This window comes from Sporosarcina sp. P17b, from assembly GCF_002743115.1.
Classification (GTDB): domain Bacteria; phylum Bacillota; class Bacilli; order Bacillales_A; family Planococcaceae; genus Sporosarcina; species Sporosarcina ureae_C.
Genome location: NZ_PDYP01000013.1, coordinates 1 through 57671, shown reverse-complemented (window position 1 = coordinate 57671; position 57671 = coordinate 1). Strand labels below are relative to the sequence as shown.

General features: G+C 42.6%; 62 protein-coding genes, 1 pseudogene and 1 other annotated feature (1 of these 64 running past the window's edge). Of the genes and pseudogenes, 9 read left to right on the top strand and 54 right to left on the bottom strand.

Annotated features, from left to right (window positions below; translation table 11 throughout):
* The 9 genes and pseudogenes from CSV76_RS13410 to CSV76_RS13375 form a co-directional block, all read right to left on the bottom strand.
* Positions 1-1263, bottom strand: partial view of a RelA/SpoT family protein gene (locus tag CSV76_RS13410; protein WP_099625902.1) — the 5' portion only. The gene continues 936 nt to the left of window position 1, outside the view; 1263 of the gene's 2199 nt are visible here — the first part of the coding sequence; its start codon is at positions 1261-1263; its stop codon lies off the left edge, out of view.
* Between the two features lie 145 nt (positions 1264-1408).
* Positions 1409-1921 carry an adenine phosphoribosyltransferase gene (locus CSV76_RS13405; RefSeq protein WP_085426367.1) on the bottom strand — a complete coding sequence of 171 codons (513 nt, stop codon included), beginning with the start codon at positions 1919-1921 and terminating at the stop codon, positions 1409-1411.
* A complete protein-coding gene (locus tag CSV76_RS17860) occupies positions 1912-2553 on the bottom strand; it encodes a single-stranded-DNA-specific exonuclease C-terminal domain-containing protein (RefSeq protein WP_255406950.1) in 642 nt (213 codons plus the stop codon). The genes CSV76_RS13405 and CSV76_RS17860 overlap by 10 nt, the downstream gene beginning before the upstream one ends.
* A gap of 33 nt (positions 2554-2586) precedes the next feature.
* Positions 2587-3969 (bottom strand): annotated as a pseudogene (recJ, locus tag CSV76_RS13400) (single-stranded-DNA-specific exonuclease RecJ); the annotation flags it as partial.
* Between the two features lie 179 nt (positions 3970-4148).
* Complete coding sequence (gene ltrA, locus CSV76_RS13395) at positions 4149-6038, bottom strand: group II intron reverse transcriptase/maturase (protein ID WP_199170392.1); 1890 nt, start codon at positions 6036-6038, stop codon at positions 4149-4151.
* 711 nt (positions 6039-6749) lie between these two features.
* Positions 6750-7049 carry a single-stranded DNA-binding protein gene (locus tag CSV76_RS13390; RefSeq protein WP_233204489.1) on the bottom strand — a complete coding sequence of 100 codons (300 nt, stop codon included), beginning with the start codon at positions 7047-7049 and terminating at the stop codon, positions 6750-6752.
* 405 nt (positions 7050-7454) lie between these two features.
* Positions 7455-7814 carry a LapA family protein gene (locus CSV76_RS13385; protein WP_085426369.1) on the bottom strand — a complete coding sequence of 120 codons (360 nt, stop codon included), beginning with the start codon at positions 7812-7814 and terminating at the stop codon, positions 7455-7457.
* A 72-nt stretch (positions 7815-7886) separates the two neighbouring features.
* Positions 7887-10154 (bottom strand): protein translocase subunit SecDF, encoded by a 2268-nt coding sequence (gene secDF, locus CSV76_RS13380; protein WP_099625898.1) that lies wholly within the window; start codon positions 10152-10154, stop codon positions 7887-7889.
* Between the two features lie 131 nt (positions 10155-10285).
* The gene (locus CSV76_RS13375) at positions 10286-10597 is read right to left on the bottom strand and encodes a post-transcriptional regulator (RefSeq protein ID WP_085426371.1); all 312 of its coding nucleotides are present in this window, start codon (positions 10595-10597) and stop codon (positions 10286-10288) included.
* Positions 10598-10729: 132 nt separating this feature from the next.
* On the opposite strand from CSV76_RS13375, the gene CSV76_RS13370 reads away from it, so the two are divergent.
* Positions 10730-12247, top strand: a complete 1518-nt coding sequence (locus CSV76_RS13370; RefSeq protein WP_085426372.1) for a putative polysaccharide biosynthesis protein — start codon at positions 10730-10732, stop codon at positions 12245-12247.
* Here the strand turns inward: CSV76_RS13370 and CSV76_RS13365 are convergent.
* From CSV76_RS13365 to CSV76_RS13335, 7 genes are all read right to left on the bottom strand, one after another.
* Complete coding sequence (locus CSV76_RS13365) at positions 12244-12879, bottom strand: DUF421 domain-containing protein (RefSeq protein ID WP_085426373.1); 636 nt, start codon at positions 12877-12879, stop codon at positions 12244-12246. The two genes, CSV76_RS13370 and CSV76_RS13365, sit on opposite strands and share 4 nt — an antisense overlap.
* 108 nt (positions 12880-12987) lie before the next feature.
* Positions 12988-13254 (bottom strand): preprotein translocase subunit YajC, encoded by a 267-nt coding sequence (gene yajC / locus CSV76_RS13360; protein ID WP_369823338.1) that lies wholly within the window; start codon positions 13252-13254, stop codon positions 12988-12990.
* A gap of 47 nt (positions 13255-13301) precedes the next feature.
* A complete protein-coding gene (gene tgt, locus CSV76_RS13355; RefSeq protein WP_099625897.1) occupies positions 13302-14441 on the bottom strand; it encodes a tRNA guanosine(34) transglycosylase Tgt in 1140 nt (379 codons plus the stop codon).
* A complete protein-coding gene (gene queA, locus CSV76_RS13350) occupies positions 14442-15494 on the bottom strand; it encodes a tRNA preQ1(34) S-adenosylmethionine ribosyltransferase-isomerase QueA (protein ID WP_099625896.1) in 1053 nt (350 codons plus the stop codon).
* Positions 15495-15512: 18 nt separating this feature from the next.
* Entirely contained in the window at positions 15513-16511 is a 999-nt protein-coding gene (gene ruvB / locus CSV76_RS13345; RefSeq protein WP_099625895.1) for a Holliday junction branch migration DNA helicase RuvB, read from the bottom strand.
* 19 nt (positions 16512-16530) lie between these two features.
* Complete coding sequence (gene ruvA / locus CSV76_RS13340) at positions 16531-17136, bottom strand: Holliday junction branch migration protein RuvA (RefSeq protein ID WP_099625894.1); 606 nt, start codon at positions 17134-17136, stop codon at positions 16531-16533.
* Between the two features lie 763 nt (positions 17137-17899).
* Positions 17900-18466: an NADPH-dependent FMN reductase gene (locus CSV76_RS13335; protein WP_085426378.1), complete on the bottom strand. Its 567-nt coding sequence runs from the start codon at positions 18464-18466 to the stop codon at positions 17900-17902.
* A 154-nt stretch (positions 18467-18620) separates the two neighbouring features.
* Between CSV76_RS13335 and CSV76_RS13330 the strand changes: the two genes are divergently transcribed.
* The 4 genes from CSV76_RS13330 (at position 18621) to CSV76_RS13315 (ending at position 22504) form a co-directional block, all read left to right on the top strand.
* Positions 18621-19244, top strand: coding sequence for a hypothetical protein (locus tag CSV76_RS13330; RefSeq protein ID WP_099625893.1), 624 nt, complete (start codon positions 18621-18623; stop codon positions 19242-19244).
* A gap of 417 nt (positions 19245-19661) precedes the next feature.
* A complete protein-coding gene (tatA, locus tag CSV76_RS13325; protein ID WP_099625892.1) occupies positions 19662-19865 on the top strand; it encodes a twin-arginine translocase TatA/TatE family subunit in 204 nt (67 codons plus the stop codon).
* A gap of 33 nt (positions 19866-19898) precedes the next feature.
* Positions 19899-20738: a gluconate 2-dehydrogenase subunit 3 family protein gene (locus tag CSV76_RS13320; RefSeq protein WP_085426382.1), complete on the top strand. Its 840-nt coding sequence runs from the start codon at positions 19899-19901 to the stop codon at positions 20736-20738.
* A gap of 17 nt (positions 20739-20755) precedes the next feature.
* On the top strand, positions 20756-22504 hold the full coding sequence (locus tag CSV76_RS13315) for a GMC family oxidoreductase (protein WP_099625891.1): 1749 nt from the start codon (positions 20756-20758) through the stop codon (positions 22502-22504).
* 72 nt (positions 22505-22576) lie between these two features.
* On the opposite strand, the gene isdG is transcribed toward CSV76_RS13315, so the two are convergent.
* The 35 genes from isdG to CSV76_RS13140 all read right to left on the bottom strand — a co-directional run bounded on the left by isdG (position 22577) and on the right by CSV76_RS13140 (position 52530).
* Complete coding sequence (isdG, locus tag CSV76_RS13310; RefSeq protein ID WP_099625890.1) at positions 22577-22897, bottom strand: heme oxygenase; 321 nt, start codon at positions 22895-22897, stop codon at positions 22577-22579.
* Positions 22898-23042: 145 nt separating this feature from the next.
* Complete coding sequence (locus tag CSV76_RS13305) at positions 23043-23768, bottom strand: YebC/PmpR family DNA-binding transcriptional regulator (RefSeq protein ID WP_085426385.1); 726 nt, start codon at positions 23766-23768, stop codon at positions 23043-23045.
* A 12-nt stretch (positions 23769-23780) separates the two neighbouring features.
* Positions 23781-24650 carry an aminoglycoside phosphotransferase family protein gene (locus CSV76_RS13300; RefSeq protein WP_085426386.1) on the bottom strand — a complete coding sequence of 290 codons (870 nt, stop codon included), beginning with the start codon at positions 24648-24650 and terminating at the stop codon, positions 23781-23783.
* 6 nt (positions 24651-24656) lie between these two features.
* Entirely contained in the window at positions 24657-25796 is a 1140-nt protein-coding gene (locus CSV76_RS17735; protein ID WP_233204488.1) for a LysM peptidoglycan-binding domain-containing protein, read from the bottom strand.
* Between the two features lie 573 nt (positions 25797-26369).
* Positions 26370-27254: a prephenate dehydratase gene (pheA, locus tag CSV76_RS13290; RefSeq protein ID WP_085426389.1), complete on the bottom strand. Its 885-nt coding sequence runs from the start codon at positions 27252-27254 to the stop codon at positions 26370-26372.
* Positions 27255-27285: 31 nt separating this feature from the next.
* Positions 27286-27741 carry an ACT domain-containing protein gene (locus tag CSV76_RS13285; RefSeq protein WP_029053700.1) on the bottom strand — a complete coding sequence of 152 codons (456 nt, stop codon included), beginning with the start codon at positions 27739-27741 and terminating at the stop codon, positions 27286-27288.
* A 27-nt stretch (positions 27742-27768) separates the two neighbouring features.
* The gene (gene obgE, locus CSV76_RS13280) at positions 27769-29064 is read right to left on the bottom strand and encodes a GTPase ObgE (protein ID WP_085426390.1); all 1296 of its coding nucleotides are present in this window, start codon (positions 29062-29064) and stop codon (positions 27769-27771) included.
* Between the two features lie 3 nt (positions 29065-29067).
* Positions 29068-29601, bottom strand: coding sequence for a Spo0B domain-containing protein (locus tag CSV76_RS13275; protein WP_099625889.1), 534 nt, complete (start codon positions 29599-29601; stop codon positions 29068-29070).
* 348 nt (positions 29602-29949) lie between these two features.
* Positions 29950-30243: a 50S ribosomal protein L27 gene (gene rpmA / locus CSV76_RS13270; RefSeq protein WP_085426392.1), complete on the bottom strand. Its 294-nt coding sequence runs from the start codon at positions 30241-30243 to the stop codon at positions 29950-29952.
* A gap of 12 nt (positions 30244-30255) precedes the next feature.
* The gene (locus CSV76_RS13265; RefSeq protein WP_085426393.1) at positions 30256-30582 is read right to left on the bottom strand and encodes a ribosomal-processing cysteine protease Prp; all 327 of its coding nucleotides are present in this window, start codon (positions 30580-30582) and stop codon (positions 30256-30258) included.
* Positions 30583-30588: 6 nt separating this feature from the next.
* On the bottom strand, positions 30589-30897 hold the full coding sequence (rplU, locus tag CSV76_RS13260; RefSeq protein ID WP_085131022.1) for a 50S ribosomal protein L21: 309 nt from the start codon (positions 30895-30897) through the stop codon (positions 30589-30591).
* Positions 30898-30910: 13 nt separating this feature from the next.
* Positions 30911-30987 (bottom strand) — a sequence feature (ribosomal protein L21 leader region).
* Between the two features lie 70 nt (positions 30988-31057).
* Positions 31058-31675, bottom strand: coding sequence for a metalloprotease (locus tag CSV76_RS13255; RefSeq protein ID WP_085426394.1), 618 nt, complete (start codon positions 31673-31675; stop codon positions 31058-31060).
* Complete coding sequence (locus CSV76_RS13250) at positions 31672-32214, bottom strand: peptidoglycan DD-metalloendopeptidase family protein (RefSeq protein ID WP_085426395.1); 543 nt, start codon at positions 32212-32214, stop codon at positions 31672-31674. Before CSV76_RS13250 ends, CSV76_RS13255 begins: the two co-directional genes overlap by 4 nt.
* 100 nt (positions 32215-32314) lie before the next feature.
* Positions 32315-33115, bottom strand: a complete 801-nt coding sequence (gene minD / locus CSV76_RS13245; protein WP_085426396.1) for a septum site-determining protein MinD — start codon at positions 33113-33115, stop codon at positions 32315-32317.
* Position 33116: 1 nt separating this feature from the next.
* The gene (minC, locus tag CSV76_RS13240) at positions 33117-33788 is read right to left on the bottom strand and encodes a septum site-determining protein MinC (RefSeq protein WP_085426397.1); all 672 of its coding nucleotides are present in this window, start codon (positions 33786-33788) and stop codon (positions 33117-33119) included.
* A gap of 19 nt (positions 33789-33807) precedes the next feature.
* On the bottom strand, positions 33808-34329 hold the full coding sequence (mreD, locus tag CSV76_RS13235) for a rod shape-determining protein MreD (protein ID WP_099625888.1): 522 nt from the start codon (positions 34327-34329) through the stop codon (positions 33808-33810).
* The gene (gene mreC / locus CSV76_RS13230; RefSeq protein WP_085426399.1) at positions 34326-35219 is read right to left on the bottom strand and encodes a rod shape-determining protein MreC; all 894 of its coding nucleotides are present in this window, start codon (positions 35217-35219) and stop codon (positions 34326-34328) included. The genes mreD and mreC overlap by 4 nt, the downstream gene beginning before the upstream one ends.
* 24 nt (positions 35220-35243) lie before the next feature.
* On the bottom strand, positions 35244-36257 hold the full coding sequence (locus CSV76_RS13225) for a rod shape-determining protein (RefSeq protein WP_085426400.1): 1014 nt from the start codon (positions 36255-36257) through the stop codon (positions 35244-35246).
* A 169-nt stretch (positions 36258-36426) separates the two neighbouring features.
* Entirely contained in the window at positions 36427-37125 is a 699-nt protein-coding gene (radC, locus tag CSV76_RS13220) for a RadC family protein (RefSeq protein ID WP_085426401.1), read from the bottom strand.
* On the bottom strand, positions 37125-37724 hold the full coding sequence (locus CSV76_RS13215) for a Maf family protein (protein ID WP_085426402.1): 600 nt from the start codon (positions 37722-37724) through the stop codon (positions 37125-37127). The genes radC and CSV76_RS13215 overlap by 1 nt, the downstream gene beginning before the upstream one ends.
* Before the next feature lie 85 nt (positions 37725-37809).
* Positions 37810-38436, bottom strand: coding sequence for a hypothetical protein (locus tag CSV76_RS13210; RefSeq protein ID WP_099625887.1), 627 nt, complete (start codon positions 38434-38436; stop codon positions 37810-37812).
* Positions 38437-38527: 91 nt separating this feature from the next.
* Positions 38528-39283, bottom strand: a complete 756-nt coding sequence (locus CSV76_RS13205; protein ID WP_085426404.1) for a prepilin peptidase — start codon at positions 39281-39283, stop codon at positions 38528-38530.
* 11 nt (positions 39284-39294) lie between these two features.
* The gene (locus tag CSV76_RS13200) at positions 39295-39981 is read right to left on the bottom strand and encodes a hypothetical protein (RefSeq protein ID WP_099625886.1); all 687 of its coding nucleotides are present in this window, start codon (positions 39979-39981) and stop codon (positions 39295-39297) included.
* Entirely contained in the window at positions 39974-40681 is a 708-nt protein-coding gene (locus CSV76_RS13195; protein WP_099625885.1) for a PilN domain-containing protein, read from the bottom strand. The genes CSV76_RS13200 and CSV76_RS13195 overlap by 8 nt, the downstream gene beginning before the upstream one ends.
* A 7-nt stretch (positions 40682-40688) precedes the next feature.
* Positions 40689-41690, bottom strand: coding sequence for a type IV pilus biogenesis protein PilM (gene pilM, locus CSV76_RS13190; RefSeq protein WP_099625884.1), 1002 nt, complete (start codon positions 41688-41690; stop codon positions 40689-40691).
* A 204-nt stretch (positions 41691-41894) separates the two neighbouring features.
* Entirely contained in the window at positions 41895-42347 is a 453-nt protein-coding gene (locus CSV76_RS13185) for a prepilin-type N-terminal cleavage/methylation domain-containing protein (protein ID WP_233204487.1), read from the bottom strand.
* A gap of 89 nt (positions 42348-42436) precedes the next feature.
* Complete coding sequence (locus CSV76_RS13180; protein ID WP_099625882.1) at positions 42437-42907, bottom strand: type II secretion system protein; 471 nt, start codon at positions 42905-42907, stop codon at positions 42437-42439.
* Between the two features lie 117 nt (positions 42908-43024).
* Positions 43025-44236, bottom strand: a complete 1212-nt coding sequence (locus tag CSV76_RS13175; RefSeq protein ID WP_099625881.1) for a type II secretion system F family protein — start codon at positions 44234-44236, stop codon at positions 43025-43027.
* 2 nt (positions 44237-44238) lie between these two features.
* On the bottom strand, positions 44239-45276 hold the full coding sequence (locus tag CSV76_RS13170; protein ID WP_099625880.1) for a type IV pilus twitching motility protein PilT: 1038 nt from the start codon (positions 45274-45276) through the stop codon (positions 44239-44241).
* Between the two features lie 11 nt (positions 45277-45287).
* Positions 45288-46955 (bottom strand): GspE/PulE family protein, encoded by a 1668-nt coding sequence (locus tag CSV76_RS13165; protein ID WP_099625879.1) that lies wholly within the window; start codon positions 46953-46955, stop codon positions 45288-45290.
* 16 nt (positions 46956-46971) lie between these two features.
* A complete protein-coding gene (locus tag CSV76_RS13160) occupies positions 46972-48498 on the bottom strand; it encodes a VanW family protein (RefSeq protein WP_099625878.1) in 1527 nt (508 codons plus the stop codon).
* A 38-nt stretch (positions 48499-48536) separates the two neighbouring features.
* Positions 48537-50288 carry a hypothetical protein gene (locus CSV76_RS13155; RefSeq protein WP_099625877.1) on the bottom strand — a complete coding sequence of 584 codons (1752 nt, stop codon included), beginning with the start codon at positions 50286-50288 and terminating at the stop codon, positions 48537-48539.
* 25 nt (positions 50289-50313) lie between these two features.
* Positions 50314-50763 carry a prepilin-type N-terminal cleavage/methylation domain-containing protein gene (locus CSV76_RS13150; RefSeq protein ID WP_099625876.1) on the bottom strand — a complete coding sequence of 150 codons (450 nt, stop codon included), beginning with the start codon at positions 50761-50763 and terminating at the stop codon, positions 50314-50316.
* Positions 50764-50773: 10 nt separating this feature from the next.
* On the bottom strand, positions 50774-51211 hold the full coding sequence (locus tag CSV76_RS13145; RefSeq protein WP_099625875.1) for a type II secretion system protein: 438 nt from the start codon (positions 51209-51211) through the stop codon (positions 50774-50776).
* A 107-nt stretch (positions 51212-51318) separates the two neighbouring features.
* Positions 51319-52530: a bifunctional folylpolyglutamate synthase/dihydrofolate synthase gene (locus tag CSV76_RS13140; protein WP_099625874.1), complete on the bottom strand. Its 1212-nt coding sequence runs from the start codon at positions 52528-52530 to the stop codon at positions 51319-51321.
* Positions 52531-52589: 59 nt separating this feature from the next.
* Between CSV76_RS13140 and CSV76_RS13135 the strand changes: the two genes are divergently transcribed.
* The 4 genes from CSV76_RS13135 to CSV76_RS13120 all read left to right on the top strand — a co-directional run bounded on the left by CSV76_RS13135 (position 52590) and on the right by CSV76_RS13120 (position 55897).
* Entirely contained in the window at positions 52590-53456 is an 867-nt protein-coding gene (locus CSV76_RS13135; RefSeq protein WP_099625873.1) for an ATP-grasp domain-containing protein, read from the top strand.
* Positions 53453-54238 (top strand): ATP-grasp domain-containing protein, encoded by a 786-nt coding sequence (locus tag CSV76_RS13130; protein ID WP_099625872.1) that lies wholly within the window; start codon positions 53453-53455, stop codon positions 54236-54238. The genes CSV76_RS13135 and CSV76_RS13130 overlap by 4 nt, the downstream gene beginning before the upstream one ends.
* A 2-nt stretch (positions 54239-54240) precedes the next feature.
* On the top strand, positions 54241-55155 hold the full coding sequence (locus CSV76_RS13125) for an MBL fold metallo-hydrolase (RefSeq protein WP_099625915.1): 915 nt from the start codon (positions 54241-54243) through the stop codon (positions 55153-55155).
* Positions 55156-55312: 157 nt separating this feature from the next.
* The gene (locus tag CSV76_RS13120; protein WP_085426423.1) at positions 55313-55897 is read left to right on the top strand and encodes a helix-turn-helix domain-containing protein; all 585 of its coding nucleotides are present in this window, start codon (positions 55313-55315) and stop codon (positions 55895-55897) included.
* A 57-nt stretch (positions 55898-55954) separates the two neighbouring features.
* On the opposite strand, the gene CSV76_RS13115 is transcribed toward CSV76_RS13120, so the two are convergent.
* The 3 genes from CSV76_RS13115 to CSV76_RS13105 all read right to left on the bottom strand — a co-directional run bounded on the left by CSV76_RS13115 (position 55955) and on the right by CSV76_RS13105 (position 57490).
* Positions 55955-56548, bottom strand: a complete 594-nt coding sequence (locus tag CSV76_RS13115; RefSeq protein WP_085428960.1) for a dienelactone hydrolase family protein — start codon at positions 56546-56548, stop codon at positions 55955-55957.
* A gap of 101 nt (positions 56549-56649) precedes the next feature.
* Positions 56650-56961 (bottom strand): hypothetical protein, encoded by a 312-nt coding sequence (locus tag CSV76_RS13110; protein WP_085426424.1) that lies wholly within the window; start codon positions 56959-56961, stop codon positions 56650-56652.
* Positions 56962-57040: 79 nt separating this feature from the next.
* Positions 57041-57490: a hypothetical protein gene (locus tag CSV76_RS13105; protein ID WP_085426425.1), complete on the bottom strand. Its 450-nt coding sequence runs from the start codon at positions 57488-57490 to the stop codon at positions 57041-57043.
* Positions 57491-57671: the final 181 nt, after the last annotated feature.

Here is a 57671-nt window from a genome sequence, read left to right as displayed (position 1 = left end):
GTGCACACGATAAGCAAAATCGATTGGCACCGATCCTTGCGGCAATTCGACAACATCCCCGTCTGGTGTAAATACATAGACCATGTCCGAGAATAAATCGAACTTCAATGATTCCATAAATTCCTGCGCATTGGAAGATTCATTTTGAATTTCAAGAATCTCACGGAACCATGTAAATTTCGAATCAATATCACTATCCAGTTTTGCCACTGGTTTACCTTCTTTATACGCCCAATGTGCCGCTACACCAAATTCAGAAATTCTGTGCATCTCTTCTGTACGAATTTGCACTTCGAGAGGATCTCCTGCAGGCCCCACGACCGTCGTATGAATTGACTGGTACAAATTTTGTTTCGGCATCGCGATATAGTCCTTGAATCGTCCAGGCATCGGCTTCCATAGCGTATGGATAATCCCGAGCGCCGCGTAGCAATCCTTGATACTTTTCACCACAATACGGACTGCTAATAAATCATAAATTTCATTGAATTCTTTTTTCTGAATGACCATTTTTTGATATATGGAATACAAATGCTTCGGTCTGCCATGCATTTCTGCCGCAATACCCATTTCGTCCAGTTCGACACGCATCTGGTTCATGACGTCTGTCAAATATTGTTCACGTTCTGTCCGCTTTTGCTTCATCAAATTCACGATGCGATAATACTGTTGCGGATTGGAATAGCGTAATGCAATATCTTCGAGCTCCCACTTAATCGTGGAAATTCCAAGACGATGAGCAAGTGGAGAGAAAATTTCCAGTGTTTCTTCGGAGACACGACGTTGTTTAGCAGCAGGAACATGCTTCAATGTCCGCATATTATGTAAGCGGTCCGCCAATTTAATTAGAATGACACGGATATCTTGTGCCATCGCGATAAACATTTTGCGGTGGTTTTCCGCTTGTTTTTCTTCATTGGATCTGAATTTTAATTTATCGAGCTTCGTTACGCCATCCACGAGCATCGCGACTTCATCACCAAATTCGCGGATGATATCTTCACGGCTGATCTCCGTATCCTCTACCACGTCGTGCAAGAAGCCTGCCGCAACGGTTTCTGGATCCATTTGAAGTTCAGCCAAAATGCCTGCCACTTGAATCGGATGGTTGATATACGGCTCACCTGAAGTTCTAAACTGTCCTTCGTGAGACTTTTTCGCCATGACATACGCGCGCTTAATGAATTCGACGTGCTCTTCATTCATGTATTTGGCGACCAAGTCGTATACGTCTTGTTCTGTCAGGTCTTGATTTTTCGCCATTATGTTACCCCTTTCAACCTATTCCGTAAATATTTAGATAATTTTTTTAGTAGTATATGTATAATATCATTTATCGTTAAAGCGAATCAAACTCAGTGCCCATATAACAAGAATCCTCCGCGTTTAGCGAAGGATTCGTTAGGAATTAATACGTAATAAGCGCCTTGATGTTTTCATTCGTCAACTTTTTGCGACCTTCCAAGTACGTCAGTTCGATCAAGAATGCACAGCCAGCCACTACGCCGCCTAGTTTCTCGATTAATTCGACCGTTGCACCCACTGTACCGCCAGTTGCAAGCAAATCATCTACAACGAGTACACGCTGTCCAGGCTTGATCGCATCTTTGTGGATCGTTAGTTCATCTTGTCCATATTCCAGATCATAGAAGACCGAAATAGTTTCGCGAGGTAATTTCCCCGGCTTACGAACCGGCGCAAAACCGATTTGAAGGGCATAGGCCACAGGACATCCGATGATGAAACCGCGTGCTTCCGGCCCCACGATAATATCTACGTCCAATCCTTTCGCATACTCGACAATTTGGTCTGTCGCATATTTATATGCTTCTCCGTTATCCATGATCGTCGTGATGTCCTTAAAGCTGACACCCGGTTTCGGATAATCGTCTACAGTCGTTACAAACTTTTTTAAGTCCACAGTTTTTCCTCCTCAACAGCGTCTGTCTCACGTAAAGAATCGAATACTTTCTTTAAGTCCTGATACGGAGCATAAAGCAATAACTCTTCTAGTTTAATTTGCTGTTGGCGTTTTTTATAGGATGGTGCTTCTTCCAAATCACGTTTGCCGGCAGATTCTAGCATCGTCACCTTACCATTCTCTAGTGTAACAAATTCTAGTTCATAAAACACTTTTGTCATGAACTTAATTACGTCTTTTTTCCAACCTTTATGTTTTGAAAGCATTTCGATTTGATTGTACATATCAAATGTCTCCCGCTTTTTCAAAAAGCTGTAATACCAACCAAATTGTTGGCGGTCGGGCATCTTTTCGAAGTACATCGAATCATGCACATGTAGATGTAGATAGACACGGTCAGCAAGCGTCTTTTCCATCACTAGCTTCAACTGTTCTTTCGCCTGTGGCATATCGAGCAAAACAATCGCGGAAGACGGATACACTTCATCGCGTCCGATCAAAGCAATCGGAACGTCTTTAAAGAATGGTGCGAAATGCTGAATGGCTTCTTCACTGAACGCAATGAATTGCGCTTTATCTGGAATCATCGGCAACCATCTAGCCGGTTCACGAATTCCACGATAATCAAACAACTGCCATTCGTCACATTTTACGTCACCAACAAGCAACTGCGCTTTCTTATTGCCGTTCCATTCATTGATCTGCAAATCACCCGTCAAACTCAACTTACTCTGTGGTGCCATTTCATCTGCCAATGCACCCGCTCCGAAATAAATCGCGTCCAGTCGCTCACCGTGATCACCCATTTCCAGTTTTAGATGATCTTTCGCCGTACCGATTTTGCGGACAGATATCGTATCTAGATCTTCAAGCAAGAAAACAGGCTTCGGGAACCCCATACCAAATGGTCGGATTTTCTCAAGCGCTTCGATGGACGCAATATCAATTTCATTCATCGACAGCGGTACATCGATCGATAAAATAGGCTGAAGGTCTTCTTCCGTCAACACGTCTCTCGCCTGTTCATTCAAATTCGAACGCAATAATTCGACATCTTCTATTTTCAATGACATTCCAGCCGCCATCGCATGCCCGCCGAAATGTGGCAGAATCGATGCATTCTTAGACAATTCCTTATACAAATCAAAGCCTTCGATACTGCGGGCAGAACCTTTTGCGATCCCTGTCTCATGGTCAAGCGACAAAATGATGGAAGGACGGTAGTGTTTCTCCGTCAACCTCGACGACACGATGCCGACAACACCCGGATTCCAACCTTCACCTTCGACGACTAAAACGTGAGGAATTTGATCGCCATAGCGAATTTCCACTTGTTCTTCCGCCTCTTTTGCGATCTCTTTCACCAATTGTTGCCTTTCTTTATTCAAATCATTCAATGACTCCGCAATTCCGAGCGCTTGTTGATCATTGTCAGACTTCAATAACTCCACAGCGACGTCCGCATCACCGAGTCGCCCAGGTGCATTTAAGCGTGGACCTATCGTAAAGCCAATCGTTTCTTCCGATAATGCGTTCTGGTCATGTCCGCTCACTTGCATCAATGCTTTAATTCCCGAACGCTGCGTGCGACGCAATCTGCGAATTCCTTCCTTCACCATATACCGGTTCTCATTTTCTAGCGGAACCAAATCTGCAATGGTGCCGATTGCGACAAATTCTAACAAGTCGAGTGGTGGCTCTCCAAGTAGCGCAGAAGCGAGTTTGAACGCTACACCTACCCCCGCAAGTTCTCCGAATGGATAATTGCCTTCCGGATGACGAGGATGAATGACTGCGTCCGCATCAGGCAATACTTCGCCCATTTCGTGGTGATCCGTTACGATGATCGTCATCCCAAGCGACTTCGCGAATGCGATTTGCTCGACGCCTGAAATTCCGTTATCAACGGTAATGAGGACTTCGGTTCCGTCTATATGTAGTTGTTCAAAGTAGTCGCTATTCGGTCCATAACCATGTTCAAATCGGTTCGGAATGGCAAAGTTCACTTTAGCACCGAGACGTTCAAGTGCTGTCGTTAGCACAGTGACGCTTGTTACGCCGTATAGTGATAGGTAAACCTTTGAAAGTTATCTCCGGCTTTTCCCCCACTTCACACCGTGCGTGAGACTTTCACCTCACACGGCGTTCCATCGAAAAATTTCAAAACTTTGGTAATCTACATAACTTAACAGAATTCACTTGTTCGTTGGTATGTCTAATCGTCCAATTAGAGTGTTACTTGCTGTAGTTCCAGTTTCTTTCGTAGCGTATTTATTTTATTAAGGCTTTGTGAGTTGGTTATTAACTTTTTATACTTTGCGATTATTTCTTCATCTTTTGCATGGATTAAGATGTGAATGTCTTTATCAACGAGACAGAGGTTGTTATATTGGTCAGTACCACCTTGCAACCGTGGTACTTTGTGATGGCAATGAATCGTCATCGGGTTTAACATTTGCCCTGTTACGTGGCATTTCCCTCTTTGTGCACAGTATAATGCAATACGATTATCGTTGTACTCTATACTTCGCTGTGGAATTGGATGCTCCATCAGAAAACGAAGTATAGTGATATCAACAGTCGTCAGATTTTTGTGAATTTCTTCTCTGCCTTCTTTTGTATATGCATTAACCGTGTTACGCTTCATCATCGGATTCTTATGTTTAATATATCCAATTGGAAGTAGCGGATCTCGTGATATAAATCTTAATTGTTTGCTCTTCCCGTATTCTTTCTTAATAAAATCAGATGTTATCACACCTGTTTTCTTAATTCGCCTTTTCATACGATGGTCTTTCATACATGCATTCACTTCGTATGCAATGTTCCCCATGTCTTCGGAAATCATTGTAGCGGTACGGAAATATTGATGAAGTCCTATTACAGTCGAGTTGTAGAGTGCTATTTTTCTTGCTTGGTCGTTAACACCGCTATCATATCGAATACCGTTTATGATTTGCTTCAAGTTTTTCTTTGTGCGTTGAACTGCTTTGTCGCACATATGACTTTTCACAACCCATTTCTCGCCTTTTGGAATTAACTTCATCTTAAACCCTAGGAATTCTGAGTAACTCTTTTTGAGATTCACTATTTTTGATTTGTCTTCGCTTATTTCTAAACCAAGTCTTTCTTTCAGCCATTTTTGTACTGCAAAAAATAATCGTTTGGCGTGATTAGGATTACTGCAAAAGATTTTGAAATCATCTGCATATCGAACAATATAACATTCCTTCAAGTTAGTTTTACGTAACGATTTATATTGATTTCCTTTGTCCGTGGAATTCCCACGATCTTCACGTCTGATTATTTTATCTTCGCAGATAGGGATTGTCTCCCACTGGCTTTCAATCCAACGATCAAGTTCATTAAGAACAATATTAGATAATAATGGAGATAGGATGCCACCTTGTGGCGTACCTTTCTCATTCTCAATGATTCGACCATCCGGCAACTTGATTTTTGCTTTAAGCATTTTCGAAATAATAGTGAGTAAATTCTTATCTTGAATACCCATTGCCCACATTTGTTTTAACAACTTGGCATGGGACACGTTATCGAAGAATCCCTTAATATCTATATCAATTACATATGACATTTTTGAATTCTGCATAAGACGATAACTTTGAGCTATCGCATTCTCTACTGAGCGGTTCGGTCTAAATCCATGACTTCTCCCCGAGAATTTTGCTTCCACTATGGGTTCAAGAATTTGCAATATACATTGTTGGACTATCCTATCCCAAATAGCGGGAATTCCTAAAGGTCTAATTTTTCCATTTGGCTTTGGTATTTCTACTCGTCTAACTGCTTTCGGTTTATAATCTCGCAGTTTGTTTCTAACAAAACCAACAAATTGCTCTTCGGTCAGCTCGGAAATATGATCGATTGTTCGACCATCTACGCCAGCCGTTTTGCTGCCTGTATTTTTCTTAATATTTCGATACGCCAACTTAATGTTTTCAACTGAACTAATCATGGACATTAAGTTTTTAAAAGAACTGTCATTTTTGCTTTGTTCATGCAACATGTCAAATGTATCTTGCATGTGATAATACTCTGCGTTTCTGAGCTTGGACTTTTTAACATGTTTAACGATTTGTGAATTTGCCACAGACATCAACCCCTCTCTCAAGTGGTGATTCTTTTAGTCATACTCGAATCTGTGTCTGTTATGCATTTATAAGTCTTTGAAATTTCCGACTAGAGCCTATTCCTCCACCACTTATTATCATGGTTTCAAAGGTACTATGGCTCCACTCTCACGAATGGTAAATCAGTTTTAATAGGTCGCCCCTTTATATACCGAACTGCTTCGTAGGTAGGTTAATACCTCCACATCCTTCGCTTTCCACGTTCCAATTTCTTTATCCTTACATATATCCTTAGGTTTCTCCTATGGTCCTGTATGCTTGAACTTGCCTATAACAAGTTATGGGGTTTCATAACGCCAGATTTTTACTCGCCCACACATACGATGGCACTGCCACCTGTCACATTTCTGTGACAACTACGTCTAGACCCGTACATTCAGAGATTCGTCAGTGCTTCTGCAGCACATTCTAACCATAGATACTTTATGGACTCCCGGCATATAGGATACACCGTCCACCTCTGGACAGCTTTCGTGTCAGGTACTCGCTATGCTTTCCCTAACTTACGGTATCTCTCTGCCGACTTCACCGAGCTTCACACCTTTTGATTTAACCATTTAGAAGGCATGTCGGAGTATCAGAGTAGGCGTTTCAAGGCGTTACCCAATCATTCCACCTATCAAGAAATCAGTTCTCCTAGGGATTTTATTCGACTCCCTAGTGTCTAACCTTTTCAGTTAGAAACGTGTCGCACCCGCGTCATAATCTCCAAATATTGTAATTTTTTTCTGTGTGTCGATGGCTTGTTTAATACGGTCAACAGCTTTTTGCATGTCATGGAATAAAAACGGGTCGTGTAGGTTGGTTTCGTCCATGTACAAGTACGCGTTTGCTTGTTCGCTTGTCGTGATGCCGCGCGAGACAAGTATTTTGGTCAGCATCGTGGATAGCTTCAAGTCTTTCGCGAGCTGGTTGACAAGTTCTTCATCAGGCCGATCGATTTTCCATCTTTTTTTGGATTGTATCAATGCGTTCACTTCCTCTGTTCTTATTATAGCTAATGTAGGTGGAGACTGAAAGGAAACGATATGAGGAGATTGGGAATCGGATGGCTCCGATGATCAGCGTTCCAGGCACAGGCTGATTCCAACGAAGGTGCTGCCAGTGGTAGGCGTAGCGAGGAGACTAAGTCAGGCGCCCTCGCTGTCTCAATCTCCTCACGAAAGCCTTCCACCAGCACCGAAGTGGGGTCAATGACCGCCCCACTCAAATCGTCAGCAGAACCACTACCACCATTCAATCCCCAATCGAAAAATCACTTGCAAGAACAACTACCAATGTCGCTTATTACGCAACCATCAAAAAACTCAACTCTACCCTCACTCACCTATCAAAAAAACCACAACAAGTCGCAAAGCACGACCTGTTGTGGCAACACGAACTCAATATAACTCTTTCGGTGGAATAATCTCCGCCTGAACCAACGGCGGCTCCATCAACGTATCGATACGCTCCTCCATCTCCTGCATCTGCCTACGCTGCGCAGTCAACTCTTCCTCCTTCAAATGCAACTGCTTCTCTAACTCCTTCACACGGCGACTATTTCGGTATGACTTATAAATAGCAAAGAACCCACTAATAATCGCACCTAGCAAAGCCGAACCTAAAATAATTAACACAAGTGGGATCATCTCTGTACCAAAGAAATAATTCACCGGTACAGACTCCACATTAAACACCGCAAACACTGCGATCAACACAGCAAATAACAAACCGAATAACACTGTCCACTGAAATTTCATAGGCTTCATTCCTCCATTCAAAAAAGCAGGATATACCGAAGTATACCCTGCTTTTTATATAGTTCAAACGTATTACACAACAGGTTCGTCTGAGCCCCATTGCTTTTTCTCTTTTTCTACTTTCATTCCGCCACTCTTCGCAATCTGCTTTCTCTTTAGATCGAACCAAAGTTGAGCAGAGATGAAGATGGAAGAATACGTACCTGCAATCAAACCGATCAATAATGCGATCGAGAACGGTCGGATCGATTCTGCACCAAGTGCCATCAATGCCACGACGACGAAAATAACTGTCAGAACCGTGTTCACCGAACGTCCAAGTGTTTGTCGCAATGATTTATTGACGATGGATGCCAACTCGTCGTCGTTATTAATATGCTTCGAGCGCTGCAAGTTCTCACGTATTCTGTCGAAGGTGACGATGGTATCGTTGATAGAGTAACCGATAATCGTCAGAACCGCCGCGATGAATGTAATGTCTACTTCCAATCGTAAAATACTGAAGATCGCAATCATGAAGAACGCATCATGCAGTAAACCGATAATGGCCGCAAGACCCATACGCCATTCGAAACGGAACGCCACGTAGATGATGATACCGAGTGCTGCAATGGCTAATGCATAAATCGCATTGCGCACAAGCTCTTTACCTACTGTATCCGAAACCGTCGAAACATTTGGCTCTGCGCCATAAAGTGCAGACATTTCTTTTTTAATTTTATTGACTTCTTCTTGTGAGAAGTCTTCTTTGTATCGAGCCACCGCAATATTTTTCTCATCGCCTGAAATGACGACGTCTGACGTTGGGTGACCGATATCCTCAAGCTGTTTCGTTACTTTTGCTTCATCCAGCTGCTGTTCAGCCAGTACTTCAATACGTGTACCACCGGAGAAGTCGATTCCGAGATTGAGCTTGAAGACCCCGAGCATGATCGCTCCGACTAACAACAAGACAATGGACAATGTATAGAAACGTTTTCTTGAATGAACGAAATCAAAACGATCGAATTTCGTAGTCAAATCAAGTGTTTCATAGCCTTCATCCGCTGAGTGAACTTGTTTCTTGTTCAGTCCAAACCAACTGACTTTATTGTCGAGGTATCCACTGTGAACGAGTAGACCAAGCAATAGACGTGATCCCCAAACTGCTGTTAAGAAACTGACCATAATACTGATAATCAACATTGTCGCGAAACCTTTAACAGAGCTTGTACCATAAATGAACAATACTACTGCCGCAAGGAGTGTCGTGACGTTCGCATCAAGAATTGCGGTGAACGAAGACTTCGCTCCGGCCGTAAAGGACGTTTTAACCGATTTTCCGACACGTAATTCTTCTTTGATCCGCTCATAGGTGATGATATTGGCATCGACTGCCATCCCGACCCCGAGCATTAATGCCGCGATACCTGGTAGTGTCAATACACCATTGATTAATGTAAACACTAGCAAAATCAAAAAGATATAAACAGAGAGTGTGACAACTGCGATAAGCCCTGGCAAACGGTAATAGAGTGCCATAAAGATAAAGATCAAGCTGACACCGACAATTCCAGCAAATATCGTTTTATCAAGTGCTTGCTCACCAAATTGTGCACCGACAGAAGTCGAGTAAATTTCCTCTAAATCAACAGGTAATGCACCGGCGTTTAGAATACCCGCCAAGTTCTTTGTCTCTTCAATAGAGAAGTTACCTGAGATCTCGACATTTGAAGAGTTGATCGTTTTAGACACATAAGGAGCCGAGATAAAAGCAGGTTCTGGTTTCATGGCTTCTTCTTTAAAGGAGCTTTCGCCTTCAATGAAGTCTAACCAGATGACCAACATATTGTCTGGCTTCATTTGTACAATTTGAGATGTAACTTCTCCAAACTTATTTGGATCTTTCATTTCCAATGTGACAACAGGATTGTTGTTCTCATCGAAATTGGCTTTTGCTTTACCTTCTTTCAAATCATTTCCATCTAGCATCAATTCATCATTCGCATTACGGAACGACAGATTAGCTTGAGTGGATAATAATTTGCGGGCAGATTCCTGATCTTCTACCCCAGCAAGCTGAACGCGGATCCGGTTGTTCGATTCGATTTGAATACTTGGCTCACTTACACCGAGTACGTCAATACGATTCGTCAAAGCGCGGGCCGTATCGGCAACCGTCGACTCCGTGATCTTCTGTCCGTCTTTCAATGGCTTCACTTGGTACAGAACCTCGAAACCACCTTGCAAGTCTAGACCTAGCTTGACATCTTTTAAAATCGGACTCGTCGTGGAAAATACCGTTGATGCCAAAATAACGATAAGCAGCAAAAACGCGACGATCCTTCCTCTGTTTTTCATATTTCCTTTTCCCCCTCATATACTAGAGCGGCATAGCACCTGTTATGTACTTTCGATCTCTCATTGTACAACATACCAATTATGAAACAGTCGGTTGTCTGTGTCAAATACTTCATGACTAGAATCGCAAATCAATCAGTTTTTTTGGGCGAAAATAACACAGACCATTCCTCTTCGCTCAATTCCAAGACGTCTTCGCTATTGCGTTGAGCCTCTGTTTGTGTATGGGTCATGAACTGTGCCGCGGTAATTGCCAGGACATCTGAAATCATTTCATGGGAACGCATAGTGGAAATATCTTTTTTCCGCCACTTCTTCGCTACCAAATATCCTAATAAATCTTCTTCCGTAATCTCCGAGTAGCCGTAAAACATCAATTCTTTTTTTTTACTTTCTAGTGCAGGGAGCAACTGTCTGTATAAGTCTGTCAGCTGTTGATCCAATGCCGCTTCCCCCCCTCGCTTTTTGTTCCGGAATAAACTTGATTATATCACATACACTTAACTATATTTGGGTTTTGCCCAAGCATTATGTAAGTAATTGAACGAGCGGCAAAACAGAAGGAGTGGTGCAGGGTGTCGTCATTCATACGTGGGACAATCTTTTTGATGGCGGCCGTGTTTTTATCGAAATTACTCGGCTTTGTCTATCGAATTCAATTTATGCGAGTAGCAGGAGAAGAAACGGTTGGAATCTATATGACCGCATACCCGGCATTCATCTTTTTCCTCTCCTTAGTACAGCTTGGCGTACCAATTGCAATAGCTAAGGTGATAGCGGAACTAAAAGCGCAAGGCAGCACTGTACAATTACGACAAGTTATGAGAACTGCCACATTTATTACGATCTTATCTGGCGCAGTCTTCATTCCAGCATGTATTCTGTTTATCCCTTTTCTAGCCGAAACTTTACTCGGTAATAGCGCAACTTCCACTGCATTATACGTAGCCCTCGCCATCGTACCTATCGCTTCAATTGGTGGATTAATCAGAGGATATTTTCAAGGGGTTTCACGAATTGAGGAAACCGCATGGGCACAAGTCATCGAGCAAATCTTCCGTATTTTATTGATCACGTGGATGCTTCCGTACATTTTAGCTCCTGATGATCCGATGATGAACGCGGCATATGCGATGGCTGTGACACTCGTAGCTGAAGTCGTGTCGGTACTGTATCTTTTGTACAAATACCGCCAGCAACAAAAGAAGGAGCCAAAACCACAAAAAAAAGAACCGCGCTATCCGATGGAGCCCATTCTAGAGGTGGCACTTCCTTCGTCAGGCAGTCGTCTATTTGGAACTTTCACATGGTTTCTCGAGCCTATTATCTTTTTACGCGCACTCTCCATGGCAGGCGTCGGAACGGTAGCTGCCACTTCATTGTACGGAGTCATTTCAGGGGTACTTATTCCGTTATTATTGTTTCCGGCATTCATTCCGTATGCATTATCCGTCGTGCTTGTACCGGCCGTCAGCGGTGCAGCTGCTTCGAGTAACGTCAAAAAGTTGCAAGAAAGAATTCACTTGGCATTACGTTTATCCGCTTTGACAGGTGCATTTGCGGCTACTGTATTTTATATTCACGGCCAAGAACTCGCCGAGAAGCTATTTCATATTGTAGATGGCGGCAGCTATATGACGATGCTCGCGCCAATTTTTTTCTTTTATTATATTCAAAGTCCACTTTATTCAATTTTGCAGGCCACCGGTGACGCAAAAGCCGGCATGATGAACTCCGTCTATGGCGGGATCGCGAAGCTTGCGGTCATGTTCATTTTAGCATCGCAACCTGGTCTTCAAGAAACAGGTGCTGTACTAGCGATCGGATTCGGCGTACTCATCACGTCTTTCCTACATATCGCGACACTGCGTAAAAACAAATCGACCGCCACAGGATTCTCGATGTTCGCAATGACCTATATTGTATTTTTATTGACCGTCGTCATCCGTCCGATTTTCATTCCGATCGGTTCGCAACATTTATTTGTTGAATGCGCCATTACGTCAGGTGTGCTGTTCGCTTTATTATTACTGACTAGACAAATCAAAGCGCAGGACTTTATCATGCTACGAAATTTAGTTAAACGTTATTAATCATGTTTGAGTTGTACTCTTATTTCACCTTGTTCATACGAGCAATAGAAAATCTTGCTTAAATCAGTGATGTTTTTAGCATGTAACTCTTGTAGCAACCAGTCTTCTGTCTTGCCAATCAATTCCAAATGCTCTGGCTGAATATCACCGTCAAGCACCAGTCCCACAATCGGCAAATCACCGTCTTTTGTGAATACGGATAAATTTCCGGAAGGTTCGAGATAAGCGAACGTTACATTATGAATCGAGCCTACTTGATTTTCACGTAATTGTTGAAATAAATCGTCGAGATTATATCGCTGTTTACGCATTTCATCTTGCTGGATCTCTCCATGCCTAATAATTAGCGTAGGATCCCCGTCGACCAAATCACGGAACTTCTTGCTTTTCAATGAAATCATCGACGATATATATTGAATAACGAGTAACAAAAGGATGGGAAGAATCCCTTCAAAAATCGGTTTATCAGGTGATTCCACTATCATAGCTGCAACTTCCGCCATGATGATGAAGACCACAATATCCATGACACCTAATTCGCCCACTTCCCGTTTTCCCATAATACGTAATATCACCAGAAGAAACACATATAAAAAGACCGTACGTAAGCCGATGATCCATAAATCATGCACTGCACATCTGCCTCCTTCACACATAGTGTGTCGGCAGATCTTTTTTCTATACACCCGCATACAAAAAAGCGGCAATCTATGGACATACCAGTAGATAACCGCTTTTTATTATGACGCTGTTACAACTCTACCTACCGCTTGCTTGTCAAAACGCAAAACTGTAGTGTCCGATACACGTAAGAAAATAGATGTTTCATCAACTGCATCCACAGTTCCGTGAATACCACCGATTGTTACTACTTCGTCTCCACGCTTCAAACTAGTTTGCATCTCTTTCGCTGCCTTCTGTCTCTTCTGAGCAGGACGAATGAGTAAAAACCACATAATAGCCACCATGATGACTAGTGTGAAAATACCACCGTATTGTTCCATCATTTTTAATTTTCCCCCTTCCTAAAGCATCAAATTTTATTATACAAGATTTAAAAGTTTTTTGCATTCGGTTTGTTAAAACCGTACTGCTCAAAAAACTCTTCACGGAAGTCACCGAGACGATCTTCACGTATAGCCTGACGTACTTGCTCCATCAAATTCAGCAAAAAGTGCAGGTTATGATAGGACGTCAAACGAATGCCAAATGTTTCACCCGCACGAATTAAATGACGAATGTACGCACGACTATAGTTTTTACACGCATAACAATCACAATTCGGATCAAGCGGCCCAAAATCGCGTTCGTACTTCGCATTTTTAACAACCAAACGACCTTCACTCGTCATCAACGTACCGTTTCTCGCAATACGCGTTGGCAAAACACAGTCGAACATATCAATTCCACGGATTGCACCGTCGATCAATGAGTCTGGAGATCCAACGCCCATCAAATAACGTGGTTTGTCTTGTGGAAGTAATGGTGTCGTATAGTCCAGCACTTTATTCATAATATCTTTCGGTTCCCCGACGGACAATCCACCGATTGCGTAGCCTGGGAAATCCATCGATACTAGATCATGCGCACTTTGTTTACGAAGATCTTCAAACTCTCCACCTTGTACAATACCAAATAATCCTTGATCATTCGGACGACCATGTGCTTCAAGGCAACGCTCTGCCCAGCGAGACGTACGCTCGACACTAGCTTTCATATACTCATGTGTTGCAGGGAATGGAGGACATTCGTCAAATGCCATCATAATATCGGCACCTAAATCGTTTTGGATCTCCATCGCTTTTTCCGGGCTCAAGAACAACTTATCTCCATTAATATGATTACGGAAATGAACGCCTTCTTCTTTAATATCACGGAATTTACTTAAAGAAAACACTTGGAAGCCACCGGAATCCGTCAATATCGGACGGTCCCAGTTCATGAACTTATGTAATCCACCTGCTTCTTTGACGATTTCATTTCCTGGACGTAACCATAAATGATACGTGTTACTTAAAATAATGCCTGCACCCATTGCCTTCAATTCTTCCGGAGACATCGTTTTTACTGTAGCTTGTGTTCCAACCGGCATGAAAGCAGGTGTTTCAAATGAACCGTGTGGCGTGTGGACAATCCCAAGTCGCGCACCCGTTTGTTTACATGTTTTAATATGTTCATACGTAATAGCTGCCAATTAATCTCGTTCCTTTCTTGTAGCAGGGCGGATCAACATCGCGTCCCCAAAACTGAAAAAGCGATACTGCTCTTTCACTGCTTCTTCATATGCACTCATGACGTGATCGCGTCCAGCAAATGCTGACAATAGCATCAACAACGTCGATTTCGGCAAGTGGAAATTCGTCACGAGCCCGTCAATTGCTTTAAACTCATAGCCAGGATAAATAAATATCGAAGTCCAGCCACTCGCTGCGACCACTTCTCCGTTATTCTCTGAAGCAATCGTTTCAAGCGTCCGTGTAGACGTCGTACCGACCGCTACTACATTGCCGCCATTGGCTTTTGTTTCGCGAACAAGTGCCGCTGTTTCTTCTGTCATCACATAATATTCCGCATGCATCGTGTGATCTTCAATTGTATCTACACTAACAGGACGGAATGTACCAAGTCCAACGTGCAACGTAATGAAAGCGATCTGCACGCCTTTTTCCCGTAAAGCATCCAAGATTTCATCCGTGAAATGCAAACCAGCTGTAGGCGCTGCCGCAGATCCACGCTCTTTTGCGAAAACGGTTTGATAGCGCGTCTGATCTTCCAACGTCTCGGTAATATATGGAGGCAACGGCATCTGTCCGAGCTGATCGAGCAACTCATAGAAAATACCGTCATAACTAAATTTGAATTCGCGACCCCCTTGTTCACCAAGCGCGGTACATTCAGCTTGCAACAAGCCGTCACCGAACGTCACGATCGTTCCTACTTTTATTCGTTTTGAAGGCTTGACCAACGTTTCCCAGCGGTCGTCCCCTGTTTCTTTTAATAATAATACTTCAATCGTCGCACCGGTTTCTTCTTTCGTACCGATTAAACGCGCCGGCAATACTTTCGTATCGTTCAACACGAGTAAGTCCCCCGCTTCTAGTTCGTCCACTAGATCACGGAAATGCTTATGCGTGACGATACCGTTATCACGTCCCATAACGAGTAAACGGCTCGCTGTGCGATCCAAAAGTGGTGTTTGTGCAATTAAATGCTCGGGTAAATCAAAATCAAAGTCTTCTACTTCCATCATGCTAACTCCTATCTGTCACTCAGGAAGCGGATAACCGAAATGCTCGTAAGCCTTATCTGTCGCCATCCGACCTCTTGATGTACGTTGAATAAATCCCATTTGTAATAAATACGGCTCATAGACATCTTCAATCGTCACCGATTCTTCGCCAATACTTGCAGCGAGCGTATCAATGCCGACTGGACCGCCACGGAACCGTTCGATCATGCTGTGGAGCAACTGATGGTCGATTTGGTCGAGTCCATGATGATCCACTTGTAGCATATCGAGTGCTTCTTGTGCAATCGAAAGTGTAATGATCCCGTTTCCGCGCACTTGTGCATAATCGCGAACTCTACGCAATAGACGATTTGCAATACGTGGCGTTCCACGCGAGCGTTTCGCCAGTTCTACAGCCGCTAACGGATCAATGTCCACTTCAAATAAATTCGCGCTTCGAATGACTATCTCCGTCAACGATTCCACTTCATAATACTCTAGTCTAAGCGGTACACCGAAACGGTCACGGAGCGGTGCAGACAATGCCCCTGCACGGGTCGTCGCACCAATCAATGTAAACGGAGGCAAATCCAGTCTTACAGAACGTGCAGTCGGACCTTTTCCTACCATAATATCGAGACAAAAATCTTCCATCGCGGGATACAGCACTTCTTCAATCGCGCGGTTTAGCCGGTGGATTTCATCGATGAATAAGACGTCACCTGGCTCCAACGAAGACACTACTGCCGCCAAGTCACCCGGACGTTCAATAGCCGGACCGCTCGTCATGCGGACATTAACACCCATTTCATTGCCTATTACCGTCGCGAGCGTCGTTTTTCCAAGCCCAGGAGGACCATACAGCAAGACATGATCCAAACTTTCTTCCCGCTTCTTTGCCGCCTCGATAAAGATCGATAAATTATCTTTCGCCTGTTGCTGACCAATATATTGTTGTAATAATTGCGGGCGTAATGACTGTTCAAAACTATCATCAAAATCCGTCGCTTCATTCGTCAGTATGCGTTCATCCATTAGAACCACCTCCATCGTATTAGCCTTGTTTCAATAATAGCTTTAACGCCAGTCGCATATAGCCTTCTGTATCTAGTTCTTCTTTCTCGAGCTTCGGCTTCACTTTCTTTAGTTCGCGATCCGAATAACCAAGCGCAGTCAACGCAAGCAATGCTTCGTCGAGCTCATCACTTTCAGCAAGCGTAAGCAATGTGTCTTCCGAATCCGGCAAATCAATTTCCGTAAATAGATCATGAAGTTTGCCTTTTAAGTCCAAAATCATTTGACGCGCTGTTTTCTTGCCGACACCTGGAAACTGTACCAGGAACCCTTCATCTTCGCGCTCGATTGCACTTACTACTTGAGAAGGCAAGCCGTTCGCAAGAATTGCGAGCGCGCCTTTAGGACCGATTCCCGAAACGGTAATCAGTTTGCGGAACAGTTCACGCTGTTCAAGTGTCTTAAATCCGATCAATAATTGCGTGTCTTCACGCACATGCAAATACGTGAACACTTGCTGAACCTCATCTGTTATATGGAACGCAAATGGATTCGGCGTCATCACTTGCCAGCCGATCCCCGATTGCTCCAGCACAACATATTCCGGTGTCACGCGTGTCACATAGCCTTTTATGTAATCGTACAAAGTATTCTCCCCCTAAAGTATACCTGTTATTATAGCATACGAACGGGTTTTCTACTTGTACGACCTTCGGAAATTTGCATAAATAAAATAGGTGTGTATTTTAAGTAATTTAAGTTCAAAAGCGAATACTTTGGAGTGGTGAGAGAATTTTTGAGTGTGATTGGATGGAAGCTCCAGCTGGCGGACGCTTTCCCATGGGCCCGCGGTGAGCCAACCAGTTCGCTGCGCTCTCTTTTGGTTGTCTCACCTGATCGGGCTGATCCTGCGGGAAGAGCCGTAACGAAGAACGGCTTTTGCGAGTAAAAGCGAAGCGTTAGGAGCACATCTTTGCACTTCGCCGCCAGCTTCCGCTTCCATCCTACATTGATAGTACGGATACTTAGATCACTCACTGTAGGAAGTGTATGAATTATTGTTTTACCCTTACTTATTTAGATTCAAGTACTGAAGTTCAATGCCTGTTACAACATTAATTTCAATGCACAACATAAAGTATCATCCACTTACACTGCAAGAGATTGGAGCGTAGGAGGGGCGACTCTGGGAGGATCAGCGGGACAGGTGAAACACCCTGCGAGCGAAGCGACGGGGTGTGGTTCACCGCCCGCCCTCCAGAAAGCGTCCCCTCCGAAGCACCAATCCCCTTCCCCAACACCTCTGCCAGCCTTTTGTTTTCTTATCGCATACTATTTCGCATCAAAAAAGAGCTGTCACCAGTCGTCATTTAACATCATGACGACTTGGACAGCTCCGTTCATTCTAATTATGCGTGAGCCATTGCTTGTTGTTTCTTATGGAAAGCGATGAAATTCTGTACAACCGTATCAAGGAATGCGATTGTTGCTTCATCTGTAATATTTCCTTCTTCGTCCATTTTCGTGTGAACCGCACCAATATACACTTCATTACCTGGCAATAGGTTAGGTGCTAATGCTGGGTTCGATAGAATTTCGCGTAAGTGGATCTGCGCTCTTACTGAACCGAAAACTCCCATCGATGACCCTACGATAAAGCCCGTTTTACCATGTAACGTAAAGTCGCCTCCACGTGACAACCAATCCAATGCATTTTTCATTGCGCCAGGAATAGAGAAGTTATATTCTGGTGTTGCGAACATCACTGCGTCTGAATCTTTCACGTCATCTTTGAATGTTTGAACTGCTACAGTTGGTTCGCTTTCAATATCAATTGAGAACATTTCTAAATCGTTGATGAGAACCGGAGTAATTTCCAATTCTTCTTTATAGCGTTTAGCCATGAATTTCACTAACTTTAAATTGTATGAAGTGGAACTTGTACTACCGATTACTGCTTTTACTTTGATTGTCATAATATAAATCTCCCTTATGTTTTAATATCTGCAGGACTTATCATATCGCATGCTCGTTTTGATTTCTAATATTTTGCTTGACATTTGAAACCTTCTTTGCATGTAAACGTATACATATAAAGCAGTTCTACGTCTTTTTAAAGGAGGAAGCTGTATGCGAACAATAATCTATGCGAGTTTTGCGATGTCACTACTACTTGTCGGTTGTAATTCAGCAACAGAAAAACCAACTGATGAAGTGGAGCCGCCAGTAGAAACGCCAGTCGAGGAAACACCAGAAGAAACGACGACGTTGCCTGAACGTGAATCTACGATGGATGTAGTACTATCTGTTGAGGGAGAAGACTCCACTATCACAATGGACCTCGTCGAAGGTAGCGATGCCATGTATTCACTGTATATTGATCCGGAACGCTATACGTTTGAGACCGGTGAAAATGAAGACAAGCTCATGCCGATTGATGAAGTGCCTGAAGGGTATCCTGAGGTGAATATGACATTCCTATACGTCAAAGATCAAACGCCAGAAAGTGTAATGGAAGATATGGAACAGGAATATACTATGCCGCTTGAAGAAAAAACGATTTCTGCGCCAGTCAACGCACTTTCATTACACGGTACTTCTGGAGATAAGTCGGATAGTGAAGTTGTGACGATCTACATGATGGAGCTAGACGATGGCACATTGCTCATTAAGGAGAACTATTTCCTAGAAGCACAAGAAGGCCATGGCGCACGATTTGAACAGATGTTGGAGACGCTAGAAGTACGTAAATAAAAAATATATGTCAAAAAGTTCTTATTCGCCATCGAATAAGAACTTTTTTGTATGTATGCGAATACAGCGCCATTCTTCGTAACGACAGTCAAAAATAGATGGTATATGGAATGTCTCATTACCCAGCAATTCGTATCTTTAGATAGTTTGATCCCAGTTAAAGAGTGCGAACTTTATGAATCATCAACCGAATTCACTACCTTTCTTTGCTTTTTAATATATAATTCGTGAATAATAATTCAGAAAAGTTTTTGTATTTATAAACGACACATTAAAGTTAAAATTTCTTTGCTTTTTTTGAATAAGAACACTATCATGTATGAGGGCCAAGGTCTTCTCGTCAATTTAAAACATAATTAGACAAGATTCGACATCACGCTCTACATATATAAATCTACTGCAAAAGGAGGAATTTATATGAGTTTAGCTTCTATCGGTGTACCAGGACTAATTATTATATTAGTAATTATTTTAATATTATTCGGACCACGAAAGTTGCCGGAGATTGGTTCTGCCGTCGGTAAAACACTTTCAGAGTTTAAAAAGGCAACAAGTGACATTTTGGAAGATGATAACAAAGACAAAAAAACTGATTCAGAGAAGTCCGAGTCCATAAAGTAACTACAATGACAAATGTGAAGGAGGAACTAAACGATGACGAATAACAAAGATTCCAATCAAGATACTCAAGATTTAAGTCGAAGAAAGTTTTTGAAGAGTGGCGGTCTTGTCGCTGGTGGACTTTTAGGTGGCTCCCTCTTTGGTGGTTTACTGACGAGCCAATTCCAAAAAGATTCGAAAAAAGATGTTGCGCCACAAGCTGATAAGCAAGTTACGTTTGATGCACGTACGTTCTTCAGTCGAAATGAAGACTTCGCGTTGCTATCTGCTGCAACTGAAAGAATCTATCCAGAGAATAAAAACGGAATGGGTGCAATTGAACTAGGCGTGCCTTATTTCATTGACCGTCAATGTGCAAGCAACTGGGGAAGAAATGCGAATGACTATATGGTCGGTCCTTTCCCATCGATTACAAAAACAGACGTATATGAAGAAGAAAAACGTCAAACAAACGAAGTCATCACATCGTCCACTGTTGTGAAGTTACCGGCTGGTACGGCTAACTATCAAACGAAAATGACGAGAGGTACGTTTTTCCTTGAAGGGCTTAACGCTATGGAGAAAACGTCACAAGATAAATTTAATGAGCGTTTTATTAATTTAGAACCTGAACAGCAAGATGAAATTTTACAAATGTTTGAAAAAGGTGAAGTGAAATTCAGTGGTGTAGATTCCGCAGACTTCTTTAGCTTGTTACGTCAAACAACTATTGAAGGCGTCTATGCAGATCCTGTTTACGGTGGAAATCGTAATATGGAAGCTTGGAGAATGAAAGAATACCCTGGGCCGATCATGAGCTTTTTAGATAAAATCGAAGAAGAAGAGTTTATTGTAATGGAGCCTTCAAGTTTACGTAATTACCAAGGGCTTTAATTTAGGAGGACGCGGAAATGGCTAAAAAATTAGATAAAGTAGACGTAGTAGTCGTTGGTAGTGGTTGGGCTGGCGGTATTGTTTCAGCTGAACTATCCAAAGCAGGCTATCAAGTCGTCATGTTGGAACGTGGGAAAGATCAAACACGTTCAGATTTTATAGGTGTTAAAGATGAGTTACGTTATACAAATAGACATGAAATGATCGAAAAATTAACAGGCGATACGATTACATCTCGTGTTTCAATAGGCGATGCTGCACTACCTGTACGCTTGCAAAAAGATATGAACACAGGGACGGACCTTGGTGGCGGAAGTATGCACTGGGCAGGTTCCGTATACCGTTGGCGTTCGTATGACTTCGAAATTCGTTCAAAAACTATCGAACGTTATGGAGAAGGCAAAATTCCAGAAGGCATGCAAATTCGTGACTGGGGAATTACGTACGATGAACTAGAGCCATATTATGCTAAATGGGAACAAACGGCTGGGATTTCAGGAGAACCTGATCCACTTGGTGACAAGAGATCAAATGAGTATCCAAACCCACCTATGCTAGCTTCTCCTGCGATTAAGTTGTTTAAAGAATCGGCAAAAGAGATCGGCTTACACCCTTATCAAATGGCTTCAGGAAACATGTCTCAAACATATACGAATCCCGATGGTGAAACGTTGAACCAATGTATGTTCTGTTCGTTCTGTACAATGTACGGCTGTGACTTCGGTTCAAAATCAGATCCTCTAGCAACGGTTATTCCGACTGCTCGCAAAACTGGTAACTGTGAAATCAGAACCAATTCACTCGTCCGTAGAGTTATACATAAAGACGGAAAAGCGACAGGCGTTTTATATACGGATACAAGAACAGGTCAAGAATTCGAACAACCAGCTGACGTTGTCGTTCTTGCGGCATTCACATTCTCAAATAACCGCCTGCTCATGCTATCGGATATCGGTGAAATCTATAACCCGGAGACTAGAAAAGGAACGATTGGCCGTAACTTTACAGGACAATTCAACAGTACATTCCTAGGTGCAACAGGATTCTTTAATGACAAGAAATTCAACTACTACATGGGTGCTGGTGGATTAGGTGGCGCTTTAAGTGACTATGACGCGGACCTATTCGACCACACAGATTTAGACTTCATTCACGGTGGCGGTATCGAACTTCGTCAATACGGAGATGCAGCGATTAAGAATAACTTCGTCCCTAAAGGTACACCAACATGGGGTGAAGAATTTAAAGAGAAATCACTCTTCTATGCTTTCCGTACATTAACGGTTTGGTACTCAGCAGCAGTTATGCCTTGGTGGCACAACTTTATGGACTTGGACCCTACGTATAAAGATGAGTTCGGTGATCCATTATTGCGTATTACAAATAAATTAACAGAACAAGATAAGAACATCGCGAAATTCGGTATTGAAAAATGTACCGAAATCGTAGAAGCAATGGGTGCGGACATTATTGATCAGGACGAAATGCCAGACCAATTTGACCACACTTACGGCGGTATGCACTATATTGGCGGCGTAGCTATGGGTGAAGATCCAGAAACGTCTGCGGTAAACAACTACTTGCAACTGTGGGAAATGGAAAACTTATTCGTCGTTGGCGGATCTGCACTACCACACTTCAGTAGTCACCACCCTACCCCAACAATCGGTGCCCTATCATACCGTGCAGCTGAAGGTATTGAAAAATACTTAAAAGAAAAAGGCGGTCTCTTGACGCAACCAAAATCTTCTGGCGTTAAAGCATAATTAATATTCAATCACCTCTCACTTAGCAACAAGATAGTGAGGGGTGATTTTTTTCTGAACACTTCATTACACTCACACCGCAACAATTGGATCACGCACTACTCTAACATCATAGAATGACACTTTATTGCTAATTACGTATCCTGGCTGTCCGTCGCGATGTGAATGTGCTTCCTTGAATGCGTCGCTTTTCGTCCATGCCTCAAACGCCTCTTTTGATTCCCAACGCGTGCTGATCGTCACTTCGTCATAATCCGGTAAATTATCCGTGAACAATACTTCCAGTCCTAAAAACCCTTCCATCTGCTCCACTTTTCCTTTTTTATCAAAACGTGTAACCAATTCATGTCCACGGTCTTTTATAATCTTATTTGTGTTTGTTACGATGATCATACTTATTCCCCCTTTTATTCTACTAAAGAGTATACTTTCTTCAGCAACCAAGTTAAATGATAATGAATCTCATTATCATTGTCAACAACAAAAAAGCCAGTCAACAACTTTTACGCAAGTAAAGTTGTTGGCTGGCTAGCATTCATTACTCTTCCGATGCATTAGAATAGACGTTTTGTACATCATCGTCATCTTCTAATGCATCGATCATATTCATAAATTGTTCTTGTTGCTCTTCGGTCAAATCCGCATAAACGGATGGAACCATATCTACTTCTGCTGAAACGAACTCCAAACCTTCGACTTCAAGCGCTTCTTTTACGTTCAGGAATTCGGATGGATCAGTCAGAATTTCGAAACCATCTTCTGTTGACACAATGTCATCCGCTCCTGCTTCTAAAGCCGCCATCATAACCGCGTCCTCGTCCGTTTCTTCCGTACGTTCGATAAACAAACGGCCTTTGCGTTCAAATAAATAATTGACGGAGCCCGTTTCTCCTAAACTACCGCCGTTTTTATTGAACGCCACGCGCATATTCGGTCCTGTACGGTTACGATTTTCCGTCAGTGTATAGACAAGAACCGCTACGCCGCCTGGTCCATACCCTTCGTAGATCATTTCTTCGTAATTTTCGTCCGCACCTGAACCCGTTGCTTTATCGATCGCTCGCTGAATGACATCATTTGGTACATTCACACTCTTGGATTTATCGATTGCTAGACGTAAAGCTGGATTCGTGTCTGGATCGTCTCCGCCAGACTTTGCTGCCACGTAAATTTCACGCGACATCTTCTGAAAGATCTTTCCTCGTTTTGCATCCTGTGCGCCCTTTCTGTTCTGGATATTCTTCCACTTTGAATGGCCTGCCATGGATCAAACCTCCTACTTCATCATTCGCTCTACATCATACCATAATCTCGGCCAATGTGAGAGTGCAGTATCAGTGAAATGTAGGAGTTTGCTGGCCATCCGTTGCTGTTGAGCGAAAGGTAATGACAATAAATGCAACCATTCCCGAAGCACTTCATTCGGATATAAAAGCTTCGCAAGCGACTGGTTGGATAAGGTTTGCAACGCCGGATGCTCCCCCATCAAAAAAGTCGGATTATACGAAATTTGTGGCAACACACGATGCATCCACAACACCCGTTCATCTTCTTCCGTCCCAAGGCACGCTAAATCAAAATCGATAAAGCAAATCCTTCCATTTGTGTCCCGTAAAATATTATGATGGACGACATCTCCATGCAATAGCGTCAAAGAACTAACAGGCGGTGGTTGTTTCTTCGCGATTTGCAATGAATCTTTCCCATACGTCAACAGTTGATCGATCGTCGAAGAAGGTAGAAATGCTTCACACATCTCCCGTAACTCTTCAAATCGCGCAAGTCGGACTTCCCACTTCTCCAGCATATGATAATGCGGAAGACAGGAAATCGACTCCCAATCAATCGAATATTTCGTATCATGTAATGCTTGCAACGCACGGAATGAATCGATACGATCAATTCTTCTTTTAAAGTTGACCGCTTTGGCATCTTCAAGCCATGGCTGCATAATCAGCAACGGATCCGACTTATCGACGATTGGCGCGATATGCGGAAAATGCTGTGCACTAAGTAATTGATGAACTTGCCGAACCTTCACAGCTTGTGCGAGTGATGCGTACTTCTTTATGGAATACATAGCTCCGCCAGACTCCATTTTCCAGACATTCTTTTTGATTTTGATAAATCGCTGATTGTCTGCCATATGCGGTTACTGGTTTCGGTGCCAGTCCTCCGGTATTGGCATCGGCTGATGTTGAGGGGTATTACACCCACAATCACCCTGATAACCAGGAGGCTGCTGCCACATAGGTGGCATCGGCATCGGCATCATGTGCGGATATGGCATCCATTGCATCGCTGGCATACATTCCGGCTGTGTCGACCATTGAGGTTGAACTGGCCAATTCGGCGAGCATTGTTGTTGATTTGACGGACACCAGGATGGCGGTATGTCTGCTTTCGGCGGCATTGTCGGTTGTTGCGGCATTGGCATCGGTGCGGGTTGTTCCGGCATCGGCTGCATGACAGGCGGTTTTGGTTGTGGCATCGGAGCTGGTTTCATGTGTAATGAACTCGATTCAATTAACTGCCAACCGTCCGGCATTGGTGCGGGAACCGGCTTATGGTGGTGAGATGATTCCTCCTGCCACTTAGGTGACTCACATGGCGGCATCGGTTTGATTGGTGCCTGCACAGGCGGTGGCATTTGTGGCATTTGCGGCATTTGCGGCATTTGCGGCATTTGCGGCATTTGCGGCATTGGTTGTTGTGGCATATGTGGATGGCAGTCCGCATCGAAAATCGGCATCCATCCGCAAACTGGGAATACTGCTTGCCACATCGGTGGTGCTTGCATACTCGGTGGCATATGAGGCGCTGCCGGTGGAGTTTGCGGTTGTTGTGGCATCGCTGGTGGTGCGGGTGCTGGCCACTGTTGCATTGGCGGTTGTGGCACAGGTTGCTGTTGCATCGGCGGCATCGGTGGAGCTTGTGGTAGCTGCGGCACTTGATGCACTGGCGGTTTCGCTTGTGGAGGCGCCGGCTTAGAAGGCTTCTCCTGATGTGGCGGCTTCATCGGTTTTTCGTGATGTGGTTTCTCCTGATGTGGTTTCTCCTGATGCGGTTTTTCATGATGCGGTTTCTCGTGTGGCTTCTCATGCGGTTTCGTGTGATCACCCTTATGATGAGGCTTTTTCTTATCCATTGGCAAAAAGATTTTCATGCCGGGAACGATATAGTCCGGATTAGCTAGGTGAGCATTCACCCGCTTCAGTTCCTCGAACGGTATACCGTACTGTCTTGCGATCTTCCATAATGTATCACCTTTGACGACAATATGAACTTCCACTAACTATTCCCCCTTCCATCAATCCATCGTATGAACGGACGCCTACTTTTGTGACAATTTGTGTAGGCTTCCTCTCTTGTTATGTATATTCGACGGGGACTAGTTTATTACAAATAAAAAACCATCCTGGGGAATAGAGGATGGTTGCGAATTAGGTCAGATCAGTAGAGAATGTTGGTTAAAAAGTGCATGAATTAGAAATTACCCTTGACTTGGTTCAGTTCAAGAACGAAAGAAGTTACAATGGAAGAGTTACTTAGCAAGTACGAAGGGATAGACGTAGAGCACTTTTTTGCGATAGCGTGTAAATTAGTAAAGCCCTAGAACTTAGTTTAGTTCTAGGGCTGTTCATGTTCGATTATAAAATCTTCTACAAGTATAATTTTAATGAGCAACAATAAATACATCCCACTTAGACTGCAAGGATTGGAGCGGCACGCGCCGACTCCAGAACGCGTCCGCCTAGAGCGAGAGCCGTAACGAAGGACGCTTTTGCGAACATAAGCGAAGCGTTGAGAGCACATCTTTGCACTCGGAATCCCATACCCTATCCAATTGCCAGCCTATACTAATTCAGGAAACAAACTCCCCAGACTCATAGACATAATAAGTTCCTAGCGAACGTGCGGTGCAACCTAGTGCTGCTAACTCTTCCATCGCGCCCATCATCATCGGATGCTCGTCAGATTCATTAATGTCGATAATGAAGAAATAATGGCCAAGACCCGTCTTCAACGGCCGCGACTCGATCTTGCTTAAGTTCAAACGGCGCCATGAAAACACCGACAAAATCTGATGCAGCAACCCTGGACGGTCGTCCTCAGGCAACTTCACCATCAACGTCGTCTTGATCGAAGAAGCGTGCTTCGAATGCTCCAGCTTCTCCTTGCGCAACGACAACACGACGAAGCGCGTATGGTTGAAATGGAAATCGTGAATATTCTCTTCTGCTATATGTAAGCCGTACGTTTCTGCTGCCAAACGGTTGCCAATTGCTGCAACACGTAGTTCCGGCTGTTCAGAAATAGATTTTGCTGCCGCTGCAGTAGACGTCGTCTGAATCAACGGAACTCCACGGTAACGATACTGTAAAAACTTATGACATTGCGCCAATGCATGCGGATGAGATTGAATCGAATCCAATTCATCTAAGTGATTCATCTGCGATTTATTGACCAACATATGTTGCTCAATTGGCGTGGAAATTTCGGCTGCGATAAACAACTCTTTACTATTGAAAACGTAATCAATCGTCAACGGTACAGAACCTTCCAGCGCATTCTCCAACGGAACGACCGCATAGGCAACATGTCCTTCTGTCACTGCTTCAATACAATCTGGAATCGTCGGACGTGGCATTAACCCTTCCATTCCGAATAAATCGGATGCTGCAATATGGGTAAATGATGCTTCGGGCCCCAAATACGCAACGGATGGTACATACTTCTTTTCTGTCATGAATCTCTCATCTCCCCACTGGTTTAAGAGGTCAGAAAACCCCTGAACTGATTAAATCAACAGAATCAATAAATCGAGGTGCTTTGAGACGCTGTAAAAATGCTTCTACTTTAATTTCCATCTCCGTTACATCCAGCGATAACGTAATGTTGGCGCGCCCCTGGACAGGAATCGTCTGGTGAATCGTCAACACATTACATTTCGCTTCTGACACGACTTCCAAAAGCACAGCCAGCGAGCCTTTCAAATCTTCCAGTTGAATAAAGATCGTCAAAATCCGGTCCCGCGCGATGGATTCGAACGGGAACACGGCATCACGATATTTATAAAAGGCGCTCCGTGACAGACCGACCCGTTTAGTTGCTTCCTGGATCGTCGTCACTTCGCCTCTTGCCATCATTCGTTTAGCTTCCAGCATTTTTTGCATTGACTCGGTCAATACATCTTCGCGGACTAAATAAAACTGACCTTCCCCGATTTGTTCCATTTTGCTCCCCCCAAAACGAGCCATTCCTTATTCCAAGAACTCGAACTCGTAGCTCATGATACGAACGATATCACCGTTTTTCGCACCACGCTCACGCAATGCATCGTCGATTCCCATACCACGCATCTGACGAGCGAACTTGCGTACTGATTGATCGAAGTTGAAGTCCGTCATCTGGAACAAACGCTCTAATGTATAACCAGACAACATAAACGCGCCATCATCGTCACGTGAAATAATGAAATCAGGTCCAGTCGATTCGTGTTTATACAATACAGAGTTACTTGCTTCTTCTTCATCCATATCCGTCAACATCGGGAATTCCGGTGTCGTTTCAAGCAGATCTAAAATCGCATACAGCAATGGATCCAAGCCCGTTCTCGTCAATGCAGAAATCGGGAACACTTGAATCTCTTCATCACCAAGTGCTTCTTTAAACGTTTCCAGATTCTCTTGCGCATCCGGCATATCCATTTTATTCGCCACAATAATCTGTGGACGTTCAGTCAAACGCATATTGTACTGCTCAAGTTCTTTATTGATTGTCTGGTAATCCTCGTATGGCTCACGGCCTTCAAGTCCTGACATATCGATAACGTGTACGATAACACGCGTACGTTCGATGTGACGCAAGAACTGATGTCCTAGTCCAACTCCTTGATGCGCACCTTCAATTAATCCAGGCAAATCTGCCATAACGAATGTGCGGTGATCATCTGTCTCGATCATACCGAGATTCGGTACTAATGTAGTAAAGTGATAATCCGCAATCTTAGGCTTCGCTGAAGAAACGACTGATAATAACGTTGATTTCCCAACACTTGGGAATCCAACAAGACCCACGTCAGCAAGAACTTTTAATTCAAGCACGATATCTTTACTAACACCCGGTTCACCTTTTTCAGAAAGTTCCGGTGCCGTGTTCTGTGGCGTAACGAAACGGCTGTTACCGCGTCCTCCACGTCCTCCACGCACGATGACCGCTTGTTGGCCATGTTCGACCAAGTCCGCAATAATCGTTTCAGTTTCGGCATCCTTAACGACTGTACCAGGGGGAACTTTAACGATCATACTTTTACCGCTACGACCGTGCATGTTTTTACTCTGACCGTGTTCGCCTCGTTCAGCTTTAAAATGACGCTGATATCGGAAATCCATTAGCGTACGTAATCCTTCATCAACGATAAAGATAACGTCTGCGCCTTTTCCACCATCACCACCGGATGGTCCACCATTGGCTATATATTTTTCACGACGGAACGAAACCATACCATCGCCACCGTCGCCACCTTTTACAAATACTTTAACGTGATCCACAAACATAATTTATAATCCTCCTAATTGTCCACTGATAGTAAACGTCCATTGATTCGGTTCACCGTGGACTTCGACCGTAAGCTGTGATGAATGTTCTGGGATGTCTAGTTGCTTCGCGTACAGCTCGGTAAATGTCAATTGAATACTCCAAGATGCAGTGTCTGTCGTGACTTCTAGTGTCACGGGACAATCTGCGCAGCGCTGAATTTTTGATTCCACAGCCAGCACTACTTGCTCCAAGTAATCGACCAACACTTCGTCAATTTCACTTGAATCAATTTTTTCCGTAATCTCACAATACAGTTGCACCATCAAAGCCGGATAGCGCCACGCTAGTGTCGTAATCCATTCCTCAGTAAGCGGCATGCATAATTTCTGAAGCAATGCCTCACGTTGCATATCTGCTGTTTTCTCAAGGATGCAATTTCGCGCTTCTGTATATTTCCCCATATCGATATTCATAAGGATCAATTGCAGATCGTTCATGTGATCGTGTCGACTAAATTTCACTGCTTGCGACACATTTAGCTCATTCTTCCCCATTTTTTCACCGCCAGCTGTTTTCGTACTTCTTAGTATAGCATTTTCACGCGCAAATCACTAAAAAAATCTTCGCCGTAGTCAAAATCGCTTAGAATATGTGTCTGAACGTTACAATGAATTGCTGTTCGCTCATAGTTCATGCCTAAGCGCTCTATAAACTCCCGTAGCCGCTCTTAGAAAGCGGTGAGTGATCATAGACACCCGCTAATCGCTCTATCCCACGCCACGAGCGCTCATAGACACGCGTTATCCGCTCATAAGGCCAAGAACTAATCTAACAACCATCTCAAAACACAGAAAAAGGACTGCAACGAGTGCAGTCCTTTTTCACAGGGTCATGCTATCCAATTAAGCTTCTTGAGTTGCTGCTGGGTAGACACTGACTTTCTTTTTGTCGCGGCCAAGACGTTCAAAACGAACGACGCCGTCAACTTTTGCGAATAGAGTATCATCTCCACCGCGACCAACGTTTTCACCTGGGTGAATTTTTGTTCCGCGCTGGCGATAAAGGATTGATCCACCTGAAACATGCTGTCCATCTGCGCGCTTAGCGCCAAGACGTTTCGAATGTGAGTCACGACCGTTCTTAGTAGAACCTACTCCTTTTTTCGATGCGAAAAACTGAAGATCCAAACGTAACATAGCTGCCACCTCCTACTTTTCAAAGGATAATTTTATAAAATCTGCATAGTCTAATTCAATCGTTTGTAAAGAAATAATCATAGCATTCAGGAGCAGCTGAACTTCAGCATCTTGTTCCGTTACCGGAAACGCCACACGTAAGTATCCGCCATCCGTCCCTTGCTCGACATCAGGTTCGATCGAAGTCAATTGCATAATGGCATTCACCGCACCAAATGATACGGCAGAAGCACCAGCACAAACTAGATCTTGTCCGTGTTCTGCAAAGTTTGCATGACCATCCATCTCAAAGACTGAGATGCGCCCAGAAGGCTCTTTTATAATTCTGACATGTATCATGCCGGATTACAGATTGATTCCGTCAATAACGATTTTCGTGTATGGCTGACGGTGTCCTTGCTTTTTGCGATAGTTTTTCTTCGCCTTATATTTGAAAACAACAATTTTCTTTGCGCGGCCTTGCTTGACAACTTTACCTGTTACAGTTGCGCCTTCTACGAATGGAGCACCGACTTTAACGTCATCTCCGCCCACCATTAGCACCTTGTCAAAAGTTACCACTTCATCAGCTTCACCAGCAATCTTCTCAATGAAGATTTCTTGGCCCGCTTCAACTTTGATTTGTTTTCCACCAGTTTCAATAATTGCGTACATACTTGCACCTCCTCAATTTATACAGACTCGCCTTGACAGGTGATTCGACCAGCGAATACTTGAACCTGTTCAGTGCGGTTGTAGCACGGGTGCTACAATCAATAACAGTAAAATATTATCACATAGAAAACAATTGGTCAAGCATTATTCCCACAATCTTTTAAAAGAAGGAAGTCTCTTTTCTAGTCAGTTGTTCAAAGACTCGCTCATACCTTCTAAAACGATACGAAATAATATTTTGAACCGCTAAAAACGACGTAATGATAACGAGTGGCAAACTGGCTGGCAAGTAGGCAATGAAGAACACACAAAGTGATGCGGACGCAATGATGGAATACAGTAAGAAGTTTGAGCGCGTGGTATATTTTGTTTCTTCCGTTTCAAGTAAAACCGAGACGACTTGTCCGCCATCAAGTGGCAAGATAGGTAATAAATTGACGCTCAGTAAGATCAGTTGAATCTTCACGAACTGCGCTTCTCCCGGGAATGACAAATACGTGCCAAGTAGTAACAGAACGGCTGTCGCGACAGGTCCACCGAGCGCCACGATCAGCCGTTGCCGTTTACTTGCCAGCTGCCGATTAACAAATTGCAATTCCCCTCCATACGGTAAAATAGTACAACTCCTAATTTTCATTCCGACGTGTCGTGCGGCCAATACGTGTCCTACTTCATGAAAAAGTAAAGAGAATAAGAGCATTGCGTACAATGACACACCACCGACGATCATGAAAAATAAAAAGATCGGTAATAATACCGGATGAATACGGTACTTCATTGCTGACCGTCCGACATATACGTTGCGAGTACTGTAGGCTCGAGCGGAATCCCATTGCGTTTCACGCGGATGTACACCGCTTCCTCGTCCATCATCGCAATCTCATCCCCAAGCTTCACAGCGGTGTAAGGAAGCGTCGAGAACGACCCTACGAATCCATACGTCACTTCGTCGCCGTTATCGTACTGAACGGTCACCGTCTTGCCTGACTGCCTTGTGTAGCCCGTGAAGACGACTAGCCCACTTCCTTGCGACGTAATCGACATCGGTTGAGTATACGAGATAATGGCACCGTCCTGATAAGGTTGGAACGATTCATACGTCTCAAACGGATTAAATACGGAATCCCCAGATACCGTGATGACTTCATCATCTGCCATCCAAGAAGAAACCCACTTCTTCATCACCACAAAGTCTTTTCCAGTCGTTACATATTGCGTTATCGGTATATTAACTAGCTGGCGTTCTTCAAGTTTTGATAAACCTACAACAGATACCATCAGCACAATAGCGATGATCCATTTTGTTTTCCATTTCATCACGTCCCCTCCCTTACCTGCAGTGTATGAAAAGAAGGAGAATTAAATGACGAATGAAAAAAACTCAGTACCATTAAAGGCACTGAGTTTTACGATTGTATTATTTGCCGAACATGTTTTTGATTTTACCGAAGAATCCTGATTTACTTTTCTCCATCGTCATCAATGGCACAGACTCACCTAAGATGCGTCGGGCAATGTTACGATAGCCTATTGCTGCAGGGTTTGTCGGGTCCATCACGACAGGTTCACCTTTATTTGAAGCAGAAATAACGTTTTGGTCGTCCATTACGATACCGAGTAGATCAATCGACAAATGCGTCGTGATTTCGTTGACATCTAATGTTTCGCCGCTTTCCATCATGCCGCTTCTAATACGATTGATAATCAATTTTGGTGGTTCCAATCCTTCTTCCGCTTCTAGCAGTCCAATAATTCGGTCTGCGTCACGTACAGCGGAAATTTCTGGAGTTGTCACGACTATTGCGCGATCCGCACCAGAAATAGCGTTTTTGAAACCTTGCTCGATTCCTGCTGGGCAGTCAATCAAGACATAATCATAATCTTGCTTTAATTCCAAAACGAGCTTCTTCATCTGTTCAGGATTCACGGCACTCTTATCAGTCGTCTGTGCTGCTGGTAGCAAGAACAGTCGATCTTCGAAACGCTTGTCCTTCACAAGAGCCTGGTGTACTTTACAACGCTCTTCCACCACATCGACCAAATCATAAATGATCCGGTTTTCTAAGCCAAGAATAACGTCCAAGTTACGCAGACCGATATCTGTATCGATTAAACACACTTTTTTCCCTTGTAACGCAAGAGCGGTGCCTAGATTGGCTGACGTTGTTGTTTTACCAACGCCACCTTTACCAGAAGTAATAACAATTGCTTCTCCCAAATTATATACCTCCCTTAAATGTAGCAAGGTCCGGACGTAAATATCGGAGCTCCTGAAGACGGTCTATCGCAATCTGCCCATTCTTTTGAAGATACGCACATTCCATTTCAGGTTGCTCAGAAAGAACCGTCAATTCGTCGGTCATGATCTCGATCTTATCCGCAATTTTCAGATGCGTCGCCTCCAGCCAAGATGCAGCAATGACTGCGTCTTTATTGCCTTGTGCGCCCGCATGTGCAATGCCTTTGACACGACCGAGTACATAAATACTGCCGCCTGCAATGACTTGCCCACTCTGATTGACATCACCGATAATAACCAAATCGCCATCAGCCTTTACGACCTGACCCGATCGAACGATTCCTATATAGGTTTCGGACTGCTTCTCGATCAACTTTCTCTCACACTCTTTTAACGAAATGACGTCACTATGTACCTTCGAAACTCGCAAATGAGGGGAAGTATGAATGACCGATTGAATTTTGTTCATGTCTTTCTCGTCACAATAACGATGCCCAAGATGCAACTGCACTTCAGACACACCTTCAAGCACACTGCTCTGTACTTTTTCTTTCAACTCACCTAGTAAATCGGAAAATGCGCAATGATCATCCAATCGTAAAACTAAGCCGTCTTTTGTACCTTTTATCGTTATCAACTGTGATTTCGTCACCTACATCACCTCACAATACTTAAAAACCTGCTAGCTTTTGAAAAAATCTCTTTTCTGTAATCTGTTTGAATAGATAACCGAACATTACGATGAATAATGAGTTCGCAATCATTGTCGGAACTAGTCGATGCGTGAAAAATTCACCGAAATCAATAAAAGTCAACGCAATCACACTAGCAAAAAAGTACGACAATAATTCCAGTAACACAATCATTACTAATGATAATACCATAACTGTCACCGTATGACGCTCAATTTGTCGAATTACTAACGCAGCAACGTAACAAATCAGCGGATACATGAATGTGTATAATCCAATAATATCAATATGATACATATCATACAACAGTCCAAGGATAAATCCGTAAATAATCGCTCGCTTGCTATTATAATACGTCGCAATGAAAATTAAATAGACAATTACGAACCTTGGCACCAAAACATACAAATCCCCGCTTATTTCAATCGGTGAAAACAGACTGAAAATCGGTTCCAGGAAAAACAAGAGTCCAGCAATCACAGGAATGATGAATCGGATCATGATTCATCGTCCCCTTTAGCATCCGCGGAGTTGCCTCCGTCCGTACCATCCACAACCGTCATCGTCCGCTTCGCAATCATCACATGATCGAGTTGCGAGAAGCTTGCTGCCGGTTTGATATACGCTAATTTCGTCAGACCAAAGTCATCCGTAGAAACTTCAGTTACTTCCCCTATTAAAATACCTTTCGGGAAGATTCCTCCGAGACCAGAAGACGTCACTTGCATTCCTTTTTTTACTTTAAAGCTCGAATCAATCCGCTTCATGATCAATTGTCGGGAAGCTCGATCATATCCTTCGATCAAACCGAACATTTCCTCTTCACCTACAACCATTGCCGCCACACGGAAAGCACTATTTTCCGTTGAAATCAATTCAACTGTAGACGTAAAAGGAGTCGATAGAATCACTTTCCCGATCAATCCTTGCGCTGTCATGACCGCCATATTGACGCCCACTCCAGACGTCGTTCCTTTATCGATGATGACCTTCTCTTCCCATTGATCGGGATTACGCGAGATCACCGTAGACTGGATCGGCTCAAATGCACGCAGGTCCTCTTGTTTATCAATAATTCCCCGCAACTTCACATTATTCGCTTTCACATCTACTAACTCCGCTTCCATAGCGGCATACGTTTCCAGACGCTCTTTTAATCGTTTGTTTTCTTCGTATGTATTAAGCATCGTATCAATATTCTCAATGAGTCCCGTCACAAAGTGGGCTGGTTTCGTAACGAGCGACTGCCCGAAACCTACGACATCTTTCACTGCTTGTTCCGGTACATTTGCATGATTTCGGTCACGAAGTGAAAATGCAATTAATGCCACTAGGACGATTACTCCTACTAATAAAATGATTAATCGTTTATTGGAAAAAAAACGCGGCATTGCCTACATCTCCTCCAATTAGTATTATGACTGAATCTTCTTGATCAGTTCTAAATTATCCAGCGCTTTACCTGTTCCAATCACGACACAGTCGAGCGTGTTTTCTGCAACGAATGCAGGCATTTTAGTTTCTTCGGAAATCGCTTTATCAAGGTTACGAAGTAATGAACCGCCACCTGTTAAGACAATTCCACGCTCCATGACGTCTGACGCCAATTCAGGTGGTGTCTGCTCAAGCGTCTTCCGCATACCTTCAATAATCAAATCCATAGGCTCACGCAATGCTTTCGTGATTTCCTGTGAATTAATCTCCATCGTTTTCGGCAGACCCGTCAACAAGTCACGGCCGTGAATATCCATTTTTTCGGTTTTATCCAAATCAAACGCCGAACCGATTTGCATTTTGATGTTTTCAGCTGTACGTTCACCGATCATCAATTTATATTCTTTACGGATGTACGTTATGATAGCCGTATCCATGGAATCTCCACCTACACGGATCGATGTGCTCGTTACAATACCGCCGAGCGAAATAATAGCAACTTCTGTTGTTCCTCCACCTATATCGACGACCATACTGCCGGTTGGTTCCCATACAGGTAAATCCGCACCAATCGCAGCCGCAAATGGCTCTTCAATCGTATACGCAGCTTTTGCACCCGCCTGAATTGCAGCATCTGTCACTGCACGCTGTTCGACTGACGTAATACCGTAAGGCACACAAACCATCACAGTCGGCTTCGTCCAAGAAGTGCCAGTTGACTTTAACGCTTCTTTTAAATAATGACGAATCATATCCGTTGTTGTTTCAAAATCTGCAATAACTCCTTCTCGCATCGGGCGAATAGCCACGACTGAGCTCGGAGTACGTCCGATCATCGCATGTGCTTCACTGCCTACTGCAACGATTTCACCAGTCGTCGTATTTTTCGCTACGACAGATGGCTCCCTTAGCACAATACCTTTATCTTTAATGAAAACTAGAGTATTGGCTGTTCCCAAGTCAATTCCTACGTTTCGTGATCTGAAACCAAACAAGTCAATTCTCCCCTTCTACAAAAACCGTCATCGGTGTTGTTAAAAGCATACACCACATTATAACGGAAAGGTAACTTAATTTACAGCGTCACATAGCTAGTTTGCGAAAAATAGCAAAAAAGAGACTGATTTCCCAGTCCCCTCACTTTTTCCGACACGATTCTTGCTTTTAGATGTATCCTTTGTCTTTTAAACTAATGAATTTCTGATCCCCAATGATAATATGATCAAGCACGTCCACACCCATGATCTGCCCCGCTTCCATGAGGCGTTTCGTCACCTCGATATCTTCCCTCGAAGGCGTGGTGTCACCGCTCGGATGATTATGCGAAATAATCATCGACGCAGCCGAACGTTTAAACGCTTCTCGAAACACTTCACGCGGATGCACGATGGAAGAATTCAAACTGCCAATGAAAATCGTCTGCTTATGTAGTACTTCATTTTTTACATTTAAAAACAACACCACAAAATGTTCTTGATTCAACGACGACATATCCGTCATCAAATAATTCGCAGCATCTTCCGGTGAACGAATCTTATACCGTTCATGCGGTGCTGTCCGATACAAACGCTTGCCAAGTTCCGCTGCCGCAAGCAACTGCACCGCCTTAGCTTCACCGATCCCTTTAATCTTTGTCATCTCATCAACTGTCAACTCTTTCAAATCCTGCAAACGGTCAATTGTTGACAACACACGGTTCGCAAGCACTAATACAGACTCTGAGCGTGAGCCTGTACGCAACAAGATCGCCAACAATTCTTGATTGGATAAATTGCCTGCCCCTTCCCGAATCAGCCGTTCACGGGGCCTGTCAGCGATATGCACATCGCGGATCATCATCTGCGGTGCCAAATCAAGTGGCATTACGTGTCACCGCCTTCTAACATCAGCAACCCTTCCCCACGCATCCGATTGACCAGATCACTGACGGGCAACCCGACAATATTTTGATAATCGCCTACCATGTTTTCCACAAACAACATCCCTTGCGTCTGGATGCCATACGCTCCTGCTTTATCCGAAGCGTCACCCGATTTCACATATGCACGAACGAGTTCTTCATCCAGTTTTCTGAACTTCACTTGCGATAAACCGGAAAACTGGATTATCTTGCCCTTCGCAAGGATCGTCACACCCGTAATTACTTCATGTAACTCTCCAGATAACTCCATTAAGAAATCGATAGCTTGCTGATCGTCTTCAGGCTTCGGGAATACTTTGCCTTCTCTTACCACAATCGTATCCGCCGCAATGATGATCTCCTCCTGTGACTCAAATACCGCATGCGCCTTTCGCTCCGATAAACGCACCGCATATTCATACGGTTCTTCAGGCGTGAACGGCACATCCTCATCAACATCACTCGGTCTCACCGCAAAATCAATTCCTGCCAACTGCAATAGTTCTTTACGTCTCGGCGAAGAAGAAGCGAGAACAATAGGTTTTATACTTGTAAATTTCATTGGAACAACCCCCTTTTTTCATAGTGTACGCTATTGCAGGCGATTTGAAAAAAGGGCAAAATTCAATTCTTCCCCGTATTTCGGCTCAAAATTGAATTTTGAAGCACGGATCTTGGTTCGAATAGTGTGCCAATAAATGCAGTCTTGCAATAGAAGAATCCTGTGTAAACGCAGTGATGGCGGCCACTTTCTTCGCGAAGTCCCCATCCTTTTTCGCGTCTTTCCCCTTCGCAGACAATTCAATTTTCAATAAATCCTCTGCGAACAACGCTTTTTTCACTTCTCCGGCGTCCGCAGACTTGCAAGTGCCTGGTACGACAGTGATTCTCTTCTTGAACGCGTCTTCGCCTTCTTTCAAGACGACGTCACTTTCTTTCAACCATGCCGCTCCCCAAACGTAAAACTGACCACCAGCTGGCACGATCGCCGTAGTCGTAAGACCCGGATTCTCCGCGACGAAATCAGTCGCTGCTTCTTGACTCGAAAACACACCATGCTGCTTGACGAACATCGTCTCCCCGTCTTCCGCGGCACCTGCCTTCTCTTCCGTCTTCGGCCCATTCGTCGCTACCGCCTTATCTGCCTTGTCTTTTTTACCTCCTGTACTCGAAATCGTCAGCCCGATCACGAGCACGGCGACCAAGCCGATCGCCACACCTTGTATCAACGCCCGAATGACAATGTTCTTTGAATACGTCCTGCGGAAATTCATTCCATCACTCCACTAGTTTTCTTCCACCTTACCAAAACGAACGCAAAAAAAGACGAGACTGTTGTCGTCTCGTCCATAAACATTTACCGATTTAGTTCAACAAACCCGTATACCAACTGACAAGCTGCGCGCCGTAGAAATACGCAATGAGTGCAGCGGCTGCAATCGAAGGTCCAAATGGCACAGGTGTCTTGCGCCCTTGCTTAGTCTTTTTCAAGAAAATCAGACCGACAATCGCGCCAATGAATGAAGCAAGAAACAGCGTCACTAACGTCTGTATCGTACCAAGCACTAAGCCGATGACGAAAAATAATTTTATGTCGCCGCCACCCATACCCCCATTCGACACAATCGCAATCAGCAACAATATACCGAAACCGACCGCCGCTCCAAGCAAACTATCCCACCAAGGTGTCAGTGGACTAACAAAACGCATGATGAAAATCGCAATACCAAACGGTAATAAAATTTTATTCGGAATCAACATATACTTAAGATCGGATACCGTTAAAATAACGAGCATCGAGATAAACAGCAACGCCACAACTAGTTCCCACTGGAATCCAAAGTACAAGTACGCACAAACGAACAGCACACCCGTTATTAGCTCCATCACGGGATAAAGAGCACTGATCTTTTCCTTACATCCTCTGCACTTTCCACGCAAAAACACGTAGGAGAATACCGGCACTAGGTCAACCGCCGTCAAATTCCGATCACACGTCGTACAGTGCGAAGGAGGCGAGACGATGGACTCCTTTAGCGGCACACGCAGTCCGACTACGTTAAAAAACGAGCCGAGCGTGATACCGTAGAGGAAGAAAAACATACTATAAAGCCATTCCATGAACTGCCTCCTTACTCCGCTTTCTCGGTACCTGTCATTTTATTGATCGTCGTCGGATCAAATTTCAATGCAGGTGGCGGCGCATCCACTTTCGGCGCCTCATTTTGTAAATTGACGAGATCCGGACGGAAGTACGCATTAAATGAAATCACGACTTTCATTTCACCAATATCTGATTCTTCTTCCGTTTTCTCAGCTGTCGCTTCGAATTGAATTGTCTCTACATTCATAATCCGAATCATTTCTTCGATTTCATAGATGAACATATCGACTTGCTTGTACGTATCCGCAACGAGCGTCACTTCCATCAGGATCGTTTCCAAGTTTTGTACCGATTCCGGCAATAGTTCCATGTCGAATACTTCTTTCGAAAAATTAATTTCTTCAATTCGACTATTGGATTTCACTTCTGCCTTCTCGAGACGAATGAGTAACGCATCCTCTAGCGGAATAACAGGCACGACTTTTTGAAGCGGTGCCGAGGTGACCGTTTCATTCGGATCTTTATTCGCCAATTGCTTTTGCATCGAAAATAAAACATCACGTTCTGAAGCCAACTGCGCAGTCATCTGATCCTTGCTGTCTTTCGCAGGCAAGTAGATGTTTGTCACAGTGTAATAGACAAGTGCAATAAGGAAAATGGAGGCCAATACGACCAAACCAATCTCCATCTGACGTTTAGTTAGATACTTATTCAACCGTATCGTCCCCTTCCGAGTCAGCATCTACAGGTGGCTGTGGTTCTTCCGGTGCAGGTTCTGTTGGCTGCTCTTCAGCAGGTGGCGTTTCCTCTTGCGGCTCTTCAATCGCATCGGGGTCTACGTCTGCATCGGTACCTGGTAACGCGCGGTCGTCTACGAACTGAATGAAGTATGTAGCGAAATATCTAGGCAAGACATTTTCACGTTCTTCCACATCCAGTTTTTCTGTCTCGATTCCTTCGAACGTCGCATCAATTACTAGCGACGATGCTTTCATTCGAGTTAAATAGAGCGCAGGTTCCATCAGATCATCAAACTGAATTTTCAACGTCACTTCGTTAGGTGCAGTGAACGTTAACTCTTGGAAGAAACCACGATCAGGCAATGCTCTCGAAAGATCTTCTATAAGAGGATGTGTTTTATATTGGTACGCTTTTAGGAAATCCACTGTGGCGGCCAATTGTTCTTTTTCTTGACCGAAGGCAGACAGACGCAACTGGGACGTTATGCTTTCTTGTTGTTTCTGTATTTCATATGTAGACTGCTGTAATCTCTGTGCTTCTTCGTCATTTTTCGCAGCCATCATATATAGAACCACCCAACTAATGATGGCTACCAAAAGAATCGCAATGGCAATCCACAAAAAAGTAGTCCGTTCCTTGATCTTCTCCGGTAGTAGATTTATATCAACTAACATACGCGTACTACACCTCTTCCTTCAGCGCGAGACCAATTACTCGATGGAAGTCGGCAGTAATTGCTGTTCCATCTACACAACTAATCGGCTCTTTCACTAAGGGAATCGCTTCGATCGCCAACCGCTCCCGTACCATCTGCAATAATTCTTCTTGTTGTGTATATGTACTGTTCCATATTAAATGGGTAATCGCTGAATCTGTTTCAGCCAAATTAAATCGGTAGAAGTTTGCTAGTTTCTCAAGCTCCATCACAATCGTCATCGGCTCAATCTGTTGCTCAAGTACTTCACCCGTCGTCATACTGAGCGGCACTTCGAGTTCCATGGAGCGAATGAATAAAGGGAAATGATTATAGAAAATCGACACAGTTAAATTCCGCCCATGCAAATCTGCAAGTAAAATATGCTCCGATCCGTTAAATTGGTGCTCATGATGAGCCAATCGATAAAGCGAAAGCGGCGCAATATCCGCTACAACCGGAACCATTTTGGCTGACTCTAGTACATCCTCATACGTCTGCATAATACTCTCTTTTGACGCAATCAAAACCGCTTCATTCTGGGCGTCATTCACAGTGTACGGAACGACATCAAACACCGGATCATCGAACGGCAAATAAATCGTCGAGCCAATCTCTATGAAAAAATGACTTTTCAAATCCTCATGATCCACCGTTTCAGGATAGGCAACACGACGGATAATGACATATGTATCGGGCGCCAAAAACGCCACATCACGCTTTGCAAGATTCCAATCTTTTACAGCTTCCGTCAAGACATCCCGTAGCGTGTCTTCTTCAGCTATTCGGCCGTCCATGATGGTGTGTTCGGGCAATAGCATCTCTTTCGCTGTGTCTAGGACGATTGGATGAGTGGATTTGATTCGTACATATCGGATTGCGTCGTCGTCTAGAGTTAATGAGTAGACGCGTTTCTTGCGACCGAAGGAAGGCATGGTTGGCATATTTAGATTGGAGAGTGGGCGTTTTAAGTTTGATAAAATAGACATATATGAACTCCTTCCGGGCAGGAGTAAGCAAGGGTTTTAGTTATTTTTTTCCTTACTTACTAGTTATGGTTAGTATAGCAAATGTGGTGTGTGAAGGGAAGATTGATAGGAAATGAATCTTTACCATTAAAACATTCAAGTACACTCGCCTTTATTTCCTTGTAGAATTAGTACAATACTAAATCGTTATAATTAATCTCATGCTTATTTTGTTGGCGGTACGACCTCTTTATTATCGCCACATGCTTCATTACCTACATGAATATCATTTTTACTACTTGAAATTTCTTCTGCAGTCGCATTATAAAAAATCACTTTAGTTTCTCCATCAGATTTCGCACATATTTTAGCGGGATTCACGTTCGTTACATAAGAAGTGGTATTCAAATAACCCTTTGATTCCATATAACCTTGAGAAACTAAATCTGGTAACGAAGCTGCCTGCCACTCCCTTCCAAATTTCACAGGCGTCTCTATGAAATATAATTGTGCTGCTTCTAACATGACCATCGCTTCACCTTTCGTTGCTTTAATACGACTATTTTCAACGACTTTACCAATTGCGGGTACTGCGATTGCTGCAATGATTCCTAAAATGACAATTACTGCGAGAAGTTCGAATAACGTAAGTCCCCTTTGCGATTTTAAAAACTTCATATCACTCATCGGCCCCCTAATATAATTCTACATGAAAAAGGCGACAGGTGATTATAGTAATCGCCTTCGCCCTTTGTCTAATAACTGCATTATTTTTGTTCTGGTGCTGCTGCCGGAGTTGCAGTAATTGTTTTATCTTCTTTTGCACTACCTTTTTTAGTGTCTGCATTAATTGATTCAACAGTAGCTGCTGTAAATATCACTTTTTTTCCACCAGCATATTCTTCTGAGTTACCGCTAATTGATAATTTGTTTTTTTCTTCAGCTTTATCAATACTTACTGCATCTAGTAATTTTCCATTATTATCAAGATAACCACCATCTACAAGTTCTTTAATTGAAACTTTTTTTTCTTTTGGTTGTTCAGCATAATAAAGGTTTCCTGCACTCAAAGCATTCAAAGCATCCGACTTCACCGCATTATACTTTGTATTCTCAATAATATTCCCAATAGCTGGTACTGCGATCGCTGCGATAATCCCCAAAATAACAATAACTGCTAGTAGCTCGACAAGCGTCAAACCTTTTTGATTTAATTTCTTTTGTAGAAACTTCTTCATATGAATTCCTCCTCGTATTTTACGTACTCTATGAATATAGTATATCAGAACTAATAGGATAATAACACTAGTTTAATTGAAAAAAATTTAAATAATACATAACATTTGTTATTTCTGTTACAAACTATCTATCTGCTCGAACATGCTAAACATCGGCATCATGATTGCCAAAACTATAGTCCCGACTATAGCGGCTAAGAATACTATCATCAATGGCTCTATTAAAGCTTTTAAACGGTCTGTAGCGGCTTCAACTTCCTTTTCATAGAAGTCTGCAACTTTCGCTAACATCGAGTCCAAAGAACCAGTTTCCTCCCCTATCGCAATCATATGCGGGATTAAAGGAGGGAATGCCCAGTGGTTCATCATAGGCTCAGTTAAGGACCCACCACGTTCCATAGACGCTCTAGATTCTCCAATAACTCTCGATATTACTTTGTTGTCTACTACTCTTTCAGTCATCGCAAGAGATTGGAGAATGGGGACGGAACTAGAAAACATTGAGCTAAGCGTTCGTGACATCATGGCCAATGAAGATTTCTGTACAATATTACCAAAGATCGGTAGCTTCAATAAAATAGTATCCAGTACGTATTTACCTTGAGGATTATTGCGTATCAAAGTAAGCCCCACAACAAATGCGGCGACGGCCAATATTACGACATACCAGTAGTTCTGCATGAAATCACTTGCTCGCAGCACGAATAATGTAAGCCAAGGCAGTTCTCCACCGATACTATCAAACATCTCTACAAACATCGGTACGACGAATGAAAGCAAGAAAATAACTACGCCAATAGCCAATATCCCAACGACAATTGGATAAGACAATGCCGAAATTACTTTTTGTCTTGAGCGATAGGCTTTTTCAAAGTGATCAGCCAGTTGACCAAGTGACTCATCGACTGTACCGGATACTTCCCCTGCACTGATCATATTTAAGATTAGCGGTTCAAATACTTTAGGGTGTTTACCAAAAGCAATCGATAACGGAGTTCCTGTCCGTAGATCTTCCTGTATAGAAGTTAAGATTTTCCGGAATGATGCCTGCTCCACTTGCATCGCTAAAATCCTCACCGCATCCACAATCGTAACTCCCGCTTGAAGAAGAGTAGAAAATTGACGCAAAAACATAATCAGTTGATCCCGCTTAACTGGACTACCAATCGTTATATCTTTCGTCAAAACTGTTTCCTTTTGTTCAACCAAACTAACTACGCGAATACCTTGGCCTTTCAGCTTAATCGCTGCATCGCGTTTATTCGTAGCCGTTACCGTGCCACGACGAATCGCTTTTGAATCTCGTCCTTCATATGTAAAACGAGCCACGATCAATCATCCCCTTGTAAGAACGGTAATGCTTCTTCGTACGAAATGATTCGCTGTTCCATCAATGTCTTCACAGAGTGATCCATCATGTGCATCCCAGAAGCACGGCTCGTTTGAATCACATTCGGAATCTGATGAATCTTCTCTGAACGAATCAAGTTCGACACGGCTGGATTATTAATCATAATTTCTGTCGCTGCACGTCTTCCTTGCTTATCAATCGTCTGGAACAAACGCTGAGATACAACCGCTTTCAAAACCCCAGCCAACTGAACACGAATTTGCGCTTGCTGACCATGTGGAAATACGTCTATGATTCTATCGATTGTCGAAGCTGCACTCCATGTGTGTAAAGTGGCGAGGACTAAGTGACCGGTTTCTGCAGCGGTGATCGCCGTAGAAATCGTCTCCAAGTCCCGCATCTCCCCTACGAGAATGACGTCTGGATCTTGACGCAAAGCAGCACGTAATCCATCCGCAAACGACAGTGTATCAAAGCCAACTTCTCGCTGATCAATGATTGACGAGCCGTGATTATGCATATACTCAATCGGATCTTCCAACGTAATAATATGCTTTCGCATCGTTTCATTCATATAACGGATCATGGCTGCAAGTGTCGTGGATTTACCAGAACCAGTAGGGCCAGTAACTAAGATCAGTCCTTGTGCAGTATCTGACAAACTCTTCAACGTTGCAGGCATATTCAAGTCATCAATCGTCGGAATCTTTGTCGGAATCGTCCGGAATGCCAATGAAATCGAACCGCGTTGCTGGAATGCGTTGACACGGAAACGAGAAACGCCAGCGATTTCATAGGAATAGTCAATCTGTCCCGCTTCTTTAAATGCCGGAATCATCTTTTCTGGAATCGTCTGATATGCCATTTCCTTTGTATCTTCATCAGTCAAGACCGTTTCGCCAAAACGTTTTAAATCACCATGCACACGGAAGATTGGAGGCACGCCAACAGTCAAGTGAATGTCAGACGCTTTGATAGTAAAAGCTTCAGTAAGTAATTGATCAATTCTTTCGTTCACCGCAAACACTCCTAATCTATTAGGGCCACTCGCAATACTTCCTCAGTAGTTGTAATGCCCTGCTTTACTTTATCTAAACCATCGTCTATCAGGAAAATCGTTTCACTTCTCTCCGCAATTTCACGGAATACAGTAGGTGCAGCATCACGGTTAATCGCATCGCGCATTTCTGCATTGATAATTAATACTTCATGTATCGCAATTCGCCCGCGATAGCCTGTCATATTACATGCTGAGCAACCCGTACCGCGATTAATCGTTTCAATCGTTTTCCCACGTTTGGCGAATATCTCTTTTTCACGATCGGTTGCCTGCTGTATAGTTCCACAATCTCGACAAACCCGACGAATTAATCGTTGAGCCACGATCGCATTAAGTGATGCAGTTAAAAGGAATGGCTCCACTCCCATATCAAGCAAACGTGAAATGGACGCAACCGAGTCATTCGTATGGATTGTGCTCAACACTAAATGCCCTGTTAAAGAAGCTCGAATCGCGATTTCTACAGTCTCTTTATCCCGGATCTCCCCTACCATTACTACGTCAGGATCTTGACGCAAAATAGAACGTAATCCCGTAGCGAATGTTAATCCTACGTTAGAATTCACTTGAATTTGATTAATACCTTCCAATTGATACTCTACTGGATCTTCAATCGTAATAATATTTACTTCTTCGCTATTCAATCGATTCAAAGCGGCATACAACGTAGACGATTTACCTGAACCCGTTGGACCTGATATGAGCACGATACCATTTGGCTTCTCTATCTCTTCAAGGAAACGTTGCAGATTCGTCGGACCAAAACCAAGCTTTGTCATATCATTTAAAGAGCTACTCAAGTCCAAAATACGCATTACAATCTTCTCACCAAAAACTGTTGGCAATGTCGATAACCGTAAATCAATCGGACGAAAATCGATCATCACTTTAATACGTCCATCTTGTGGCATACGAGATTCTGTAATGTTCAAATTCCCCATAATTTTAATCCGCGCAAGCAACATCGACTGCATGTGTTTAGGTAAGACACGTTCAGTCTGCAATTTCCCATCAATTCTAAAACGAATAACGACTTGATGCTCTTGAGGGTCAATATGAATATCACTAGCTTTCATAGAAACAGCACTGGATATAATCTGATTAACGAGCCGCACAATAGGAGAATCGTTATCGACAATATCTTCTTGTTGCTCTAACTGACTAGCTGTCGTTTCAGGTTCTTCAAAAAGTAAATCATCGAATAATTCATCATCATAATAACGTGTAATCGTTCGATTTATATCATCTTTGGACGCAATCGCAGTTTCGATATGGAAACCTGTAGACAATCGTAAATCTTCAATGGTGTTGTAATCCATCGGGTCTGCCATTGCAACGAATAATTTATCTCCGTCCTTCTTCAACGGCACAATCATCTTCTGCTTCGCTAAACCTTTAGGCACGATATTGAACAATTTCGGATCAAACGGATAACGGAACAAATTGACGTGAGGAATTCCAAGCTGGAACTCGAGCACCTCAATCAATTGCTGCTCAGTAATATACCCGCGTTGTAATAGCGCATCTCCAAGTCGTTCATCACGCGTCTTTTCTTTCAACGTAGTCATTAACTGCTCATCCGACAGTAATCCCGACTCTATTAATAAATCCCCAAGACGCTTTCTAGTTGTCGCCATCTGAATCCCCCCTCTATCAATCGATTGGATTACCATTCTTGTCGACTTTAATCAGATTGCCGCCTTTATCGTAATCATATTTCACATCATCTTTTCCACCAGAACCGTTCGAGTTGCTTGAACCATTACCTGAAGAAGAACCATTGTTGCCTGATCCGCTTCCAGTAGATGACCCTGAACCCGTGCTTCCTGATCCTGTATTGCTAGAATTACCATCACTACCCGATCCACTACCAGTAGAAGAGCCTGAATTATTCCCGTTACTAGAATTGCCATCAGGTGAACCAGTACTAGAGTTACCAGAATTAGACGGATTATCCGTTGACCCGTTAGTTGAACTGTTTCCATCGGCATTGCCAGAATTACTATCTACATTACTATCAGGAACTTGTTCTACCACTTTTTCTAAACTATGACGCTCAATAATTGGTTGCGGTGCATAGAAATCGATTGAGACATCTTCAATTTCTTCCAACGAACCATTTAGCATGACATTACGCTTAACTGCCACTTCCATACCCTTCTTACCTTTGTCTACAATCTCTATCGCACCGGCTGATACGAATGCACTGTAACGAATAACTGTTTTAGGATCATATTTTGTAATGCTCTCGACTTCAGTATCATAACGATGAACAAACGGAAGTCCTTCTATAGAAAGCTCCAATTGAGAGCCTGTCCACTTAGTGCGAATCGTGAAGACGGTTTGATTTGGATTGGTGAAAATGAAATCCAAATTAAGCTTGCGGTTAATTGCCGCTTCAAATCCCGGCTCTACACCTAATGGTAACTCCGTGGAAATATTCCGCTCATCCATAACCCAATTCGTCTGCAACGCTGCTTTATATAGAAGAGACGCCATAATCGTCATCTGCAAATCTGTTGCACTAGCAGACTCTTTACCTTCAAGATACTCACGGAATGAAAACGAAGTGTTCGGCTGAATCTCCAATCCATCCAAGTCTTCCATCAATAAACGTAGCCCTTTAGCCAACTCATCTACTTTATATTCAGCAGACGCAATAACTTGCTTCTGCTCATATAGCTCTGGAATGAAATTCGCTATATAGATTTGCTGAGGCATAATTCCGCTCCGCAATTGCACTTCTATTTGCGAAGCAATCTTTTCCACTTCATCTTCATTAAATGTAAGTGAATTAAAGTTTTGTTTCATGACAGTACGTAAACCTTCACGAGAGACACTCGCCACTAATGAATTATCATTACCATTTTTAACTTGGTTCAGTGTAGCGTCAGGATCAAAACTAACAATATCCGCAGGAACATCGACTTGATCATCTTGAACTATAAGTTGAACCAACATATTTTGTTCCAAGCCGGAAAAGTCCATTAGCAACTTTTTCTTCGCTTCCTTTTTAGAATGACCGGATATATCAAATGGCCCTACGTACGTGTGTTTATTGAACTTCTTGAAGTTCGAGAAGAAGCCGTCACCTGCGTAGGCTTGCTGGGCGAATATTGTGGAGATGACTAGTAGTAGAGCACCTAGGGCTAGAATTAATTTGGATTGTTTTGACTTCATATGGGTGATCACCTTTTTCATTCAATTAACTAAGCTTATTAATAAGTTACTTTTTCAAGAACAGGAATGGTTGGTACCCAATTTACCTCACCAGGATTTTGTGGATCTGTAGGATCCACCTGACCAGCCACTCCACATTTAGAAGCGAAATCTGTATCTGAAAGCTTTAAAAATCTATCATTGAACTTTGACTCATGATTTGAAGTGCTTTTATAATACACTTTACTATTCGAATCCATAGTCAAACCATTTGAAATAAAATTATTTACACATATTTCAGAGTTATTAATAGTCATATTATTAGTAGTTTTTATATAATCGGCACTTACGATTGAGCCATTCAAAATAAATGGTGTAGTTATAGTGATACTATTAGCAACTAGTAGGCTATTATTCAAAGTACCACCATTTGTTAAATTCAAATTACCTACGATACTTAAATTTGTCTTAGCTAATTTAAACACCCCGTTAGATTCATACCCACCCAAAACTTTCATATTCACTTTTTCTAAATTCGTAGCATTCGTTGATGTTACCTTTCCACGTACAAAAACATCAGAGTTTGTAGCATCTAGCGGTTTCGATGTATGTACGAAGTTACCGCCTATTTCCAATGTGGCATCTTTTATTGTAGAACCGTTATGAGTGTTAGCATTTCCAGTAATTTTAACATTTGATCCCTCTACATAGAATAGTCCCCCGCCTGTATCAAGTTTTCCAGCTACATCTATGGTTGAGTCTTTAAAACTTACTCCTCCTGAACTATAATTAGTAACGACTGTTAAATCAGTTTCAGTGAAATTAACTTGCCCACTCGTATTATAGCTATTGGTACTTATAATAGATTTTATAACATTTGAAGGACTTTGATAAGCTCCAATCTCACCACCAATAAGTAGCTCTGTACCGAGAATCTCAATTTTTGCCGGCGTGAAATTCTTACGAATGTTTATAATCGCGTTTTTTAAAGTAACAACTCCCCACGAATTTAGAGTCTCACCAACAAACACACTAGACATTTCAATAGTATGACCGGATGCATTTATCCCGGAAGTGTTGCATTGCTGATTCACAATTATATTGTTCGTGGTCTTACAGATCGATGTGGGTCTACCCATTTTCACTACAGCGACTGGAGACGCTGGCTTTTCAGGATTTTTCAACGTCGGCATTGATACTATATTTCCGCTTGGCGGTCTAGTATCAGGTGAATTTCCATTTGGTGAGGATAAAGGCGGAAAATTGAAACTCAACACGAAATCCAAATTTTTCACTTTTCTATCTGTATTGGCACTGCTAGGTAACTCACCTTCAACCGTTCCATTTATTGTGAATAAATTGGCATTACCTGACGTATCCTCGATACAATCTAAGTATATTAATTTGTGATTATATCGATTGAACATTTCTTTTGACAAAACAGACGAATTGGTTTTATTAGGTGACATTTCCTTCATTTTTATTTTTAGTTTTTTTCGGAATTCATCTACAATTCCTTTCCTTATTTCTGTATAATCAGGAGATTCTTTCTGGGCAATAGCTTTATTTACCTCTTTATTAAAAGCTCTTTCAAGTTCATTTTTATCATAGATGGTTTTTAATTCCCATGTATAATACTCTATACCAGATTCTGCGGATACAACGACCAAGTTGTTTTCATCCACAGTCTTCTCTTGTGCAAAGTTACTCAACGCACCTCGCATAAAAACTGCGGTTAAGATTGTAATGAAAACAACTACAAATAAAACAATTATTAGTGCATAACCATTCTCCTTATTATTGTTGAACACCTCCCCAACCCCTTTCATGGAATGATTAATTCGTTTTATATCGAAAAATCGAAATAGGAATAGTTACACTTCTTTTAGTATTCGCGGAATCGCTTATAGTAAATTCACTTATATCTAAGTCATCTGTTGTAGTCTTGATAGGTTCATTAGGCACAACTTTTGCCTCATATTGGAAATTCTCACTAAGGATACCATCATAAATAGAAATATGTGTTTCATTTTCATCTAGACAATTTAATACTCTAACTTCTTGTTCAGTTATAATTAATTCATAAGTGTAACAACTTCTATGCACACGTTGAAGTTCAGAAACAATATAATTTGCTTCTTGCTGTAGCTTTAAAACGGAGGTTTCGGACACATTGAATTGAGTGGCAATAGATACTGTAGTCCAAATGACTCCAGTTACTAATGAAAGAAGGACAAGTGTTGACAATACTTCAACTAATGTCATTCCCTTTTCGTTACTTTTCATGTCAGCCCCCCTACTTCAATTTTGCATAACCAAATGTCTCGCTTATTAATTTGTCCTGCTGTGTAACTTGGATATGGATCTTATATAAATCAGTTACATTACTAGCCTTTTCAGTAATTGTTTTACTGCACATTGGAGATGTTTCATCCCTAGGTAAGCAAGTTAATGCTATTTGATAACCTTCTCTTTCAACTTTATAATAAACCTCTTTTTTAGAATCATCATAATTCACAAGTACATAACTTGATGGTAAATCACCCTCGGAATCTCTAATCTCATTCAGTAGTTTTTTAGCCACATTCATAGTATCCAGCTTCGTCCCTGTCCGATCATTCACATTCACCATCTGAGGAAATATCGTCATAAAGCTTATGAAAACAATCCCAAGAATCGTTAACGAAGCAAGTATCTCAACCAACGTAAAGCCTCTCTCATTTTTCCACCTCATGACATTACACCTTCTCTTTTAACATTTATCATCACATTCTACTACTCCTACTAAAACTAAATACCTTTCTATAAACCTAACAGTCTATAAAACTCATTCTATTAAGCCTATTGTCTCATTAAACTACTTAATAAGTAAAGAGAGCCTACGACTACTTTTATGTATTTTTCCGAACATTTTAACTCAATTTCATTAGAAGTAATTACATTGCTGTGTTGCATAGGACAAACCGCCTGCAAGTCACCCGCTCTTGCAGCCTGCTCATGCGGAAAATCCACAAACGTAAAACTATTAGCTAACGGCGCCAATATCTCTAGCGTCGCTTTATAGTCCTTCGTATTCAACATCCCCACAACCCAGTCCACTTTCTGCCCAGGAAACTGCTCTTCAATCGTCTTCACCAACATACGTGCCGCAGCTGGATTATGCGCTCCGTCGATATAGACGTTTTCAGTAATCTTCTGGAAACGAAATGGCAACGAAACATGCGCAATAGCGTCAGCGACTTTGTCTTGTTTTAAAGGTACACCTGCCAATGATAGTGCTTCTAAAGCCACTGCGTGATTGATCGCTTGATGTGGCCCTTTCATATTTCGAACGGGAATTTCAAAAGTAGACATACCACTAAACGTCTCTGTCTCCCCTGATTTCATTATGAATTCTTCTCCATATGTCCTTACCAAACTTTTATACTTCTTCGCTTCAGCCAGCACAACTTCTTTCGCGTCTTCTGGCAACTCCCCTATGACTACAGGAATATATGGTTTAATGATGCCCGCTTTGTGCGCTGCAATTTTCTCTACGCTGTCTCCAAGAAATCCTGTATGGTCGAGCGCAATTGACGTGATGACCGATACTAAAGGCGTCATGACATTGGTACTGTCGAGTCTTCCGCCCATGCCTGTCTCAATTAATACATAATCAGGGTCCGCGTTACGGAATGCCAAAAAAGCCGCCACTGTCAATAATTCAAAGTCCGTCAGCATGCCGCTCAATCCTGCTGCTTCCATTTCCTCAAACACATACTCGAGCTCTTCTTGTGTAATCGGCTTTCCATTGATTCGAATCTGATCATGTACGTCGAGGATTGCGGGTGAAGAAAATACACCCGTTTCAAATCCATGTGCCTGTAGGATTGCTTCCATTACCGCAATCGTTGAACCTTTACCGTTTGTACCTGCCACATGAATAATCCGTAGCTCCTTCTCGGGATTCAACACACATGCCAATGCCTCTTCTATCGCGTCTAACCCTGGTTTAATCGAGTCATCACTCATAAGTTCAAATTGTTTTTTGTATTCGTCAAGTTTTGGAATCAAAGAAATTCCTCCTGTGCTAAAATTAAGTTATATACAGTATAGCAAAGGTGGCGTCCCGATTGAAAAGTTGTTGGGTTATTTATAATGGTAGTTTGACGAGTGATAAATTCGAGGATCAGGCACGACTTGTGCAAGAAGCGGCAGAACGTGCAGGTGTGACAGCGAAAACCCTGAAAAATTATGAAGTACTGATGGATGTGCAGAACCACATTGCAAATGCACCTGACTTCGTTGTCTTTCTTGATAAAGATACATTGCTTGCAACACATTTGAAAAATTCAGGTATTCCCGTCTTCAATGATCCTGAAGTAATTGAGACGTGTGATAATAAAGCGAAGCAGTATTTGGAGTTGGCAAAACATGGTGTTGCGATGCCGAAGACGATTATCGCACCGAAAGTCTATACGAATTTCACAATTACCGATAGCGGTTATTACGAGCATGTTCTTGAGACACTTGGTTTGCCGATGATTATTAAAGAAGGTCATGGTTCATTCGGTATGAAAGTCTATTTGATTGAGACGAAGGAAGCGTTTGATGAGAAAGTTCATGAACTACGTGGAGTCGATTATGTATTCCAGGAATTTATTGAAAACAGTCGAGGACGGGATCTCCGCGTCAACATCGTGGGCGATCAGATCATTGCAGCTATGTATCGTCACTCGGAGACAGATTTCCGAGCGAATATTACGAACGGCGGTGTGGCTGAAGTTGTAGAATTGACAGCCGCACAGGAAACCCTTGCGATGGAAGCTGCAAAAGCAGTAGGTGCTGAATTTGCGGGAGTCGATCTGTTATTCGGTCCGGATGAACAGCCTGTAGTCTGTGAAGTCAATGGCGCAGCACATATCCGTAATCTCTTGAACGTCACTGGCATTAACGTAGCTGATGCGATGATCGCGTACATATTGGAGAAGATTAAATGAAAGGTGTAGTCTACTATAATGAAGAGGAAGCGAAACGGAATCAGGCGTTTATCGAAGACTTATTGAAAGAAGCGACTAACACCGGTATAGAATTAAAACTGATAACCCAGCCGCCTACTGAACCTCTAGACTTCATTTTATTCCGAGACCGTCATCCTGATTTGTCTTTAGAATTAGAGCAAGCCGGCTATCGCATGTATAACCGAGCGAGTGTTCAAAAGATCGCCAATGATAAATTGCGTACATTTGAGCTCGCAACTTTGCTAGGTATTCCAGCAGTTCCCACATTCAGAGCGGATCGACTTCCACAATTGCCTTTCATATTGAAAACTCGTGGGGGTCATGGTGGAAGCGAAGTGTTTTTATGTGAATCAACGCAACAAGTTGAAGAAGTGTTGAATCAATATAATTCTGACGAGCTAATCGCACAGCCTTTCATTGAATCCAATGCAACTGACGTCCGTGTATTTATGCTCGGCAACGAAGTTCTTGGAGCTGTGAAACGAACAGGTGCAGAGGATTCATTCAAATCTAATTACGCATTAGGCGGTACAATCGAAAAGTTTACTTTGAACGATTCTCAAACGAAACAAGTCCAAAAGATTTCCCAGGCAATTTCAAGCGATTATATCGGTATTGATTTCATACTTCCTACTGAAGGCGGTTGGTTGCTCAATGAAATTGAAGATCCTGTCGGTGCACGCTCTCTGTATCAAACACATGACTTTTCAGTCGCAAAGAAATTACTCGACTATATTAGTAAACAACTGGGTGATATATGATGATACGAAAACGCTATACGAATTTAGATGATGTAGACACACATAAGACTCTCCGCGAAATGATTCGCTGGCAGAAGGAACGCAGCGAGAATAAGAAAGATTTACGCGTCGTGATCGAGCAAGCACCTTCTAAAGAAACAGAAAAACTTTCTATCAATCGATCAGAGACATCGATCACTTGGATTGGGCACTCGACTTTTTTAATTCAGATCAATGGGCTGAATATACTTACTGATCCGGTATGGGCGAAGCGTATGGGATTTCAGAATCGATTGACTGAACCTGGTATTTCTCTTAAAGAGTTACCGGCGATCGACGTCGTATTCATTTCTCACGGCCATTATGATCATCTGGATTTCGCAACGATCAGACGTCTAAAAGGCAATCCTACATATTTTGTTCCAGTTGGATTGAGCAGCAAGTTTAAGATACGTGGATATAAAAAAGTGATTGAAGCGGAATGGTTTGATTCATTTGTGCTTGAGTGCATGACGTTCACGTTCGTACCCGCACAGCACTGGACGAAACGTACATTGACGGACACGAATACTTCTCACTGGGGTGGCTGGATCATCGAAAGTGAACATCATGCCATTTACTTCGTTGGGGATACAGGATACTTCCGTGGATTCCAAGAAATAGCGAAACGTTTTACTATTGATACGGTACTTATACCGATTGGCGCGTATGAGCCCGAATGGTTTATGAAGGAAAGTCACTTAACTCCTGAAGATGCGGTGAAAGGATTTTTAGAAGTAGCGGCCACGACATTCATTCCGATGCATTACGGAGCGTACCACTTGGCAGATGACACGGGTCCAGAAGCGATTGAACGACTGGAAGCGGAGTGGAATAAATTGCAGTTGGATGAAGATCGATTGAAGAAATTACTTATTGGTGAGACATTGTGGATCTGATAAAAAAGAGGCTATCGCAGAACGTCATTTTCCAATGATTCTCTGCGGTAGCTTCTTTTTAGTTGAGGAATGATCCATACTATATAAACTCCACGGAGCGTTTGTTGAAACGAAAGCTGTCTACCCCTATGATTAATATAGAGCAGGAGGGAAAACGATGGGTACAAATAAGGTCGGTGAATTAATTTATAAAGTCCGTAAAGAAAAAGGACTTACACAGAAACAACTGGCTGATCAAATGAACATTTCAGATCGGACCATCTCCAAATGGGAGCGTGGATATGGTTATCCTGATGTCTCGCTACTATCTGATTTATCCGGACTATTAGGCGTCAACATAGAAAATATCTTGGAAGGTGATTTGCTTTCCAATGAATTCATAGGAGGAAATATGAAAAAATCTAAGTACTTTGTCTGTCCATCATGCAATAATATCGTCATGGCAACGGGCGATATTACAATATCTTGCTGCGGCAGAAAACTGGAAGCTCTTGAAGCAAAGAAAGCAATAGATGAAGAAAAATTAACTATAGAAGAAATGGACAATGAACGATTTATTTCAAGTGTTCATCCGATGACAAAAGATCATTATATTTCGTTTATCGCATTCGCCACGGGTGACCAAGTCCAAATCATCAAACAATATCCTGAGTGGAACTTCCAAACAAGACTACCTATACGAAAGCACGGCACATTGCTATGGTACGATACAAAACTCGGTTTTTATTATCAATTGATCTAAGCGAAAATAGACGGCAAAAAAGCACTTCCATCAACGAAGTGCTTTTTTTATGATTTTTTAATTGGCTCTAAAAAATTCTACTGTTTTCATAAATGTAATCTGAGCTAACGCTTTATCATATTCGGTAGCATACGGATCACAAAATCCATGCTGCGCATCAAAAACTTCTATTTCCACATTCGGTTTGTCTAATTTCACTACCATTTCATTCACATCAAACGACTTCTCGGCGCTAGGAAAATAAAGCAATGTCGGACACGTCGGCTGAATCTCCACATAATCTCGAATACGTGATCCATAATATCCGACGATTCCATCTACATCCTTTTCCTCACTGCACGACCAAGCAACTGTAGCCCCTACACTAAATCCTAGGATGAATATTTTCGAGTATTGTTCTTTCATACCCTTCACTAACTCTATTACTTTCTCCGCGCTGTCATCGAAGCCCGCGTATGCCATGAAGTTCTTATAAGCCATTCCTTCTTCAATATAATCGAAAGGGATTACTTGCGGTAATAGATTCGGACAAACTACATCAAAGTTTTGCCTAGACAGTGATTCACATATATCTTGTATAAATAGGTTGATTCCGTATATTTCATGGAGGACAATAACACAACTCGAAGAACCCGTCTGTATTTTCAACATGTCGCTCAAGATGCGCGTTTACCTAAAGTAACCGATTCAATGATCAGAACCGCCACCAAAGCAGATACTACTTTTTTCATCATATCGTATACCTCATTTCTTTACATCTCTTCTTTGCTACCATAAAATTCATAAGCGAAATATCCACCTAATAAACCTAATGACGCGCCTAAACTAAACGCAAAGCCTAACGTTATTGGAGAAATCATACTAATAAGCAAACCAAGTATACAACCAATCAACATGCCAAGCGGTATCAAACTGTCCAGTAATGTCTGGGCGCTCGTCGACTTTTTCTTAGCCAAAGCCCCTTGTTTCATTTTATTGTCTAAACGTCTAATGACAAACACCACAATCAGGCCCGCTATTATAATAGGAAGTACAATGCCGAAAATATCTATGATCGTTTGCATACAAGTAGCCCCTTTCTTAAAACGAAACAAATAATTATATTATGTAAAGTATATGGTTTTTCTTCTATACATCTACTTGCTACTCTATTAGCACGTTCCCTACATATTCTACTGTTCCGCTATCCGCGAGAAGATGCAAAACGATAATGTATTCACCTTTTTCTTCAGGCATTGAAAACACTTCGCCATCTACTTCTATATCGGTCTTGATGTCATTTTTAAGAACATAAGCACTAAGCTTCTTAATAGCGAAATCTTGACTCACAAACACGACGCTCACTTCTTGTGCTGCACCATACACTAAAGTTTTCTCTTCTTTTGCGACAGCGAATATATCATCTGTTTTCTTAGTATACAATTGATCTGAATCCCATTCGATATTTACCGCAGCAAGCTTTTCTGTTCCAAGATAGTCTGTGGTATTCATCAGCGTAACATCTGGCGGTGTAAAATCATATTTTTCACCAAGGCAAGCGCTGAATAAAAACGCAGAACATATTACGAAGGCCAACAAGTAGACTGATTTCATAGAACACCTCCATATTAAACACAATTAATCTGTAATCAATATTCGGTGGCCAATTGTACAATCAAGTTAGCCACCTAAATCCAAACAAAAAAATGCCACTATAAAATTCGTGTATCATTGAAGTTGCGAGACTAACAATGAGAGGAAGTTTTATAGTGGCACAACTTGAGAGTACCATACA

Coding starts and splice junctions, on each gene's coding strand:
- ltrA (WP_199170392.1), bottom strand. CDS start 6,038: ATGTCTGTGGCAAATTCACAAATCGTTAAACATGTTAAAAAGTCCAAG.
- CSV76_RS13385 (WP_085426369.1), bottom strand. CDS start 7,814: ATGAAATTTCAGTGGACAGTGTTATTCGGTTTGTTATTTGCTGTGTTG.
- secDF (WP_099625898.1), bottom strand. CDS start 10,154: ATGAAAAACAGAGGAAGGATCGTCGCGTTTTTGCTGCTTATCGTTATT.
- yajC (WP_369823338.1), bottom strand. CDS start 13,254: ATGATGGAACAATACGGTGGTATTTTCACACTAGTCATCATGGTGGCT.
- queA (WP_099625896.1), bottom strand. CDS start 15,494: ATGGAAGTAGAAGACTTTGATTTTGATTTACCCGAGCATTTAATTGCA.
- ruvB (WP_099625895.1), bottom strand. CDS start 16,511: ATGGATGAACGCATACTGACGAATGAAGCGACGGATTTTGATGATAGT.
- CSV76_RS13335 (WP_085426378.1), bottom strand. CDS start 18,466: ATGACAATCAAAGTAAAAGCAGTAATCGGTAGTACAAGTTCCACTTCA.
- CSV76_RS13330 (WP_099625893.1), top strand. CDS start 18,621: ATGCGAACAATAATCTATGCGAGTTTTGCGATGTCACTACTACTTGTC.
- tatA (WP_099625892.1), top strand. CDS start 19,662: ATGAGTTTAGCTTCTATCGGTGTACCAGGACTAATTATTATATTAGTA.
- CSV76_RS13320 (WP_085426382.1), top strand. CDS start 19,899: ATGACGAATAACAAAGATTCCAATCAAGATACTCAAGATTTAAGTCGA.
- CSV76_RS13315 (WP_099625891.1), top strand. CDS start 20,756: ATGGCTAAAAAATTAGATAAAGTAGACGTAGTAGTCGTTGGTAGTGGT.
- isdG (WP_099625890.1), bottom strand. CDS start 22,897: ATGATCATCGTAACAAACACAAATAAGATTATAAAAGACCGTGGACAT.
- CSV76_RS13305 (WP_085426385.1), bottom strand. CDS start 23,768: ATGGCAGGCCATTCAAAGTGGAAGAATATCCAGAACAGAAAGGGCGCA.
- CSV76_RS13300 (WP_085426386.1), bottom strand. CDS start 24,650: ATGGCAGACAATCAGCGATTTATCAAAATCAAAAAGAATGTCTGGAAA.
- pheA (WP_085426389.1), bottom strand. CDS start 27,254: ATGACAGAAAAGAAGTATGTACCATCCGTTGCGTATTTGGGGCCCGAA.
- CSV76_RS13285 (WP_029053700.1), bottom strand. CDS start 27,741: ATGGAACAAATCGGGGAAGGTCAGTTTTATTTAGTCCGCGAAGATGTA.
- obgE (WP_085426390.1), bottom strand. CDS start 29,064: ATGTTTGTGGATCACGTTAAAGTATTTGTAAAAGGTGGCGACGGTGGC.
- CSV76_RS13275 (WP_099625889.1), bottom strand. CDS start 29,601: ATGGGGAAGAATGAGCTAAATGTGTCGCAAGCAGTGAAATTTAGTCGA.
- rpmA (WP_085426392.1), bottom strand. CDS start 30,243: ATGTTACGTTTGGATCTTCAGTTTTTCGCATCGAAAAAAGGAGTAGGT.
- CSV76_RS13265 (WP_085426393.1), bottom strand. CDS start 30,582: ATGATACATGTCAGAATTATAAAAGAGCCTTCTGGGCGCATCTCAGTC.
- rplU (WP_085131022.1), bottom strand. CDS start 30,897: ATGTACGCAATTATTGAAACTGGTGGAAAACAAATCAAAGTTGAAGCG.
- CSV76_RS13255 (WP_085426394.1), bottom strand. CDS start 31,675: ATGAAGTACCGTATTCATCCGGTATTATTACCGATCTTTTTATTTTTC.
- CSV76_RS13250 (WP_085426395.1), bottom strand. CDS start 32,214: ATGAAATGGAAAACAAAATGGATCATCGCTATTGTGCTGATGGTATCT.
- mreD (WP_099625888.1), bottom strand. CDS start 34,329: ATGATCCGATTCATCATTCCTGTGATTGCTGGACTCTTGTTTTTCCTG.
- mreC (WP_085426399.1), bottom strand. CDS start 35,219: ATGCCGCGTTTTTTTTCCAATAAACGATTAATCATTTTATTAGTAGGA.
- radC (WP_085426401.1), bottom strand. CDS start 37,125: ATGCCACTTGATTTGGCACCGCAGATGATGATCCGCGATGTGCATATC.
- CSV76_RS13215 (WP_085426402.1), bottom strand. CDS start 37,724: ATGAAATTTACAAGTATAAAACCTATTGTTCTCGCTTCTTCTTCGCCG.
- CSV76_RS13210 (WP_099625887.1), bottom strand. CDS start 38,436: ATGAATTTCCGCAGGACGTATTCAAAGAACATTGTCATTCGGGCGTTG.
- CSV76_RS13205 (WP_085426404.1), bottom strand. CDS start 39,283: ATGGAATGGCTTTATAGTATGTTTTTCTTCCTCTACGGTATCACGCTC.
- CSV76_RS13195 (WP_099625885.1), bottom strand. CDS start 40,681: ATGTTAGTTGATATAAATCTACTACCGGAGAAGATCAAGGAACGGACT.
- pilM (WP_099625884.1), bottom strand. CDS start 41,690: ATGTCTATTTTATCAAACTTAAAACGCCCACTCTCCAATCTAAATATG.
- CSV76_RS13185 (WP_233204487.1), bottom strand. CDS start 42,347: ATGAAGTTTTTAAAATCGCAAAGGGGACTTACGTTATTCGAACTTCTC.
- CSV76_RS13180 (WP_099625882.1), bottom strand. CDS start 42,907: ATGAAGAAGTTTCTACAAAAGAAATTAAATCAAAAAGGTTTGACGCTT.
- CSV76_RS13165 (WP_099625879.1), bottom strand. CDS start 46,955: ATGGCGACAACTAGAAAGCGTCTTGGGGATTTATTAATAGAGTCGGGA.
- CSV76_RS13160 (WP_099625878.1), bottom strand. CDS start 48,498: ATGAAGTCAAAACAATCCAAATTAATTCTAGCCCTAGGTGCTCTACTA.
- CSV76_RS13150 (WP_099625876.1), bottom strand. CDS start 50,763: ATGAAAAGTAACGAAAAGGGAATGACATTAGTTGAAGTATTGTCAACA.
- CSV76_RS13145 (WP_099625875.1), bottom strand. CDS start 51,211: ATGAGGTGGAAAAATGAGAGAGGCTTTACGTTGGTTGAGATACTTGCT.
- CSV76_RS13130 (WP_099625872.1), top strand. CDS start 53,453: ATGAAAGGTGTAGTCTACTATAATGAAGAGGAAGCGAAACGGAATCAG.
- CSV76_RS13120 (WP_085426423.1), top strand. CDS start 55,313: ATGGGTACAAATAAGGTCGGTGAATTAATTTATAAAGTCCGTAAAGAA.
- CSV76_RS13115 (WP_085428960.1), bottom strand. CDS start 56,548: ATGTTGAAAATACAGACGGGTTCTTCGAGTTGTGTTATTGTCCTCCAT.
- CSV76_RS13110 (WP_085426424.1), bottom strand. CDS start 56,961: ATGCAAACGATCATAGATATTTTCGGCATTGTACTTCCTATTATAATA.
- CSV76_RS13105 (WP_085426425.1), bottom strand. CDS start 57,490: ATGAAATCAGTCTACTTGTTGGCCTTCGTAATATGTTCTGCGTTTTTA.